Here is a 43,140-nt window from a genome sequence, read left to right as displayed (position 1 = left end):
GGCTTTACAAGCACCCTGTTGAGTTCTCAAAGAACAACCACACACCGACCAGAAGCCCCACCACAGTGGAACCCCAACCGGGGCTTTTCCGTACCGCGTCCCCGCCGCTCTCGCGCCGGGCACTTTTACTACGTTACCTCACCGTCTTCGCCGTGTCAAACCGTGTGTCCCGGTCTGTCATGCTTCGTACGGGTCAGCGCCGGCGCACTCACGCAGCAGCGAACCGCTGCGTCAGGTCGTCGGATTCAGCAGACCGGCCGCCGCGGTTTCCCGCAGTCTCGCCCGGTTCCCTGCCGGTCGTGAACCTTACCCGGTCGGCTTCGCCGCACCAAATCCGCCTCGCGGCCGATCCGGCAAGCCCCGCCCGGACCGCGTCTCCCAGGAGCGAACCCCTGCTTGACCCGGTTGCCATCCCGTTTCGGTGCTCCAGGACCTTCGTCCCGTTTGCCCCGTTCCGCGCTGGCAGAGAGAAAGTTACGCGTCTGCGGGTTTGATCGTCAAATCCACGGGTAGCGGCGCGCGTCACATTCGCGCGCCCGACCGGTTTTCCCAGGTCAGGCCCGTCCGGCAGCAACCAGGGCTTGGTCAGGCCCCTCCCCCTCCGGCAGCAACCGAAGCTCGGCGGCTGACAGCGGTGCGGGCGCCGATCGGTCTGATCCGCAGGAGCGGGCGGCGATCAGGACGGCTGCCGCCGGGCGGCGAGCCAGGCCCGGACGCCGAGGACGCCGGCGGTGGTACCGATTGCCAGGGACGCGGCGATCAACAGCGCGTGCACCCACAGGAAGCTGGTGGCTGCGCCGTCGGCCACCGTGCCGGAAGCCCAGGACCGCGGGTCCTGCCAGATGGCCACCGCGAACCTCGGCCAGATCACCCACGTCCAGACGCCGACCCCGACCAGGAAGAGACTCCACCCTCGCGACAGCACCATGGCAGCCGAGTATGCCAGCGCACCTGTTCAGCGGGCCGGCGGCGCGGACCCGAATGCCCTGCCACACCTGGACAGGGGCACCGCCGCGCAGAGCGCAGGCTGTTTCCGGCGTCAGCGCGATGGGCACTGCGGAGGGGGACAGCTGAGGACCGTCCCCTGGAGGTGCCCCATGCAACCCTCGATCTTCAACCCCTGGGCCTGGCGTGATCCATCCGCCTTGGCCGGTGGGTATACCCAGACCACCCCCTCGGTCACCCCTGGGGAGGGTCAGGAGGATGGGCACGACGGCCCGGATGCCCCCGGCCCGGGCACCCCCGTCGACCTGGTGGGTTATCAGGTGCAGGCGAGCGATGGGCGCATCGGCACCATCGACGAGACGAGCGACGAGGCGGACGCCGGGCACCTGGTGGTGGATACGGGGCCGTGGATCTTCGGCCAGAAGGTGTTGCTGCCGGCCGGGACGGTCGACCGGGTGGATCACCAGGAACGCGTCGTGCACGTCGACCGGACCCGTCAGCAGATCAAGGACGCCCCACCGTTCGATCCGGATTCGGCCGACCACGAGTACCGGGAACGCGTAGGCGCCTACTACGCCGACAGCTACCTTCCCCCTCCCGGTGCCGTCCCGCGGGTAATCTGAGGCCGTGGTCCGGACGGGCAACTGCGCATCCGAGGCGGTCGACCTGGTCGACGGCCGCTTCCTCGGTGCCGTGCCCGAGATCCCGACCACCTCCGGCGATGGCCGTGAGCAACTTCTGAACGTCCTCCGTGCCGGTGGTCTGCGGTTTCGCACCGGCGCGCGATGGCGGGCGACTCGCTGAGTCGATCCCGCTGACCGAGCAGGGCTGAGCCAGCCCTGCTCGGCGCGCGCCCACGCGTGACCCACCTTCGGATACGAGAGGCACCACCATGTCCGTCGCACGAATGCTCACCGGCGACCGGCCCACCGGCCGCCTGCACCTCGGCCACTACGTCGGCAGCATCGCCAACCGGGTACGGCTGCACCGGCGCTACGAGAGCTTCTTCATCATCGCCGACCTGCACATGCTCACCACCCGCAACCGCCGGGAGGACATCGACCAGGTCTCCGGCAACGCCCGCGAGATGGTGACCGACATCCTCGCCGCAGGCATCGACCCGGACCGGGCCACCTTCTACCTCCAGTCGGCCATCCCCGAGGTCGGAGACCTCAACACCCTCCTCCAGAACCTGGTGACCGTGCCCCGGCTGGAACGCGTGCCCTCGCTCAAGGACATGGCCCGCGACGCCGGCAAGGAGGAGATGCCGTACGGGCTGCTGGGTTATCCGGTGCTCCAGGCCGCGGACATCCTCTGCGTCAAGGGGGAGGTGGTTCCGGTCGGCCGGGACAACGCCGCGCACGTCGAGGTGACCAGGGAGATCGCGCGGCGGTTCAACCACCTGTACGGCCCCGTCTTCCCGGTGCCCGAGTTGATCCCGGCGGACACACCGAGCCTGGTGGGGACCGACGGCGCCGCCAAGATGAGCAAGAGCCGGGGCAACTCGATCGCGCTCTCCGACGATGCGGCGACGGTGCGCCGCAAGGTGCTCGGCATGTACACCGACCCGAACCGGGTGCGGGCCGACGTGCCGGGCACGGTGGAAGGCAACCCGGTCTTCGCGTACCACGAGGTCTTCAACCCGGACCTTGACGAGGTGACCGACCTGGCCCGGCGATACCGGGCCGGGCGGGTGGGTGACGTGGAGGTCAAGGAACGGCTGATCGTCGCGCTGGAGGGGTTCCTGGCGCCGATCCGGCAGCGCCGGGCCGAGATCGAAGCCGACCGGGGCCTGGTCGACCGACTGATCGTCGAGGGTACGGAGCGGACCCGCCAGGAGGTACGCCAGACGGTGCTCGAGGTACGCCGGGCGATGGGGCTGACCGGCGCGTACCAGCAGGTGCGGCGGCGGGCTGAGCGGAGCCGCCGCCGGACGGAGGCTTCGACCTGAGGCCGGGGCGTCCGGTGGGCGACGTGGCGCCGGGTCCGCTGAGACACCGTCGGGGTCTCAGCGGATCCGGACGTCAGCCAGTTCCAGGGCGCAGAATGCGAGGGTGAGGAGGATTCTCGACATTCGTCCGGTGCCGGCGGGGCTGACGCACCGGACCACGATGTTCGAGATCTTCTTCGACCTGGTCTTCGTCTTCGCGCTCACCCGGGTCATCACGTTCATGGCGGGGTCCCCGAGCGCGCTCACCCTGGCGCAGGGGCTACTCCTCCTGCTCCTGCTGCTGTACTCCTGGTCGCCGTACATCTGGGTGGGAAACCTGGTCCGGCCGGACGTCGGCCTGGTCCGCGCGGTCACCCTGGTCGCGATGGCGGCGATCTTCGTGGCCGCGCTGGTGTTGCCGGACGCCTGGCAGCAGAGCCCGGAGCTGTTCGACGCGCCGCTGACTCTCGCCCTGGCCTACGTGGTCGGCCGGGCCGTGCAGCTCGTGATCCTGTTCTGGGCGAGCGCGACGAACCCGCCACTGCGCTCGACGCTGCGGTTCTTCACAGTGCCGGTGGTGCTGGGCTGGGTGCCGCTGATCATCGGTGCCCTGCTCGGCGGTGCTGCCCAGACGGCACTCTGGACGGTCGCGTTTCTGCTGAACATCGGCGGCGCCCGGATCGCGTCCACCTTCCGGCCGTGGCAACTGCGCAGCGTGGACCACTTCAGCGAGCGGTTCGGCCTGGTGCTCATCATCGCGCTGGGTGAGTCCCTGATCTCTGCCGGCGCAGGCCCGAGGGCGATGGCACCGGTCGGCTCCGCCCTACTGGCCGCCCTGCTCGGCCTCACCAGCACGGTCTGCCTGTGGTGGCTCTACTTCGATCGGCTGGCGTCCGCCGCCCGGGAGGCGGTCAGCGCCGTGCCGGCTGAGCGACGGGCCCGCGTCGCCGGCGACGCGTACGGCCTCGGGCACTCCACGCTGATCATCGGCGCCATCTACGTCGCGCTCGGCATCGAGGAGGTGATCGCCCAGCTCACCGAGGAGTCGGCGCACCCCGGCCGGCTGGGCTGGGAGGCCGCGGTCGCGCTCTACGGCGGTGCCGGGCTCTACCTGCTCAGCAGGTTGGTCTTCCGCCGGCTCACCGTTGGCGCGGTGTACCCGCCGCAGGTCGTCGCCGCGCTGCTGCCGCTGGCCATGCTGCCGATCGGCCGATCTCTGCCGCCACTGACGGCGCTCACCCTGCTGACCGCTCTCCTGATCGGGGTGACCTGGTTCGAGCGACGGTTGGACCGACGCGACGAACGACCCGAGGTGGCACAGCCGGACCCTTCCTGAGCACCGCCGCGCCCCCGGTGCAGCCCGGCCACGAAAAACCTGACGCGCGGGTGTCGATAACAGCAGCCCGCGTTCGTCGTCATGCTGTACGGCGACAAGCCGCACCGAGAGGAGCCGAAAGTGAAGTACATGCTGCTGTTCATGAGCCCCATGGTTGACGGGGAGGTCGTCGACAACGGGTGCAGCTTCGAGGACTGGATCCGCTACGACCGGGAGATGAAGGACGCCGGGGTCTGGGTCTCCGGGCACCCCTTGCAGGACCTGACCACCTGCACCACGGTGCAGGTCGGCCCGGACGGCGAGCGCACGATCACCGACGGACCGTTCGCCGAGACCCGCGAGCTGCTCGGCGGGTACGACGTCATCGACGTGCCGGACCTCGACGCCGCGCTGGACTGGGCGGCCCGCAGCCCCGGGGCCATCGGCACCGGATCGGTTCAGGTCCGTCCGATCTTCGAGATCGACGCGCAGGTCTGAGCATGCAGGGCGAGAGGGCAGCCGTCGGGTCGTCGGTGGAGGCGGTGTTCCGAGAGGAACGCGGCCGACTGCTCGCCTCGCTCGTGCGCCGCTTCGGCGACCTCGACCTGGCCGAGGAGGTGACTTCCGAGGCCATCGAGGCGGCGCTGACGCACTGGCCGACCGACGGCGTCCCGAGCCGGCCGGGCGCCTGGCTGCTCACCACGGCTCGACGTCGGGCCGTGGACCGGCTGCGTCGGGACCGGGTGCTGGCGACCCGGCTCGCCGTACTGCAAGCGGAGGCAGAGCGGGCCGATCACGCGCCGCCCGCCGACGCGGATCGCGACCTGCCCGACGACCGGTTGGCGCTCTTCTTCACCTGTGCGCATCCGGCGTTGGCCGCGCAGGATCGCGGCGCGCTCACCCTGCGGTTCCTGGCCGGCCTCACGACCACCGAGGTCGCGCGGGCCTTCCTGGTGCCGCCCGCCACCATGGCCCAACGACTCGTCCGCGCCAAACGCAAGATCCGCGACGCACGCATCCCGTTCCGGGTGCCCGGCCCCGACGAGTTGCCCGGTCGTCTGCCCACGGTGCTCCAGGCCGTCTACTCGGTCTTCACCGAGGGGTACGCCGCCAGCTCCGGCCCGGATCTGCAACGGATCGACCTGGCCGAGGAGGCCATCCGGCTGGGCCGGATCCTGCGTCGGCTGCTGCCGGCCGAGCGGGAGGTCGCCGGGCTGCTCGGCCTGATGCTGCTGGTCCACGCCCGACGGGACGCGCGTACCGGGCCGGACGGCGCCATGATCCTTCTCGACGACCAGGACCGTGGACGCTGGGACCGTCAGATGATCGAGGAGGGGCGCGGCCTGGTGGTGGTCGCGCTGACCGGCCCAGCGCCCGGTCCGTACGGCGTGCAGGCGGCCATCGCCGCGCTGCACGACGAGGCCGCGGACGTGGCCAGCACCGACTGGCCGCAGGTGGTGGCGCTCTACGACGTGCTGCTCGCTCTGGTGCCCTCACCGATCGTGGCACTCAACCGGGCCGCCGCGGTCGCCATGCGGGACGGGCCGGCGGCGGGGCTCGCGCTGCTGGACGAGTTGGCCGACGAGCCTCGGTTGCGCGGCCACCACCCCTATCCGGCGGCGCGGGCCGACCTGCTGCGCCGGCTCGGCCGATACGACGAGGCCGCGACCGCGTACCGCAGCGCGTTGACGCTGGTCGGCACCGAACCGGAGCGCGCGTACCTGCTCAGCCAGCTGAGAGCCGTCACGAACGAGTGAGCTGTACCCTTCCCGGGTGAGTCTGCCTCTGCCTCCCGGGCCGTTCGCCGCGTACCTGTTCGACTGCGACGGCACCATCGTCGACTCGATGCCGCTGCACTACCTGGCCTGGCAGCGGGCCCTCGAGGAGTGGGGCTGCGAGTTCCCCGAGGACCTCTTCTACGCCTGGGGTGGGCGGCCCACCGCCGACATCATCGTCGCGCTCAACGAGCAGCAGGGTCTGGCCATGCCGGTGGCGGCCGTCGTCGAGCGCCGGGAGAGCTACTACCAGGAGTTGCTGCCGCAGCTCGCCGCCGTGCCCGAGGTGCTGGCGCACATCCACGACGCGCACCGGCGGGTCCCGTTCGCCGTCGTCTCCGGCAGCACCCGCGCGTCGGTCACCGCCTCCCTGGAGGTGCTCGGCCTGCTGGACCGGTTCGACGTGCTGGTCTGCGCCGACGACTACACCCGGGCCAAGCCCGACCCGGAGGCGTTCCTGCTCGCGGCGGAGCAGCTCGGCGTACCCCCGGAGTCCTGCCTGGTGTTCGAGGACACCGACCTGGGCATCCAGGCCGCGACGGCGGCCGGCATGGCCTCGGTACGCGTGCCGCAGCAGCGCACGCCCTGACGTCTCAGGCGACCGTCAGCAGGAGCTTGCCGGCGTAGGACGTCTGTAGGCGCTGGTGCGCGTCCCGCACCTTGCCCAGCGGGAACTTCTCCGCGACGTGCACCACGAACGGCCCGGCCTCGATGAGTTCGTTGAGGCGCTGCAACTGTCGAGGGCTCGATTCGCCGTCGTACGCGCGGACCATGACACCCGGCCGCTCCTGCGGCTCCGGCCGCACCCCGTGGGCGAACGCGACCACCCCGCCGTCGGCCAGCGCCTCGGTGAGCCGGTCCAGCGTCGCGCCGCCGGCCATCGCCAGGATGGCGTTCACCCCACCCGGCGCCGCGTCCCGGATCCGGGCCAGCACGTCGGTCATGTCACCGTGGCCGTCGAGGGACACGTCGGCGCTGAGCCGGGTCACCAGCGCGACGCCGTCCGCGCCGGACGCCACGGCGATCACGTTCAGCCCCTGCCGCTTCGCCAACTGCACGGCCAGGTGGCCCTGACCGCCGCTCGCACCGAAGATCAGCAACCAGGCACCGGCCGACAGGCTGACGGTGTCGAGCCCGGCCAGCGCGGTCAGCGCGTCGGTGGGCATGGCGCCGGCGTGCTCGGCGGGCACACCATCGGGCACCTTCGCCGCGTACTCCGCCTTGACCACCGCGTACTCGGCGTAGAGGCCGCCCTTCGGCCGCGTGGTGGCGGAGACGTAGACCAGGTCACCCACAGCCAGGCCGGTCACCTTGCTGCCGGCGGCGACGATGGTTCCGGCGCCGTCGGAGCCGGGCACGATCGGGAGCTTCGAGCCCTCCGGCACCAGCATCCCCTGCCGCTCGTACGCGTCCCACACCCCGACACCGGCGCTCAAGACCTTGATCAGCACCTCGTCGTCGGCGACCTTTGGGATCGGCAGCTTTCGCAGGGTGATCACCTCCGGCGCGCCGAACTCGTCGAAGGCCGCGGCCTGCATCCGCTCTGGCACATCCCCGTCAACCATGTGGATTCCCTCTCCGTGCCGGCGTCACCGTCGCAGCATGCCGGCTGGGGAACGGGCGTGGCCCGGAGCCGAGCGGCGTTCACCCACAAGGGCGAACACCCGCGCTCGGTGGGCCTGGCCGGGCGTAGCCGGGGCAGGCACGGGAATGTCCGCGTACCGCGCCGGGCGCGAGCGCGGGTGCGTTCGACGTGAAGGAGCGGGCGCGTCGCGCCGGCCGCAGGACCGATGGAGGGGGCATGGTGCACGCTCCGTCGACGCGGGCCACGGCCTGGCTCCTGGTGGCACTGACCACGGCCTCCGGTTGCCTCGACGTGATCTGTCTGACCAAGCTCGACGGCTACTTCGCCAGCGTGATCACCGGCAACCTGGTGCAATTCGGCCACGCGCTCGCCACGGCCGACACCCGCTCGCTCGCGGGGGCGGTGGTGGCGGTCGGCGGGTACGCGGTGGGCGTGGCCGCTGCCACGGTGCCGTTACGGCACACCCCGCCGGGTTGGAACCGCGGTACCGCCGTGGTGACGTCGGCCGAGGCGGTGCTGCTGCTCGGCTTCACAGTGGGCTGGTCCGCCTGCTCGGCACGTCCCGGGTACGGCTTCGGGCTCGTGCTGCTGGCGATGGCGGCCGTGTCGAGCGGCATCCAGAGCGTGATCACCGTGGCGGCCGGCGTACGGGGTGCGTCGACCACCTACCTGACCGGCTCGCTGACCGAGTTGGTCCGGCGTCGCGTCGTCGACCCGCACCGGTTCGCCGACGTGGGTGGCGTCGGCCGGCTGGCGGGGCTGGTGGTCGGCGCGGCGCTCGGCACGGTGGTGCTGCGTACGGCCCCGACCTGGGCATCCGTGCCGGCGGCGGTGCTGGTGATCGCCGTGATCGCCTTCGCGATCGGTCTGACCCGGCGGGCGAGAACCGCCGCCGGCCGAAGCCAGCCGAGTTGACCGGAGCCGCGATCAGGAGGTCTGCGGCGCCGGGCCACGAAGCGCCTGCTCGACGGCGTCGCGGACGCGGGCGTCCTCACGCGCTTTGCTCTGCACCCGGTTGCGGCGTCGGTAGAGGAACGCCCCGACGAGCACGGCGATCAGCACGACGAGCACCAGCACCAGCGTCCAGGGCAGGGCCCAGCCGTGCGCGGTGACCTGGACCGGCTTGAGCGAGGTGGTGGAACCCGAGGCGTCGGTGAGCAGGGGTGTCAGGGTCGCGGTCGCGGCCAGCGAGATGGCGGGAGCCACCCCGTGTACGGGCACCGTCACGTCCCAGCTCTCACCCGGAAGCAGCTCCGGCGGCGCGGCGACATCCTCGGCCCGCACCCGCAGCAGGCCGAACGGGCCCGAGACGGTCACCGCCTGCTTACCGGACAGGGCCGCGTTGCCGACGTTGTGGACCTTGTAGGTGATGGTGGCGTCACCCTTGCTGAACGGGTTGGTCGGTCCGGCGTACGTGACGTGGAGGTTCTCGATCGCGAGGTTCGGCTTCAGCTCGCCGCCCACCCGCAACTTGATCCGGATACCGAGGCGCCGGTCGACGTTGATCCCCTCAGCCTGGTCGGCCTGGGTCAGCGTGGTGAGGATGCCACCGACGTAGTCCCCGGGCGTGGCGTTCTCCGGAACGCTGACCTTGAAGGGGACCTGGGCGGTCTTTCCGGGCTGGATGACGACGCTGCCGGCGTTCGGCTTCACCCAGGCGCCGATCGCGATCGACTTCTTGTCCTTGGTGAGCAGGTCGAGCTGGCCGGCGTCGGTGGTGAAGCCGTCGGCCGCGTACACGGAGAGGGTCAGTGGCGCCGGGCCGCGGTTGGCCACGACCATGGCGTCCTCGACGGCACCGCCCGGATTGACGTTGTAGCTGTAGCTGGACCGGGCCTCGCCGTAGTCGTTGGAGGCCGTCCGGACCGTCCAGGCGACGTTACCGTCCGCCGCCAGGGCGGGACCGGCGCCGACACCGACGGCCGCGACGACGGCGAGCAGGGACAGTGCTGTCGTACGGAGGCGTGTCTTCCAGCGCGTTACGGGCGGGTACATGTCAGTTCCTTGAGGTGATCTTGGGAGGGGTGCAATGGGTGGCGGGGTAGGCCCCGAAGGTGCCTACCCCGCCGCATGGAACAGTTCGGTCAGCTGCTCAGCGCGGTGATCGTGAGGGTGGTGCGGTAGCTGCCCTTCGCGATGCTGTCCGGGATCTTCAGATCCAGGTCAGCGCCGAGCTTGGCGCCGCCACGCGGGTGACCCTGCGCGGCCGCGGCGAGCGCGCTGGAGACCGAGAGGCCCTTGCCCTGGTCGTCGAGCGACGACAGGACCGCGGCACCGGCCTCGGCACCCGCGCCGGCGTCGAGCACGTACGGGTTCCAGCCGAGGTAGGAGCCGGAGAACTTCTTGTCGGCGTCGGAGAAGTCGCCGACGTTGGCCGAGATCGACCACGGGGCGAGCGACCGGCGGCTGTCCGACACGAGGATCGGGTTGATCTTGCCGTTGGCCTGGAAGTAGGTGCCGTTGCGCTCCTGCGCGGTGCCCAGGTCGACCAGACCGTTGTAGCCGTCGATCGTCCAGCCGAACTCGCCCGGGGCCGGGTTCGGCACGTTGACCTGGATGGCCTGACCGTCACCGTGGAACGGGTGCACCGTCACGTTGTCGACGATCGAACCGACCGGCTGGCCCTCCGGGGTGTTGACGCAGGAGAGGCCGGCCTCGACCGACGCGTTCGGTGCCGCGCAGGTGCCGCTGCGCACGTTCGCCAGGACAAGCTTGTCGCCGCGCACCTGCACCTTGACGTAGCTGCGGACGTGCTCCTGGTTCTGCACCGAGTTGTACCAGTACTTGTTCGGGTCCAGCGGGTCCGGGCCGTTGCCCTTGATGCCGGTGCCGGTGGCGTCCGGCTTCTTGATGTCGTAGTACTTCGAGCCGGAAGCCGAGTTGGCGGTCACGTAGATGACGCCCCCCGGGCCGGGGAAGACATCGGCGGCACCCGGCTTCTCGGCCGGGTTCTCCTTCTGGCCGTTCTTGATGGAGTAGCTGCGCGAGTAGCTGTGGTCGTGACCCTGGAGCACCATGTCGATGCCGAGGTTCGAGAAGGCCGTGGTGAAGTCTTCCCGGCGCTGCTTGTTGTCGGTGTCGGTCGCGTGGCTGGCCGGCGAGTAGATGGAGTGGTGGTAGACCAGCACCTTCCACTTGGCCTCGGAGCCGTGCTTGTTCACCACGTCGGTGATGTACGAGACGTGCGCGGCGTCGCCGGCGTTGCTGCCGTCGGTCGGCAGCTTGTAGCTGTTGCTGTTGATGTCGATGAACAGCACGTCCTTGTAGACGAACCAGTAGTCGCCACCGGACTTGGTGCCCGCCGGGTTCCCGTTGTCGTAGTACGGGGCCGTGCGGTCGGTGTTCGGGGTGAAGTGGTGCTGCTCGTAGGACTTGCCGCCGACGTCGTGGTTACCGATGGTGGCGACCACGGGGTACTGACGCAGCTGGTCGGGGGCCATGAACGAGGTCCACTGACCCTCGTCGTTGGCGGACTCGACGTGGTCGCCGCCGGAGACCAGCAGTTCCGCGTTCGGGTTGGCCGCGATGGCGACCTTCAGGGTGTCCTCCCAGCCGGCCTGGTCCTTCAGCCGGTCGCCGGAGGAGCCGATCTGCGGGTCACCGAAGAACAGGAAGTCGTAGTCGCCCTCGAAGTCCTGCGTCTTGAAGGCGTACGTCGGGGACCAACTGCCCTCGGTACCGACCCGGTACGAGTACGCCGTCTTCTCACGCAGGTTGCTGATCGTGGCGTGCCGGTTGAACCCGGTGGTGGAGGTGTTCGCCGCGCCGACGGCGTCGAAGCTGACCGCGCCGGCCGGGAACTCGCCGTTGACGATCTCGGCGGTCGGGGCGAGCTGGATCTTCTGCGCGGTGTCGGCGGAGGAGTACCAGGTCACGATGCGCTGGGTCTCGTTGGCGCCGACGCCGAGGATCACGCTGCTGATCGTGGTGGACTCGGCCGCGCTCGCGGTGGCCATCAGGCCACTGCCGAGGGCCGCGCCCAGACCGAGGAACCCGGCTGCAACCCCGGCGACCAGGCGCCGCCGCACGAGCGCGGAGGCCCGTGTCGAGGTGCTCAATGTCATCGACATTGTTCCCTTTTCAAATAGAGAAATGGATTGTGCCTTCACCCGACGCTGGGGAAGCAATTCCACGCTTTCGCCGCCCGATGAACCGGCCATGAACGTGATCTTGCGAAAGACTGCACTTCACGAACTACTTAGCCCTACTCATGATCCAGAAATGCGCTGCACAAACCAGATCAACCCCATAAGGGACACTGCTGCGGAAACAGCCCCGGTAGCCCAGAGGCCGGCTTTCGGCGCACGACGGCGCAGCACGAACAGCAGCGGGAAGACGACAGCGATAATCGTCAACTGAACGGCCTCGATGCCGACGTTGAACACCAGCAGTGACCACAGCAGGGTCCACGACCACGCCTCGTCGATGCCCAGCGCGCCCGCGAAGCCGAGGCCGTGCACGAGGCCGAAGCAGAACACCACGCCGAGGCGGGCCCACCCGGCCCGATCCAGGCTGAAGTGGCCGCGCCCGGCCGTCTCCAGGTCGGCCGCGTGCTCACCACGCCGCCAGATCCCCCACAGGTGCCAACCGGCGACGACGGCGATCGACAACGCGATGATCGGCTCCACGATCACCCCCGGCACCTCGACCAGGCCGAGCGCGGCGAGCATGAACGTCACCGAGTGCGCCAGGGTGAAGCTGGTGGCCGCGAGCACGATCTCCCGGAGCCGCCGAGACCCGGCGATGAGTGCCAGCAGGAACAGGATGTGGTCGATCCCGGTCAGCAGATGCTCGGCGCCCAGGAGGAAGAACTCGCCGAACCGCTCGTACCAGGCCTGCGCGGTCGAGAAGGACGGGTTGGCGGCGTCGAGCGCCGCGCTGCCCGAACGGCCGTCGATCTCGTAGGTGACGATCGTCTTCGTGCCCTTGACGTAGCCCTCGCCATCCGGGAAGAGGCCGCTGCGCACCACGTGCTCGTCGACCCGCTCCGGGCAGGTCCAGTCGAGCAGCAGGTCCGCGTACGGCACGCCCTCGCGCTCGCCGATCGTCGCGTCACCCACCCGGGTCGGCCGACAGTCCGCACCCCCGGAACTCACCGAGAACCGGTCGGAGACGTACCCGAGGACCGCCGACGCGTGACCCTTCAGGGCGGCGGCCTGGGCGGCGGTGTCGCCCGCCTCGAACGCGGCGGTTCCCGCCCGGAAGAGCGGGTCGTCGTCGCCGGCATCCGCGGCGGACACGACGAGGAGGTCGTATTCGAGCTCCACCTCGGTTCGAATGTGACCCTCATCTCCCGTCGCAATTTTCGCGTACACAGTCGACGAGAAACCGTGCGCGGACGCCGGCTCGGCTCCCACAAACGGAATCACTGCTGCGGCGAAACCGACAGCGGCGACGATAACGGTACGGCGGATGCGGCCTGACATTCGACTCCCTCGGTTGGCCAGTGCACGTTGCATGCCGTGGGTGAACACCAGCCCGCGCACCGACGAACCGCCGGAGAACAACTTCCCCGAACGGCCGCCCACCGATTAACGGTGACCGGAACTGAGATAGGAATACGAAGAAGTACGCGCACTTTCCGCCACCACCCGGAGGACGATCACCTTGCGCCCCCCGCTTCGGGCCGTTGCCATGCTGGCCGCGACCGCCGCGCTGGTCACCGCCTGCAACTCCAGCGACGACTGGTCCGAGCCACGTCCGGCGCCCAGCGCCATCGGCACTCTCGGCCCCGGCTTCGTCGACCCCTCCACGAAGCCCGCGCCGGAGGCGACCATCACCCCGCAGCCCGGCTCGTGGGCCGACGTCCACCCGCCGAAGGACTACCGGGTCGTCCTGTTGACCAGCGGTACGGACAACCCGACCAGGGCCCTCGTGACGGGGGTGAAGGAGTGGGCCGACGACGAGCACGTCGACCTGAGGACGATCGTCGTCGGCAACGCGCACGACACCGTTCCCAGCATCGCCAAGGCGATGGAGATGGGCCCGGACCTCATCGTCAGCGCGGGCAACGACCTCATCGACGGGCTCGCGCTGGTCACCCCGAACCATCTGGACGAGAAGTTCCTCGTGGTCGGCGCGGAACTCGCCGAGCCCACCCACAACGTCACGGCGGTCGACTGGGACGGCGCGTCGTTCCGTGGCGAGGGGCTCGGGATGTCCTCGACGTACGACCCGAACTCGTTCACCGCGGACCGGTGCGCGGCGGCCGTCCGGGCGGGCGTGGCCGCCGTCCTCAACGACCTGACCGGGATCGTGGTCTGGCTCTGACGCTCGGGCTCCGCCGCGCGGCCGCGCGACCCGGTGCGGAGGCTGTGCACCTCCGCACCGGGCCTGCGGGTCACCCGGCGGAACAGGCGGGGGTCATCCCCGCACCGGTGCCGCTGCCCTGGTAACCGAACTCGGTCGACTGCCCGGCCGCGATGGCGCCGTTGTAGGCGACATTGGTGAACTGAACGGTCCCGGTGCTGCCGCTCCGGTTGGCGCTCCAGATGCTGGTGATGCTGGCACCCGACGGCAGGGTCATGGTGACCGTCCAACCGTTGACCGGCGCGGTGCCAGCGCTCACCCGCACCGTGGCGACGAAACCGCCCGCCCACTGGTTGACCGACACCGTCGCCACACAGCCACCACCGGTCGGAGGCGGGGTCGTCGGAGGCGGGGTCGTCGGAGGCGGCGTGGTCGGAGGCGGCGTGGTCGGCGGCGGCGTGGTCGGCGGCGGCGTGGTCGGGCCGTCAGCCAGGACCGGGGTCGGCCAGTCCCGCCAGTCGGCCAACCGGCCGAGCGCCCTACTGGAAATCCGGATCACGCCCGGCTCGTTGCCCGTCTTCAGCAGGAACTTGCGGATGTTGTTCTGCAACGGGGTACGCCACTCGGGGCGGTTGGCGCAGTGGCTGCCGTCCTGCACGTCGGACCAGTAGGTGATGTTGTCGCCGGCGCCGAGCGCCTTGTAGACCTCGGCGCCGCCCAGGGCCGCGACACTCGCCGACCGGGGGCCGAGGTTGGCGATGTGCGGGTTGTCCATGATGAACAGTCCGCGCGGTGCCACCATGGCGACCATCTCGTGGGTGTCCACCGGGAGCCGGTTCGGGCTGCCGGTGAAGGACCCGAACGCGTCACCCAGCCAGGGTTGCTCTCCGTACGCGCTGCTCAGGCTCTGCGCGCCCTCACCCGGGATGCCCCGGAAGATGGGGACGCCCGCACTGCCCGATTCGATCGGCATGGTCAGGGCGATGCGCTGGTCGAACACACCGATCGCGAAGGCGCCCTTGCCGTAACGGGAGCAGCCGGTGACGCCCATCGCGTCCGCCTTGAGGATCCTGCCGTCGGACTGCTCGATGACGTCGATGATCCGACTGACGCCCCACCCCCAGGCGGCGAGCAGTCCGGTGCTGCTCGATGAGCCGTAGATGCTGTAGAACGCGCCCTGCTTGTTGTTCCGGGGAGTGCCCTCGCGGCCGACTGCCAGTGGGTCGTAACTGATCACCGCAGCGCCGGCGGCCTTGATGGTGGCCGTGTCAGCGCCGAACCCGCCGACGACCACGACGGCCGGGAACGGACCGGTGCCGCTCGGCAGCTCGACCCGCGCCGAGAAGCTGGTGCTCCTGCCGTTGTGTGACACGTTGACGGTGACGGTGCTGCTGGACACCGTTCCGGTGACCGTCGCGGGCTTGGCGGGCTTCTCGCCGAAGACGAACTTCTCGGCAAGCTCCTTGATCTCCGCCCGCCGGCAGCGCCAGTCGGACTTCGCGGTGACGGGCGACCCGTTCAGCTTCTTGAAGGGATCGGGAAGCTTGGCGTTGGTGGGCAGCGAGCCCAGGTCAGGCAGACCGGACACGGCGCAGTCGGCGCCCTCGTCCTCCACTGCCGCGGCCAGCGTGCCCACGGCGGCTTGAGCGTTCGTCGTTCGTGTCACTACCGATACCGATCCGGCGACCGTGAGCGCTGCCAGCGCCAGCACGACGACCAGGAACCGGGTTCTGGGACGGCCCGAGGGGATGGTCACCAGAGGTCTCCTTCCGAGGTGGTGGTTACAGGAAGGGACGAAGCGAGATCGATGATCACGATTGCCAGCCACGTCAAGCCTGAGTCGACTCATTGGAGAGTGTCAATGTTTTTCCGAAAGTTTCGGCCCCGAGGGTACGGGCCCTCCCGCGCCTGCAGGATGAATCGCGGACAGCGAAAGCCAGGGGCTACCGTCGGCGGCTCAGCCAGGCTGGCCAAACCACCGCTGCCGATGTTCAGCCCAGCAGATGTCGTGTCGGAAACATTTCGACGTCCACCGATCTGGCGCGGCGGCCAGCGGTCCGGGTGCGCCGAGACCTGGGGCCTGACCAGAGCGATCCGACGCCCGTTAGCGGGGGTGCAGGGCCGCGAGGATCGGGACGGAATTTATGATGATCAACAGTTGGAGTGCGGCCAACACCCCCGTCAACGGAGATGACGTGAACCGCACACCGTCGAAATTCTCGCGCCTCGCCGCGGCGACAGCGCTGCTGGCAACGGCCACCCTCTTCAGCGCCCCACACGCGGCGGCTGCCGCCGAGGCGCTGCCCGAGCTGTTCGTCTCGTTCCGCAATGAACCCGTTGCTGAGATCGACAACAACGGCAGCACCGTCGGCATGTACGTCTACAACTACGGCGAGGCCCCCGCGACGGCGGTGACCGTCACCCTGGACCTGAGCAAGGTCTCCGACGCGGTCACCGCGTCCGTGCCGGATAACAGCGACTGCAAGCTCGCCGACACCAAGGTCACCTGCAACGTCGGAGCGCTCAACCCCGGCCAGGTCGAGTCCGTCTACCCCCTGACGCTGACCAGCCGCCAAGGTGCCGCCCCCGGCGACGCCGGCTCGGTCACCGTCACCATCGACGGCGCCGAAGACGACATGGCACCGGGCAACGACACCACCTCGTTCCCGGTCACGGTGCTTCCGTCCGGCCCCGATCTGGTCGCCGCCGCACAGGACCTGAACGACAAGAAGACGCCGGTCGGCCCGGGTGACACCGTCCCGCTGTATGCGGGCGTCGGCAACGAGGGCGACACCGCCGCCGAGAACTTCACCGTACGGGTCAGTGTTCCCACCGGCGCCACGTTCGCCGAGCGGTACAGCGACTGCACCTACACCGACTACTACCCGGACGACATCGGCAAGCCTTACGTGTACGGGCCCAGCGAGGTCACCTGCGTGGTCCCGACGAGCCTCGCACCCGGCGACGGTCTGCTCTTCTTCGACGACGAGACCGGGACGTCACTCTTCAACATCAACTTTGGCCGCAACCTGGACGGCCCGAGTGAGAACTACGGTTTCGTGGATGTCGCCCTCGCCGGGCAGGAGCGCTCGGCCAAGGGCAGCACCCGCACCAAGGGCACCGGGCCGTCGTTCGCCGAGGCTGTTCGCAAGCTCGCCGCGAAGGGCGCGAAGGGTGACCTCGCGCGGCAGCGCGCGGCGCAGGGCGAGCTCGACGAGTCCGACAACTACGCGTTGTTCGGCTTCTGGACCAAGCCGAACACCCTCGACATCTCGGTGACCGCGCCGGCGGTCAAGGGTGCCGTCGGTCAGACGGTCGACGTCGTCTACGAGGTCGTCAACAACGGTCCCTCCGACGGCGGCGGCCCGTCACTGATCATCACGGCACCGACCGGAACGGTCCTGCTGCCCAACGTGTGGTGCTGGCCCGACGTCCCCGAGGCCGAATCGGCCAAGCTCCAGTGCAACTTCGAGAGCGAGTTCCCGTCCACGGCATCCGGTTGGGGCCGCATCAGGTCGACCGTTCAGGTGAAGATCAAGTCCACGCCGGGCACCGATGGCACGATCGTGGCCCGCAGCGTCACCGCGGCGTCCGAGTCAAAGCCGGAGAACAACACCGCCCGGATCGTCATCACCAGCGGCACTGCCGGCGGCGGTGACGACGAGGGCGGATCGGGTGGCGGCCTGCCCATCACCGGCGCGCCGGCCGCCATGCTCGCCAGCGGCGGTGCGGCAGTGCTCGTGCTCGGCGCCGCGCTGCTCGTGCTGTTCCGCCGTCGCCGCGTGGTGTTGCAGATCCCGCGCGACTGATTCAGCAACAGGTAACACAGCGGGGGTCGGCCGACGCTGGCCCACCCCCGCTGTGTTTCCGGTGTCGAGGCCGCTCACCTCGGCCCGCGGTCCAGGAACTCGTACGTGGTGGTCAGGCCTTCGGGCAGGTCGGGGACCAGGGCGTTGGTGCCGTCGACCACCTGGACGTAACGCTTGCCCTGGAAGATCGAGTAGCTGCCGTCAGGCACCTGATCGATCCGGAAGAGCTGCGTCGAGGCGGCGGCATCACACGCCCGGCCGCGTACGCTGCCCGGCGCGGCGTCGTGCACGACGGTCATGCAGATCGCGTCGGCACTCGACGCCAGGACGATCCGGTACCTGTCGCCCTCGGGGCGCAGCACCCACAGCGCCCGATCGTCGATGCCCTGTTCGGTGGTGGCCCGCACCTGATCGCCGTCGCGGTCGATCGCCAAGGTGGCCCCGCGCATGCCGGGCAGCACGATCTGGACCTGCCGCCGGCCGCCGAGGATCTCCTGCGGTCCCGCCGAGGCGGTCGCGGACGGGACCACTGACGGTGCGACCTGGGTGGCCGGTCCGATACCGGGCGTCTCGACGTCGTTCCGCACCTGCACCACGGCTGCGCCAGCGGCGAGGGCCACCACGGCCAGCCCCGCTACGCCGACGGCCGTCCGACGCCGCCGACGCCGGTCGCTGCGGTGCCGCAACGTCTGCGCTCCGGGCAGTGTGGTGACTCGCCGGACCTCGTCCACGATCGCGGTGAGATCGTCGCGCGGATCAGCCATGGGAGGTCTCCTCCTGGTGCGCATCGGTCAGCAACCCGGCCATCGCTCGCCGACCACGGGCGAGGTACGTCTTCACGGTTCCGACGGGTGCCTGCATCTCGGCTGCCACCTCCGCGACGCTGAGGTCGTTGAGATGGTGCAGCACAACCGCCCGCCGCTCGTTGGCGCTCAACCGTTGCAGCGCCTGCAACAGCGCGACGTGGTCCTCGTTCAGTCCGGGCACGCCCTGGTCGACCGCGGCCCGGCGGTGCGCGCGTACCCGGTTGAACGCCTTGCGCCAGCTGCTCACCGCGATCCGGGAGGCCACCCGGCGGACCCACGCCTCCGGACTGTCCGTCTCCCGCACCGTCGCCCATCGCTGCCAGGCCCGCATGAACGCCTCGGCGACGGCGTCCTCCGCCTCGGCGCGGTTGCCGGTGAGCGCGTACACGTGACCCACGACCCGACCCGCACAGGCCGCGTAGAGGGCATCGAACTCTTCGGCGTCACGCATCCGACCGGTGCCCTCCCATGCCTCGTCCCCTGGTCACCGCCGCATGGAACTCGCCCGGGTGGACCGGTCGCGTCGGCGCGGGGCACGATTGTGGTCTCCGTCACACCGCAGTGATCAACCTGACGACCTGGTCAGGCGTCATCGTGCCGACCCGGGAGACGCCCGTGGCGGAGAGGACGATGTGCGACGACGGCAACGACGCGCCCTGACAGCCGGCGTACTCGCGACCGCGCTGGTTGCGGCGGGCCTGATCGCCCAACCGGCGAACGCGCAGGAGAAGCCGACGGCCACGGCCCCCGGCACCCACGGAACCTTCACCCTGATCACCGGGGACCGGGTTTCGCTGGACGCGGCGGGGCGCCCACAGATCCAGCGCGGGCCGGGTCGGGCCGGCATGCGGTTCGTGAGCAGCCAGGAGGACGGTCACCAGTACGTCATCCCGGTGGACGCGATGCCGCTGGTGCGGGACGGGCGGCTGGATCGCCGCCTGTTCGACCTCAGCACGCTCGGCGAGTTCGGCTACGACGACCGGGCGGCCGAGTTGCCGCTGCTGGTCGCGTACCCCGAGAACATGGCGGCGCGGGCACGGACCGCGACCACCGGGGGTGCCGGGCGGGTGCGGGCCGACCTCCCGGCCGCGCACGCGCTCGCGGTCCGGGCGGACCGGGACGACCGGGTGACCCTCTGGACGTCGCTCACCCGAGGTACGTCGTCCGCGCGCACCCTCACCACGGGCGTCACCCACATCTGGCTGGACGGCAAGCGCACGGTCTCCCTCGATCGCAGCGTGCCGCAGATCGGTGCCCCGGCGGCCTGGCAGGCCGGTTTCGACGGCACCGGCGTCACCGTCGGCGTGCTGGACACCGGGATCGACGCCGGCCACCCCGACTTCGCCGGCCACCTCGCCGAGGTCCGGGACTTCACCGGCGGCAACGACCCCGGCGACTCGGTCGGCCACGGCACCCACGTGGCATCGACGATCGTCGGTAGCGGCGCCGCCTCCGGCGGCAGGTACCGCGGGGTGGCACCGGGGGCGAAGCTGCTCGTCGGCAAGGTCTGCGCCACCACCGAATGCCAGGACTCGGACATCATCACCGGCATGCAGTGGCTCGCGCCGCAGACCCGGGTGGTCAACCTGAGTGTGGGCGGCGACGACGCACCCGGCCTCGACCCGCTGGAGACCGCGGTCCAGGAGCTGAGCCACCGGTACGGCACCCTCTTCGTGGTCGCGGCCGGCAACGAGGGGAAACCGAAGTCGGTCTCCTCGCCGGCCTCCGCCGACGACGCTCTCGCCGTCGCCGCCGTGGACGCCGACGACCAGCGGGCCTACTTCTCCAGCCGGGGCCCGCGCATCGGCGACAACCACATCAAGCCCGAGATCAGCGCGCCGGGCGTCGACATCGTGGCCGCCGCCCCCGGCGGCGACTACGCCACCATGTCGGGTACGTCGATGGCGACCCCGCACGTGGCCGGCACCGCCGCGATTCTCGCCGGGCAACACCCGGACTGGACCGGCCCGCAGCTCAAGGCCGCCCTGATGGACTCGGCCAAGCCGACCGGCGAGGACACCATCTACGAGCAGGGCGCGGGCCGGGTGGACATCGCCCGCGCTGTCTCCCAGCCGGTCGCCACCGACATCGCCGCCATCGACTTTCCGGTGCAGCGCTGGCCGCACGCCGACGACAGCCCGATCACCCAGGTCGTCGGCTACCGCAACACGGGCACCGCGCCGGTCACCCTGACACTGGCCATCGCTCCGGCTCCGGCGGGCATGCTCACCGTCAGCCCGACCACGCTTGTGGTGCCGGCCGGCGGCCGCGCCGAGGCGACGATCACGGTGGACACCCGGGTGGACGCCCCGGACGGCGTCTACCAGGGCGCGCTGACCGCGACCGGCGCCGGCGACCTGCGGGTACGGACGCCCTTCGTGTTGAACCGTGAGATCGAGAGCTACGACGTACGGCTCGACCACACCGGACGCGACGGCAAGCCGGCCACCGAGTACACGACAGTGGCGGCGAACCTGACCACCGGCGAGTTCAGCACCCTGCCCGCGACACCGGGCGGCGGCGTCCTGCGGCTGCCCAAGGGTCGGTACGCGCTGTACAGCACCATCCACGAGGGTGCCGTGTCGACCCTGCTCGCGCAGCCGGTCCTGGACGTACGCGGCCCGGTCACCGAGGCGGTCGACGCCCGCAACGCCAAGCCGGTCGCGTTGACAGTGCCGCAGCACGACGCCGCGCCGATCTCGATCAACGTGAGCGCCAACTGGGACGACGGCTTGCGCTACCCGGGCGTCCAACTCAGCGGAGTGTCATTCACGGACGTCTTCTTCGGCCGGCTCGGGCCCCCCGTCGCGGCACCCGAGTTCACCGCGACGCTGGGCGTCGGGCTCGCCCGGCCAGGCAGGGACGGCACCTTCCGGAACAGCCCCTACACCTACGACCTGGCGTACGTCGGCAAGGGCGACATGTTCACCGGCCTGACCAGGAAGCTGTCGTCGAAGAACCTCGCCACGGTCAAGACGACCTACCGGAGTCAGTCCACGGTGGCGACGGCCACCCGGTTCCACCGCGCGTCGGCGCCCGGAGGCGCGGGCCCGATCGGGTCGAACACGCCTGTCGACCTGCCGTTCAAGGGCACCGAGTACTACAACACCGACGGCGGCATCGTCTGGACGTCCACGTTCGTCGAGGGGGACAACCTCACGACGCAGGACTCGACCTTCAGGTCGGGGCGTACGTACACCCAGACCTGGAACGCGGCGCCCTTCGGACCCACCGTGACCCAGGCACCGACCCTGTCACCCCTGGGGTACGCGGGCCGCGACGGCGACACCATCTCGATCGCGTCGGTGCCCCTGTTCGGCGACGCGACCGGTCGCCCCGCGAGCCGCGACGACCAGCCGGTGCGGTTCCGGCTGCTGCGCGACGGTAAGGAGATCGGCACCTCGGACAGCCCGTGGGCCGAGTTCGCGGTGCCCGCCGGGAAGGCCACCTACCGGCTGGAGGCGACCGCCACCCGAGGCGCACCGGACACCCTGTCGACGTCGGTCTCGGTGGCCTGGACCTTCACCTCGGCGCACACCACGTCGCCGGAGCGGTTGCCTCTGACCACGGCTCGCCCGACGCCAGTGCTCGACGACACCAACACCGCACGGACCGGCCGAAGCATGCCGATCCCGGTGGCGCTGGACCGGCAGGCCGGCTCGAAGGCCGCACCCAACCGGACCCTCGCCGTGTCCGCGTCGTTCGACGACGGCCGGACCTGGGTCGCCTTGCCGGTGATCCGGAACGTCGCGCTGATCAGTCATCCACGACGGGCCGGATTCGTCTCGCTGCGGCTGACCGCCACCGACACCGCCGGCAACACGGTCACGCAGACGATCCAGCGGGCCTATCGGATCGCCTGAGTACTACCCGGTCCGGGGCGGCTGCTGGAGCCGCCGTCCCGGACCGGACCTCAGTGCCTCGGTGTATCGGTGCCTCAGGCGGTGAGGGCACCGTCGATGGCGATGGACGCGCCGCTGATGAATGTGGCCTCGTCGCTGAGCAGGAACGCGGTCAGCGCGGCGACCTCGTCGGAGGTGCCGGCTCGTCCGGTCGGCTGCGCCGACAGGTAGCGCTCCGCGATCTCCGGGGCCTGGCTGACCACGCCCTGCCAGAGCGGGGTATCAATCAGACCGGTGACCAGGGCATTGACCCGCACACCGGAGCGCGCCACGTCCAGTGCCGCCGAGCGCGTCAGACCGATGACCCCGTGCTTCGCCGCGTTGTAGGCGGCCTGGGTCCCGTCGCCCTTCACGCCGGAGACCGAGGCGTTGTTGACGATCGCGCCACCGCCGGAGGCGATGATCGCCGGGAGCTCGTACTTGAGGCCGTAGAAGACGCTCGTCAGGTTGAGGGCGAGCGACCGGTGCCAGCTGTCGCTGTCGGTCTCGCGCACGCTGGCCATCGGGCCACCGCCGGCGTTGTTGAACGCGCCGTCCAGCCGCCCGTACTGCGTCACCGCGGCGTCGACGAGCCGCGCCATGTCCTCCTCGACCGTCACGTCGGCGGGCACGAAGAGGGCGCTGCCGCCCGCGTTCCTGATCTGCGCGGCGACCTCCTCGCCCCGGTCCTTGTCCCGGGCACCGATGACGACGCGGGCCCCTTCCGTGGCCGCCCGCTGGGCGAACGCCAGGCCCATGCCCTGCGTACCGCCGGTCACGACCAGCACCTTTGCTTCCAACCGTCCAGACATTTCGTCTCACATCCACTTCGACTGGCGAGCCGCCACGGGGCCCGCAGGGCTCTTGGTGAGACGGAACGCTAGCCTTTTCTGGAACGTTCGACAAAGTAACAGGCCTCACAGGCGAGGGCCTTTGCTCTGCACCCTACGACCTCAATAAGCTCTTGCAGGTGTCAGAACGGTACAAATAATCCAGCCAGCCACCCGCCCGAGCGCTGTAACCGCTGGCACATTCTTTGGTGGTCGTTCCATAAACAGATAGCGTTCGACACGTCGCAAGAATCCGCGCAAGTCACTCCTAAGGAACAGTCATGCCCACAGGTCGCGCCGCCCCGGAGTCCCAGCGGTGGAAGGCCCTGTTGTTCATCTCCATCGCTCAACTGATGGTGGTGCTCGACGGGGCGGTCATGAACATCGCGCTCCCCTCGGCGCAACAGGCGCTGCACTTCACCGACGGGAGCAGGCAATGGGTGGTGACCGCGTACGGTCTGGCCTTCGGCGGCCTGCTGCTGGTCGGCGGCCGGATCGGTGACATGGTCGGGCGCAAGCGCACCTTCCTGATCGCGCTGGCCGGCTTCGCGATCGCCTCGGCCATCGGCGGCCTGGCCGTCAACGCCGCGATGCTGCTGCTCGCCCGGGCACTCCAGGGTGTGTTCGCGGCCCTGCTCGCGCCGGCCGCGCTCTCGTTGCTCTCCCTGTCCTTCACCCAGCCGAGGGAACGCGCGAAGGCGTTCGGCGTGTTCAGCGCGGTCTCGATCGCCGGCGGCGCTGTCGGCCTGATCGTGGGAGGCCTGCTCACCCAGTACCTGAACTGGCGCTTCGCGATGTTCGTCCTCGTGCCGATCGCGGCCATCGGAATCCTGGGCGCCAGTCGCACCGTCCACGACGACGGCGAGCGGCACCGGGCCCGACTCGACCTGCCCGGCGTACTGCTGGCCAGCTCCGGACTCGTCAGCCTCGTCTACGGGTTCGGTGTCGCCGAGAGCCGCGGATGGTCGGCGGGGGTGACCATCGGCTCGTTCACTGCCGGGGTGCTGCTGCTGGCGACCTTCGTCGTGGTGCAGGCGCGGGTCACGTCCCCGCTGTTGCCACTGCGCGTCCTGACCGAACGCAACCGGGCCGCCGCGTACCTCTCGGTGGGCCTTGCGATCGTCAGCATGTTCGGGATGTTCCTCCTGCTCAGTTACTACTTCCAGCAGGTCAAGGGATGGTCGCCGGTGCTGGCCGGGTTGGCGTTCATGCCGATGGCCGTGCCGCAGGCCATCGGTGCCACGCAGATCGGCGCTCGACTCGCGCACCGGATCGCACCCCGGCCGATCATGGTCGGCGGGTACCTCGTCACCGCTGTCGGTCTGGCGCTGTTGGCTTCGCTCGACGCGGACAGCGGCTTCCTGGAGATCGCGTTCGCCGAAGCGGTGATCGGGCTCGGCATCGGCACCGCGTTCATGCCCGCGATGAGCATCTCCACCCACGGTGTCGAGCCCAAGGACGCCGGTGTCGCCTCCGCGATGATCAGCTCGTCGCAGCAGGTCGGCGGGTCGATCGGCACCGCGCTGCTCAACACCATCGCGACCAGCTCGGCCGCCACCTACCTGGTCTCGCACGGTGGCCCGGCAGCGCGAGTCCAGGAGCGGAACGAGGCGCTGATGCACGGCTACTCGGTCGCGTACTGGGTCGCCGTCGCATTCGTGGTCGCGGCGGCCCTGGTCTCGGTGGCAATGGTGAACGCCGGCGCCCCGAAACACGTCCCGACCCCGACGGACGCCCTCGGGGACGTCACCCCGGTGCCCGTGCACTGATCGCTGACGCGCCTGTCGATCCGGCGCCGTGACCGAGGACACGGTGCACCGAATCCGCTGAGAGGGTGGAATCAGGGGTGTGAGCAGAGAAGGCACCGGCGAGTGACGTCGTGAGGTCCACTCTTTCGAGCCGCGATCCGGGTTCGTCCAGCGCTGGCACGACGCCTGCGGCGTACGAACCGAATCGGGCGACGTCCGCCCATCGGCAGCGCTGGGCGGTGCAGACCATGGCTGTCGCGCCCGACGACCAGGTGCTGGAGATCGGCTGCGGTCGGGGAGCTGCCGTCTCCCTGGTCGCCGGCCAACTCACCACCGGTCGGATCGTCGCCATCGACCGTGCCGCGACGATGGTGCGGCTCGCGACCGAACGGAACCTGAGCCACATCGACGCCGGTAAAGCCGAGATCCGGCGAGCAGGGTTCGAGTCGGCCGACCTTCCGACCGGCCACTTCACCAAGATCTTCGCGGTGAACGTCAGCCTCTTCTGGTTGGGCGACGCGGCGCAGCAGATTGCTCGGATGCGCAGCCTGCTGGCACCGGGCGGACGGCTCTACGTCTTCGGCGAGCGACCCACCGAAGCGCACGCCACCGCGAACCTCGCCGCGACCGAAGTACTGCTCGAAACCCACGGTTTCGCCACGACCACATCGAGCGCCACCCGTGGTCAGGGCCAGGTGCTGACCTGTGTCACCGGCACGCCGATCGCGTGAGCCTGGGCTGATCGCAGCGTGACATGAGCCGGGCGGGCTCGGCATGACGCCGAGCCCGCCCGTTCCGGGTCAGTCGAGCGTGATCAAACAGGGTCAGCGTTGCAGGGTCAGCAGACCCGGGCGGTACGGCAGGAGGCCGTAGTCGCCGCCGGAGCTGGGGGAACGGCCCTGGTAGAGCAGTTGCAGGTTGCAGGCGTTGACGGTCATGGTCTGGTCGGCGTTGGTGCGCAGCAGCTCACCGTGGCTGATGTCGTTGGTCCAGGTGGCACCGCTGTTGGCCTTGCCCGCGAACGGGTTGCTCTCACTGGTGGCCTGCGGCGTCCACGAACCGCCCAGGCTGGTCGCCGTGAACGAGCGGAAGTAGCGGCCCTGCGAACCGATCGCCTCGACGATCATGAGGTACTTGTTCAGGCCCTGGAGCTTGTAGACCTGAACGGCCTCGAACAGGTTGTTCGTGGTGTCACTCATGATGGTCGTGTAGTTGGAGCCGAAGCTGCCCGGGAAGTTGCCGATCGGCATGCTGGCCCGGTAGATCTTGCCGTTGTCACCGGCGAAGAACAGGTACATGTTCGTGCCGTCACCGATGACCGCCTGATCGATCGGGCCGGTACCGGAGCCGGTGATGCTTCCGCTGAACAGCGTCTGCGCCGACGACCACCCGTTCGGGTTGGTCGGGTCGGTCGAGGTCCGGTAGGAGAACGCCGGCCCACCCCACTGGTAGGCCAGCACCCAGATGTTGCGCGGCGCGAAGTAGAACAGCGACGGCGCGACGGTCGCGTTGTTCATCGCGTTCTGGCTGGCCGAGCCCATCTGCGAGTAGTTCGAGAAGAGGCCGAAGTTCATCGAACCCCAGCTGCTCCCGTTGTCGTGGGTGGTGGCGTAGACCAACTGCTGACCGTTGTACGGGGCGACGGTGAAGTCCTTCAGCGACACCCAGCCCGACCTCGGGTTGGCCAACACCCCAGTGGAGGACCACCGGTACGTCGAGGGAAGGTCACACGTGCCTCCCGGCGGCGGGGTCGTCGGCGGCGGCGTGGTGGGGTCCGTCCCACCGCCGACGCGGACGAACTGCCACTGCTGGTTGGCGCCGTTCCAGTCGTCGTACTGCACGATGTTTCCGCCGTCGGCGGTCGAGGCGCCCTGCACCTCCATCACCTTGTTGCTGTTGCGGTTGATCAACCGGACGTAGCCGCTGTCCGAGTCGGCCAGCCGGAACTGCTGGTTGGTGCTGTTGTTGTCGCTCCACTGAACGATGCTGGCGCCGTTGGCGGTCGAGAAGCCCGAGACGTCCAGCACCTTGTTGGACAGCCGCGACTTCACCCGGTAATAGCCACCACCGGAGTCGACGAACTGCCACTGCTGCTGGTTGCCGTTGTTGCGGGCCCACTGGGTGATCCGGGCCCCGTCGTTCGTGGCCAGGTTGTAGACGTCCAGGGCCTTGCCGCTGTTGCGGTTGACCAACACGTACCACGCGTTCGTGTCGATCGTCGCCGCGGCGGCGGGCGACGACACCACCGTTACGGCAGCACCACCGACCATCAACGCCGCAGCGCTGGCGGCAAGGATGCGGGGCAACCACCAACGTCGCCGCCGCGACGGCGTTGCGATCGATGGAGACCTATCGAGGGCAGACATGATCCTCCTCCAGTGACCAAGAGCCGAACGGCCTGCCCGAGGGTGGGCGTACCGCGACGCGTGGCCGAGCGCGCAGGCGTCAGAGAGTTAGCGTTAACAAGACGCCGGCAAGCTATGGCGCACGCCTGATTCGAGATCGACGAAGCAGGGCTTGCCCGGAAAGCCGAGGTGTCGTCGTCCTTAGGCATCGACTGTGAGCGATAACATGCCGTTCGTCAAGACGTAATGCGCTGGGAACATTGGCCACCGTCGAGCTGCCGATCTTGGCGCTGACGTCTTTCACTCGACTTCCCGCAGGCATCACCCCGGACGCGGACGCAGACCACGGCCTAGGCCCTTGAGGAGGCACCGAGAGCGCGTTAACATCGACGATTGCCCATCGTACGCAGTGTCGACGAACCGAGCCCTGCCCGTCGACCGGTGGGGGCGCCGCAGGCGTCAATGGCCAGCCCTCGGACCGCACCCGTCGCCTACGTCCGAGTCAGACCGCGCCTCGGTCGACCAGGCTGAACCTGGTGTCCAGCGGGGCGTCGCCGAGAAACTCGACGAAGATCTCCCTCTTGGTCGGGCTCCACTGCACCGGGCCGTACTCCTCGCTGATGATGGAGTAGGAAGCGCGCCCTTTGTCGTCCTTGCCCTCACGGAAGATCGTGAACAGGGTTGCTTTGGTGGGCCGACAGTCGGCTCCCACCAGCGACTTGTACCCCTCTGAATCGACCTTGACCCCGACGCAGGGTCGGTGGGCGATCTCCGGGTTCACCGATTTGATCATGAAGTCGACACCGACCGGTTCGAGCACGAAGAGCGCATCCTTGCCGGTCCCATCGCCGACCTCGACTTCGCCGTGCGACGGCAGCGACAGGTCACGGTCGATCTCCACCAGGTGCAGCAGGAATCGCCGCTGACCGGCCAGCATGGCCTGGGTCGGGTCCGCGCTGACCGCCGGCGAGGCGGACGGCTTTCCCGACGCGGGCGTGGACGCCGTGACCGCCGGCCCGCTCGTCGCCGGGCTACCGCTCGGCGTCGAGCCGGCCTGGTCCGGTTCGGATCGCCCGCCCAACAGCTGCGGGCCGAACAGGAAAGCGGGCACCAGCACGGCGATCACCGCAGCGGTCGCCCCCAGCGCGGTGAGCCAGCGACGCCCGCGTGAACCCGCGCGACCGGCCGTGGCCAGACCCGATGGTGTCGACCGCGCGCTTTGATCATCACCACTGGCAGCGGGCGACACATTCGGCGGCGTCGCGCCCGAAAGTTGGGCCGGCCCGCCGGCACCCACCGGAGACGCTGCGGTCAACAGCCCGTCGAGCAACTCCCGGGCGGTGGGCCGGGCAGCTGGGTCCTTCTCCAACGCCCGGGAGACCAACTCCCGCAACGGCCCACCGAGCCCGGTCAGGTCCGGCGGTTGAGTGAGGATCCGCATCGCGGTGGCGGTAGGGGAGTCGCCCCCGAACGGGCTGCGGCCGGTCGCGGCGTAGGCGACCAGGGCGCCCCAGGCGAAGATGTCCGCGGCCGGGCCCGCCGGACGGCCGGAAGCCGTGTCGAACCGCTCCGGAGCCATGTACGAGAGGGTCCCGACCATCTGGTTGGTACGGGTGTGCTGGCTCGTCGCCTCGAACGCTCGGGCGATGCCGAAGTCGATGACCTTGATCCCACCCGGTGCGACCAGGACGTTCGCCGGCTTCAGGTCGCGATGGATCACCCCGGCACCGTGGATGGCGGTGAGCGCGGTGGCGACCCCAACCGCGATGCTGTGCAGCCGCGCCGCCCCCAGCGGACCCTGTGTTCGGACCACCTCGGCCAGGCTGGGGCCCTCGACGTACTCCACCACCAGGTACGGCGGTTCATGGTCCGGGTCGGCGTCCAGGACCTCGGCGGTGCAGAACGGTGGAACCTGGCGGGCGCGGTTCACCTCACTACGGAACCGCCCCCGGAACTCCTCGTCGTGCGAGAGTTCCGCACGGACGACCTTGACCGCCACCAGCCGTCCCTGCGGTGAGCGGGCCAGGAAGACACTGCCCATCCCCCCGTCGCCGAGCCGGTCGAGCACCTCGTACCCACCGAGGCGTGCCGGGTCACCGGGACGCAACCCGACGCTCACGCCGGGTGCCCGCAGACCGCGACCACCGCGCGAGCCGTTCCGCCCATCACCCGTTCCCCTCAGGTCACTCCGACGCCGGCCGCAGCCTATCGTCCGCCCACCGAACCCGGTCGATGCCGTCCACGAGTCGGTCTCGTCCGGAGCGTCCGGCGGTGCCAACCCTGATTCGTCGCTTACGAAGACCGACTGAGCAGGCGGCGGTGGTCGGATCATCAGCGATCCGACCACCACCCGGCGCGACCGCACGAGCTATCGGCGGCTCCACTGCTGGTTGGCCTGGCCGGTGCAGGTCCAGAGAACGAGCTTCGTCCCGTTGCCCGTACCCACGTTGTACGGGTCCAGGCAGAGGCCGGACTGCACCCCGGTGATGGTGCCGTTGGCGTTGACGTTCCACTGCTGGTTCGTTCCGCCGTGGCAGTCGTAGATGGTGACCAGGGTGCCCGGGGAGGTGCCATAGCCGGCGGCGTCGAGGCACTTGTTGCCGTACACGGTCAGCGTCTTGGTGGTCGTGTAGGTCCACCGCTGGTTAGTGCGGCCGTGACAGTCCCACAACTGCACCTGCGTGCCGTTGGTGGTGGACGAGCCGGGCACGTCGACGCAGCGACCGGACAGGGCACCCACGATCGCCGTGGTCTGTCCGCCGCCGCTGCCCGGGTCGCCGATGCTGCCGGGCACCGACTGCAGCGCGCTGTACCAGCGGGCAGCCATCTTGTCGTAACCGCCGGACGTGGGGTGAACGCCGTCGATCAGGTCGGCGGTGGTGAGTGCGCTGTGCATGTCGACCAGGCGTACCCGCTTGCCGGCGTTCACCTTGCTCTGCACGATGCCGGGGATCGCCGCGTTGAAGGTACGTGCGGCCGCCTCCTGGTTGCTGTTGGAGAGCGGGATGATCTGCGCGACGAACACCTCCGCGCTGGGAGCCGTGGTGGTGATCCGATCGATCAGGGTGGAGAGCCGGTTCGGCGCGGTGCTGACGTTGTAGTTCTGCAGAATGTCGTTGGTACCGATGTGCAGCAGAACGGTCTGCGGCCGTTGGGTGTTCAACCAGCCGACGATGTTCGCGTCGATCTGGTCGATGCGCCAGCCGGGATGCCCCTGGTGGTCGTGGTCACCCAGGCTGGAAGGCCCGTTGAACTGTGACCCGACGAAGTCCACCGTGTACCGACCGTTGACGAGCCGCTGCCAGAGCCCGATGCGGTACCCGCCCGGCACCTGGGTGCCCTCGGTGATGGAGTCGCCGAGCGGCATCACCCGTACCCCGCCGTTGGATTCCGCGCTGGCCGGACCGGTCGAGGTCAGCACCCCGGCGAGGACGACCCCGAGCGCGGCGGTCGCCGCGAGCCATCTTGCCCTCGTTCGCATAGATTTCTCCTCTGCAGTGGTAGTGCTGACCGAGGAGTCAGGCCGTCGCGACCCGCGACATCGGCATGACGATGCCGTCGCAGCACTGGGACGGGCTTGTTAACGCTAACAGCGATTCATGTAAATTCTTGTCGCTGATCTGGCCCACGTCAAGCGTGCCGGCAACCCGGGATCTCGGCGGCAGAGCCAGCGCGCGGCCCGTGCGGATGATCGACTCGGCTTTCGAGAAGTCGGCCCGTCCTGGTGCCAGGGATGCCCCGACTTCATGAAAAACGAGTCGATCATGTCTGCTGCATCGCCCCGACGGCCTGCGCGAGTGACGCCGAGGATCGGCGAGGCGCTGTGACCGGCGCGGGGTCGCCCGGTGCCGGTCGGGCGGATGGGCGCGCGTGGGGCGATCGGGACGCTGTGGCACCTACGCCGAATGTAGGTCTTTTTCGCATAAGCCCGGTTGATGTGAGCATCGCTCGACTACCTTCGCCCTTGGTGGCGATAACCGATTTGTCGCCGCTGCGCCGGCCTGGGGACAGGGCACGTTCGCTGGAGTGAGCTGGGCGTCAGTGATCATGGCGGCCCTTCGCCGCCTTTGGTCCGCAAACCGCCGGCGGTGGGCCACTCACCGCGACCTGAGCCCGTCGACGACGACGGTGAGCATACGGTCGAGCCGGGCGCGCTGGTCCGGTCCGCCGGCCACGGAGAGCACGCCGGCGAGGATGCCGCCGACATCGACCGGGTCGATGTCGCTGCGCAGTTCCCCTGCCTCGGCGCCCGCCGCGAGCACCATTCCCAGAATCTGCTGGACCTCGTCGCAGACCGGGCCGGTGCCGAAACGTCCGGAAGCGCTCATGGCAACCAGGGCGTCACAGATGCCGCGCCGTTCGCCCGCCCACTCGGCGAAGCGGCGCATCCAGGCATGTAGAGCCTGGGCGGGCTGCTCGGTGGCCAGGAAGGATTGCGCATCCTGGCGTAGGGAGCGGATCTGGTCCCGGTAGACCTCCTCCACCAGATCCTCCCTGGTGGGGAAGTGGCGATAGAGGGTGGCGTTGCCCACCCCCGCGCGTTTGGCGATCGCGTCCAGGGAGATCGCCTGCCCGGAGGCGAAGGCTTCGGCGGCAGTGGCGATCAGGTGTGCGCGGTTGCGCTGGGCATCGGCCCGCAGGGTGGTCCTTCGCGGAGTCATGGGCGCTCACAATCGCTGGTCCGGCTCGACGGAGGGAATGAATCGGGGAGATCCCCGCTTAGTGTACGGTGACATAAACGGGGAACTCCCCGTTAGCTGGAGACAGCCGTACGCTCGACGAAAGGCAACCCATGCCCGCAGCGCTCATCACCGGGGGCACAACCGGAATCGGCAGAGCGACCGCCGAACTACTGCACGCCCGCGGCTACCGGGTCGCAGTCACCGGACAGAACCCCGAGTCACTCGCGCGAGCGAGACGAGAGCTCCCCGACGACGTCCTCGTCGTCCCCGCCGACTCCCGTGTCATGGCCGACACCGACGCGCTCATGACGACGGTGTCGGACCGTCTTGGGTCTCTTGACCTGCTGTTCCTCAACGCGGGAATCTTCCGCCCCGCACCGGTGGCCGACGTGACGGAGGCGTCCTTCGACGAACAGGCCGACGTCAACTTCAAAGGCCAGTACTTCACTCTCCAGAAGGCTCTGCCGCTCATGAACGACGGCGGATCGATCGTCCTCACCGTGGGCGTCGGAGCCCGCCGCGGCAGCCCAGGCGCCACGGTGGGAGCAGCGACCCGCGGAGCTCTCCTGGCGATGCTGCCCTCGCTCGCGCTTGAACTGGCTCCGCGCAGGATCCGCGTCAACGCCGTGAGTCCCGGAGCGACTGAGACTCCGCTGTTCGACAAGCTGGCAGTGCCCCAGAGCAGCCGGGACGCCATGCGCGCACGCATCCCGTTCGAGCGGTTCGGGTCCAGCCAAGAGGTCGCGGAGGTCGTTGCCTTTCTGGCCTCGGCGGCGGCCGGCTATGTCACCGGCCAGGACATCGTCGTGGCCGGCGGCTACGGACTCGGCGCCTGACATTCGGGCACGTCGCCCATCTCCCAAACACCCGAAACCACCACAGGAGAAGCACATGCCACTCACCCTCGACACCTACCGGCAACTGGGGCGCTCCGGCCTGCGGATTTCGCCGCTCGCGCTAGGCGCGGCCACCTTCGGCAACGACTGGGGCTGGGGGGCCGAGCAGGATGAAGCCCGCAAGTTGTTCGACCTCTACGTCGAGCGCGGTGGGAACTTCATCGACACGGCGGTCACCTATACCAACGGCACGTCGGAACGCATGATCGGCGAGTTCGCCCAGGGACGGCGCGACGGGCTCGTGCTGGCCACGAAGTACACGACCCTGCGCCGGCCGAACGACCCCAACTCCGGCGGCGCCAGCCGCAAGAGCCTGTTCGGGGCCGTCGAAACCAGCCTGCGACAGTTGAACACCGACTACATCGACCTTCTCTACCTCCACGTGTGGGACCCCACCACACCCGTGGAAGAGATCCTGCGTGGACTGGACGACCTCGTCCGGCAGGGCAAGATCCTGTACGTGGCCGTTTCCAACACCCCTGCCTGGCAGGTCTCCCGCATGCAGACGATCGCCGATCTGAGGGGCTGGTCGCCGCTGGTGGCGCTGCAGCTGGAGTACAACCTGGTGGAGCGGACCGGGGAGCGTGACCTCATCCCGATGGCGCAGGAGATGGGGCTGGGCACCGTACTGTGGTCGCCGCTGGCGGGAGGAGTGCTCACCGGCAAATACAGCCGTGAGGACCTGACCACCCCGCCGAACCACAACAGTGGAAGCGTCCGGAAGAGCTTCAACGTGGCCCTCGGGGGCGTGACCGAGCGCAACCTGGCCATCGTGGACGTGGTCAAGGACGTCGCCGAGGAACTGGGCCGTACACCAGCTCAGGTCGCGCTCGCCTGGACCCTGCAGAACCCGGGGGTGACAGCGCCGGTCATCGGAGCCCGGACCACCGAGCAACTACGGGAAAACCTGGGAGTCCTGGAGGTCGACCTCAGCCCGTCGCACCTGGCCCGTCTGGACGAGGTGAGCGCCATCGACCTCGGCTTTCCCCACGCGATGCTCGCCAGCGACCACATTCGCGTGCAGACCCGCGGCGACCTGAAGATCCAAGCCCGCCGCTGATCGGACGCGGCGGCACTTCCGCCCATGGCCGGCCGGCTACTCAGCCGAGCATCTGCCGCAGAACTGGAGATCTCCCGCGATGGGGGCGAGGGCGCACTTCACCTCGCCCCCATCGCGGTGTCACTCACCTGTGGCGGCCTGCTCTCCGTGCGTCGGGTGCCTGACGACGAAGCCCAGGGCCAGGTGGGTGGGTGACAGTCCGGCGTCGTCGGCGATCGGTACGAGTCGTTCGACGGTCGCGTGGTTGCGGGGGTCGGTCATGTGCGGGGCACCCAGTGCATGCGCCCGGTGGAGGGCTGTTCGCCACCACGGAAACGGCCGGTGAGCAGGCCCGACGCGAGAGGGCTCCACGACCCGCCGCAGCGCCACCATCGTCACATCGACGCTTCCGCACCGCCGCGGGCGCGCGGCAACGACATCGCCTGCAACGGCATCAATGTGCAGGGATCCACGATGGAGCACGAAGGCGTTAGGCTTGCCCGGACACGCGATCACTCCTCCCGTACCGCGGTCCGCCTTGAAGGAGCCCCGGTGACGAACACGTCCTCGTCTGCGTACGACAAGCTCGACACCAGCGTTGCCCACTCCGCCCGCCTGTGGAACCACCTCCTGGGCGGTAAGGACAATTTCGCCGCCGACCGGGAGGCCGCCGAGCAGGTCCTCGCCTTCATGCCGGAGTTGGTGCAGTCGGCCCGGTTCAACCGGCAGTTCCTCGGCCGCGCGGTCCGGTACCTCGCTGACGAGGTGGGGATCCGGCAGTTCCTCGACATCGGCACCGGCCTTCCCACCGCGGACAACACTCATGAAGTCGCCCAGAGCGCCGCACCTGACTCGCGCATCGTCTACGTCGATAACGACCCGATGGTGTTGGCTCACGCCCGCGCGTTGCTGACCAGCAGCCCGCAGGGCGCCACCGATTACATCGACGCGGACATCAGGGACATCGAACGGATCATCACCGAAGCGCGCCGCACACTGAACTTCGACCAACCCATCGCGATCATGTTGCTCGGCATTCTCAACTTCGTCGTCGACGACGCGGAGGCGGCCCGCATCGTTCACCAACTGCTTGACGCCGTCCCAGCCGGCAGCCACCTGGTGATCTCCCATCCGACCCGCGAGGTCAACCCGGAGGCCGTCGACCGGGCCGTGCAGATGTGGAACGCTGGCGGCTCAGCGCCAATGACGATCCGGTCCCCTGCGCAGATCACCGACCTGTTCGCCGGGCTGCAACTGATCGATCCCGGGCTCGTCACCTGCTCGCGCTGGCGCCCTAACGGCAACGACACGACGCCCGCCTCCGAGTACTGCGCCGTCGCCCGCAAGAACAACTAACGGCACGGTTGTCGCCGGGGCGTGCACCTTCACCGCCGTACACGATTGAGTGCAGGACCTCGACCGCCCGGCTTGGCGCAAGCTCGGCTTCACCGGCACGGCAGAACGACGGATACGCCCCCGCCACCTAAAGGTGGACGAGGGCGTATCCGTTCGTACCAGCCGGCGGGGACCCTGCGGCGAGGGCCGGGTCACAGCCATCCGCGCGGCGACCCCTCACCTGTCCAGCGCAACGACGTCGGCGCTCGTCGGCGGAGCGCCACCGGCGCCCTGGACAAACAGCCCGCTCGAGACCGTATCGACGTACGGGAGTGGCGGCCCGATCGGGGGGAACGTACGAGGTGGTGCGGGACCTGCGCTACATGACGAGCTGATCCGCGGCTCGCGGGCGTGGCAATGACCCCGAGCCCACCGCTGCCTCACTGCTGGGATGATCTCGGCTCGTCCCCGGCCGGGCGGCGGCCAGGATGGTCGAACGGGGCAGTTGAACCGGAGCGTCCGTGGGCGCCATGAGCGCGGCGGCGACGCCATGACCCAGGCAAGAGCCTGCTGCGCGGAACTCTCACGAAATGTCCGCACCCATCCGGCCGAATCCGAGCGAAGTACGGGTGGTGGATCGCGCAGCCACCACCCGTACCCGACCGGAAGAAAGCTCGAAAATGAGTTCACCCATCTCGGCAAGCAGGCCGCCGCCGTCATCACCCGCGCTCGTCGCTTCCGCCCTGAGCACCGCTCCCGCCCAGGCCACCGGTGTGAAGCCGCTGAAGACCAAGTCCCGGGCCACGGTGCTGACCGCGGACAGAGCGGCTTCGACCGCAAGGGCACGACTCGACATCCTGGCCGCCGCGGTGCGCGAGTAGCCGAAGATCGGATACGAGACGCCTGCCGGTCGCCGATTCAATCAAGCCTGTCAGTATGAAGTCCGTGGATCACTACGGGCTTTTGCGGCGAGCCGCGACCGACGCGGGTTTCACCGAGACCGAGACGGCGACGTTCGCCGAGCTGCTGCGCTTCTCCACCTGGGCAAATCAGCAGTACAACGGCGAGATCGTGGCGCATCCTCGGGGGCTGCCGGCCGGTCAGCCCGCCGACCTGCTCGTCGGTCGGGCCGGCGGCCTGCCGCAGCTGCCGGTCGGCACGCTGTGGCCCACCGACCCGGAGGGCTACCCGCTGCCGTTCATCGCGTCCTTCGACTGTGCCGCGCTGCCGCGGGTCGAGCGCCTGCCGCTACCGTCGGACGGCTCCCTGCTGGTGTTCCTGCATCACGAAGAGGACTACGACGTCTGTGAGCGCAGCGACAAGCAGCAGTACGGGCGGCTGCTTCATGTACGCGCCGGCACGGAGACCACGGCGCAGCTGCCGGCTGACTACGCTGCCCATCCCTACTACAAGAACCGTAACTTCATCGCCCCCGAGCAGGACCTTTTCGCTGTCGTCCACGCCGACCTGCCCTCGTGGTTGACCGCCGAGGATGCGGACCTGTCCGACTTTCAGCAGCAGCTGGCGCGCGACATGCCGCACCGTCGGGAACTGTGTGCCCTGGTCGACCGGCTCTGGCCGGCCGCCAACTTCACCGCCTTCCAGTTCGGCGGCTACTCATGGAACACCGGCGGGGTGTCCTACGACAACCTGTACGACGATCCTGAGCTGGAGATGGCGGAGACGAAGCTTCGAGGCCGCCTGACCAGCGTCGACCGCGCCCAGGAGGCCTTCCTCGTGGAACAGGAGTTGCAGAGGGTACGCCGGGAGTGGCTCCCGTTGGTGCAGTTCCGGACCCGTGACGACGTCTACTTCGGCCGCTTCATGATCCGCGTCGACGACCTCGCCGCCCAGCGGTTCGACCGCGCCGTCTCCTGGACCGAGTTCACCGAATGAGCGAGGACAGGGGTTGCTCTCCCGGCGGCGCCCCTCGGCGCTGAACATGACCCGGTCGAATTCATGTTCAAGGAGCACGTGGGCCATCTCGTGGGCGACGTTGAATCTGCGGCGGCGCGGCAGGTGCGAGGTGTTCTCCACGATGAACTGGCCCGTTCCCGCGGGCACCAGCGCCGCAGACCAGAAATCCGGACGCTCGGAGGCGTAGAAGGTGACGGAGCCTTCAGGGCACCCGAACTCTGTCAGGCCGTCGAGCGGGTGCACTGCGATCCCGTCCTCGCGGGCGAGTTCGTAGAGGCACAGCTGGTCGAATTCGGTGAGATCGAGGTCGGTCTTGCGGAAGTCGATCGCCCGGCGCTGGATCTCGGCCTTGGAGAGCCTCTTGGCCACGGGTCACCGGTTCCGAGCCGCGCGTTGGGTGGCGTGCAGCTTCATAGCCGCCAGCCGGCGCAGGTTGCCGTGGCCACGGCACTGCTGGGACGTCCCGGATAGGACCCCGCTTGATCAGCGCAGGGCCGCCCGGCCTTCGGAAGCCACGTCGATCACCTCGGCGGTCTCGCGACGGATCCGCTCGCTCCCCCAGGCGCCGAGCGGCCCGATCGCCTGGTTGAGCGTGCGCCCGTGCTCGGTCAAAGAGTATTCCACCCGGGGCGGCACCTCGGCGTGGACCTTCCGGCGCACCAGGCCGTCCTCCTCGAGCTCGCGCAAATGCTGAGTCAGCATCTTCTCGCTCACTCCGGGCAGACCCCGACGCAACTGCGCGAAACGGCGTACGCCATGGGCCTCGAGTTCCCAGAGGATCAGGCCTTTCCACTTGCCGCTCACCACGTCGAGCGCCGCGTCGATGCCGCAGATGTACGGCCCGCGTCGGGATGACTTGGCCACCGCTGGCCCCCTTACTGAAAGGTAAGTACCGCAGGATTTAGTGCGTACTTACGAGATAGTGACACGTCGCCGAGCATGGACAGGTGAACAACCGACAGCACAACAGCGCCGTCACCGTGATCGGGCTCGGCCCGATGGGCCAGGCGATCACCCGCACCCTCCTCGCCGCCGGGCACCCCGTCACGGTCTGGAACCGCACCACCGGCCGGGCCGAGGGCGTCGTCGCCGACGGCGCGACGCTCGCGGTGACACCCGCCGAGGCGGTCGAGGCGAGCAGCCTCGTCATCCTCAGCCTTACCGACTACCAAGCGATGTACGACATCCTCGGCCCGGCCACCGCGTCTCTCGCCGGCCGGACGTTGGTCAACCTCAGCTCCGACACTCCCGACCGCAGCCGCGAGGCGGCATCCTGGGCGGCGGGCCACGAAGCGGCCTTCCTCACCGGCGGCGTCATGGTCCCAGCGCCGATGGTCGGCACCGACGCGGCGTACGTCTACTACAGCGGCCCCAGCGAAGTGATGGACGGCAGCCGAGAGGCGCTGGCCCAGCTCGGCGCGCCGCACCACCTGGGCGAGGACCCGGGCCTCGCCCAGATGATGTATCAAGCCCAGCTCGCCGTATTCCTCGGCACTCTGTCCGCGTTGATGCACGCCACCGCGATGCTGGGTGCCACGGGAATGACGGCCACGGAGGCAATGCCGGAGCTGATCGCCTCGGCCGAGTCGATCGGCGCCATCCTCCGCGCCGGCGAGGAAACCCCCGGCGCCGCGCTGGACGCTGGAGAACACCCCGGCGATCTCAGCACGGTCACCATGATGGGCGCGACCGCCGACCACATCGTCGAGACCAGCACGACACTGGGCCTCGACCTCGGGCTTCCCCTGGCCGTGCGAGCACATTATCGGCATGCGATCGGGAATGGGCACGGCGGCGACAACTGGACCCGCATCATCGACAGCATCCGCGACCCACGCGACAAGCGGCCTCGTCTCATCAGCTGACTTGCGAGACCCATCGACGAGCAAATATACGCCGGCAAGCCACGCCGTCCTCTGGCCAACGCCGCCGACTCCCTGCTGCCGGGTCGAAGCCCTGGCCGCGCCCGCAACCCTGCGGGGCTGGCCGACACTACGCGGCAGCATCTTGGCCATGCACGGAGAGTAAGAAGGTATTCACAGTCCTGGCTAGACAAGAAGAAGCCCCCTAGCTGCCTTGACGGCCTGCTAGGGGGCTGTTTGTGCGCCCGAAGGGACTCGAACCCCTAACCTTCTGATCCGTAGTCAGATGCTCTATCCATTGAGCTACGGGCGCTTGTGCTCAGCCAGTGTACACACCCGGCTTTCGCGCGGAGACTCCGGGATTCGAACCCGGGAGGGGCTTTAAGACCCCAACCGCATTAGCAGTGCGGCGCCATAGACCAGACTAGGCGAAGTCTCCCTGGTGATCCTCAGACCACCGCGCCCGAGGATACAGGTCGCCACCCACCGGGAGCAAAACGACTTCCGGGGTACGCCCACCGGGGTCGGCCCGCCCCCGTGTTTCAACGCTGTGCGTTGGCGTGATCGGGACTACGCTCCATCGATATGCAGGAGCAGCCGCCCAGCGAGTCGACCCGTCGAGAGCCTGCTGAACGAGCGCGTCCGCGCTCCCCACGGGCCACCTTCCGGCCGCCGATCGCGGCCGAGGAGCCCACCGAGGTGGTGGAGCCTGAAGCGGCAGCACCGCCGGCAGCCGCCCCGGCGAGCCAACGCCCTCGACGGGCCAAGGCTGCCCCGGCGGTGCTCTTCCAGCCGCCGGAGCCGGACCGCCCCCTGCCTCGACAGCCCCGACCCGCACCGGCCGAAACTTCCGAGGCGGGCGCGGAGCAGCCCGTACAGCCGAACGGCGACCAACCGGGCCCAGCATCAGGCATCGCACCGATACCGCCGAAGGCCCGGACCACCCCTGTTCGCAAGACTGCCCCCCGGAAGGCAGCCGAGACGCCCGCCGAGGTGACCCCGACCACGCCGGCATCCCGCAAGCGCGCTGCAAACCCCACCAGAGCAGCAAGCACCAAGGCCGCGCGCACCACCAAGGCCGCGAGCACCACGGCAGCAGGGAGCGCCGCCACCACCGCCGCGAGCCCGATCGAAGAGGCGAGCACCACACCGGCGACGCCGGTCAGAGCCGCAAAGACGACCAAGCGCGCGGTCACCCCACGCAAGAGCACCGCGCCGACCGAGCCCGCCCCCGAACCCGTGGCCGCGCAGCGGACGGCACCGACCGAGCACGAGCAGCAGGCGGCATCCGCCGAGCAGCAGCTGTCACCGGCAGAACCCGCCGCGCGGCAGGCTGAGCCGGCTCTGGGGCGTACCCCGGAATCGGAGCTGCGCGCGGTCGCCGCGCGCGTGCTCGACCACCCTGGCTTCGCACCGGAGCTGTTGGCTCTGGCTGCGGTGCGGACGTTCGGGCCCGGCGCGGCCGAGTGGGCCGCTGGGTTGCGCGACAGGTATGCGGACGCCTCGGCGGACGGCCTGGCCCGGTTGGCGACCCGGCGGTTCGTCCGCTCGGCGGGTGCGGGAGGAGCGACCGCCGCACTTGCTGGTTTCTTCGCGCCGCTGGCCGAGTTGGCGGCGGTGCTGTGGACGCACTCTGAGCTGGTGCTGCACCTGGCCGCAGCGTACGGCAAGGATCCGACGCATCCCGACCGGGCCGTCGACCTGCTGGTGCTGACCCAGGTGCACCCGGATCGGGCGAGCGCGGCCGCGGCTCTGGCCGCCGCCGAGACGGCGGGTGACCCGGTCGAGGGGGCGTGGCCGCGGGCGGCGGAGGCGGCCTGGCGGCTGGCCGCGCCGCTCACGGCGCAGGCCGGTGGTTGGGTGGCCTTGCGGCTGGTGGCCCGGTTGCTGCCGGGCGCGGCGGTGCTCGCGGCGGCGTTGGGTGACGCGGCGGCGGCGGACCGGCTCGCTGCCCGAACGGTGGCCGTCTACCGACCCGACCGGCGCTGACGGGTCAGAGCCAGTCGAACCATTCCCGGGGCAGCAGCGCGTAGCCGACGAAGGCGAACACGTCGAGCACTGTGTGCGCGATGATCAGCGGCATCACCCGCCGGGTACGCAGGTAGAAGAGGCTGAACACGACGCCCATGATCGCGTTGCCGACGAACGCGCCGAAGCCCTGGTACAGGTGGTACGAGCCGCGCAGCAGCGCGCTGGCCGCAATGATCGCGGCCAGCCGCCACTGGAGCTGGCGCAGCCGGGTGACCAGGTAACCGACCACGATCACCTCTTCCAGCACGGCGTTCTGCACGGCGGCGAGGATCAGCACCGGAACCGCCCACCAGACGTCCGGCAGCGCGGCTGGCACCAGCGTGGCGTTGAGGCCCAGGTGGGCCGCAACCCAGAACAACGCCAGCCCGGGTAGGCCGATGAGCGCGGCCAGGCCGGCACCGCGGGCCACGTCCTGACCGGGCCGTCGGGCGTCCAGGCCGAGGGTCCGCGCCGGGTCGCCGGGGTCACGGGTGAGCAGGTGTACGGCGAGCAGCACCGGCAGCAGCGCAAACACGATGCCGAGCAGCTGGTACGTGAGGTCCAGCCAGGGGCGGGCCGAAGCCGAGGTGTTCAGCGAGGCGGTCTGCTTGGAGAGCGGACCGTCGGCGGTCAACTTCGCGATGATCGACACCACCGCGTAGATCGCGGACTGGCCGAGGGAGAGGCCGAGGACCAGCAGCGTCTCGGTGCCCAACAGTCGGCGGGACACCGGGCGGGTCAGCTCAACGGTCACCGCACCACTCTGCCCGACGTACGGCACCGGTGACATGGCCGACCGGCCACCATGAGCCGATCGCACATTCTGTGCGACCAGTCGACACTCTCCGTGGAGATTCTATGGGCGCCCGATCCGTTGTCGTCTGGAGAAGGAGCGTCCGTGGACAACCTCGCGCGGTTGCTGAAGGAGAGCTGGACCCTGGTCGAGGACGACCGGGTCCGGTTGAGCGGTCACTTCTACGCTCGGCTGTTCCTGCTCGACCCCGCCCTGCGGCAACTCTTCCCGGTGCAGATGACCGGCCAGGGCGACCGTCTACTCGAAGCGATCATCACGGCGATCCACACGGTCGACGACCCGGAGAGCTTCGACGAGTTCCTCCGGGCGCTGGGCCGCGACCATCGCAAGTACCACGTCGACGAGCGGCACTACGCCACGATGGGCGTCGCGCTGCTGGACGCGCTGCGCAGCACCGCCGGTGACGGCTGGAACCTGGAGTACGACCAGGCGTGGCGGGAGGCGTACGCGGCGATCGCCGCCCTGATGGTGGCCGGCGCCGCCTCCGACGACGACCCGCCGTTCTGGCACGCCGAGGTGCTGACCCACGAGCGGTACGGCCCGGACACCGCCGTGCTGACCTGCCGGGCGTTGCAGCATCCGCTGCGCTGGCAGGCGGGGCAGTACGTGAGCCTGGAGGTGCCGCGCTACCACCCCCGGGTGTGGCGCAACTACTCGGTGGCGAACGCCCCGAACGACGACAACGTGCTGGAGTTCCACGTGCGGTCTCCGGGGGCCGGTTGGGTGTCCGGCGCCCTGGTGCGGCGGGTGCGGCCGGGTGACCTGATCCGCCTGGCGGCGCCGATGGGGTCGATGACCCTGGACCGCGCCTCGGAACGGGACATCCTCTGCGTGGCCGGCGGCGTCGGGCTGGCGCCGATCAAGGCGCTGGTGGAGGAGTTGGCCACTTTCAACCGGACCCGGTGGGTGCACGTCTTCTACGGCGCACGGCAGGCGGCCGACCTGTACGGCCTGGACGGGTTGCAGGAGTTGGTGGCCGTACACCCGTGGTTGTCGGTCACCGCGGCGTGCAGTGAGGATCCGGACTTCGACGGCGAGCAGGGCGAGATTCCGGAGGTGGTGGCCCGGTACGGCCCGTGGACCACGCACGACTGCTACGTCTCCGGTGCCGCCCGGATGGTCCGGTCCACCCTGCGGGTGCTCGCCGCGGACAACGTGCCGCCGCCGCACATCCGCTACGACACCTTCGGTGACCTCTAGACGTTCCTCCCCCCACACCGGGGCGCGTGCCCCTGCCCCCTGGGGCACGCGCCCCGGTCCCTTCCTGTTCAGTAGCGCCAGGGGCGCCCGGTCTCGCGGTACTCCTCCACCGGCACCAACGGCACGCCGGGTGCCATCCGGTCGACGTAGAGCCGGCCCTCCAGGTG

The 43,140-nt window shown here is 69.5% G+C and carries 37 protein-coding genes and 2 tRNA genes (1 of these 39 only partly in view); 19 read left to right on the top strand and 20 right to left on the bottom strand.

What is annotated here, in order from left to right; translation table 11 throughout:
- Positions 1-676 precede the first annotated feature (676 nt).
- Complete coding sequence (locus tag ACFYP0_RS27080) at positions 677-928, bottom strand: SCO4848 family membrane protein (protein ID WP_356975358.1); 252 nt, start codon at positions 926-928, stop codon at positions 677-679.
- 169 nt (positions 929-1,097) lie between these two features.
- On the opposite strand from ACFYP0_RS27080, the gene ACFYP0_RS27075 reads away from it, so the two are divergent.
- From ACFYP0_RS27075 to ACFYP0_RS27050, 6 genes are all read left to right on the top strand, one after another.
- A complete protein-coding gene (locus ACFYP0_RS27075; RefSeq protein ID WP_356975360.1) occupies positions 1,098-1,568 on the top strand; it encodes a PRC-barrel domain-containing protein in 471 nt (156 codons plus the stop codon).
- A gap of 269 nt (positions 1,569-1,837) precedes the next feature.
- Complete coding sequence (gene trpS, locus ACFYP0_RS27070; RefSeq protein ID WP_356975362.1) at positions 1,838-2,896, top strand: tryptophan--tRNA ligase; 1,059 nt, start codon at positions 1,838-1,840, stop codon at positions 2,894-2,896.
- Between the two features lie 103 nt (positions 2,897-2,999).
- Positions 3,000-4,211: a low temperature requirement protein A gene (locus tag ACFYP0_RS27065; RefSeq protein ID WP_356975364.1), complete on the top strand. Its 1,212-nt coding sequence runs from the start codon at positions 3,000-3,002 to the stop codon at positions 4,209-4,211.
- 129 nt (positions 4,212-4,340) lie between these two features.
- Positions 4,341-4,688, top strand: a complete 348-nt coding sequence (locus tag ACFYP0_RS27060) for a YciI family protein (protein ID WP_356975887.1) — start codon at positions 4,341-4,343, stop codon at positions 4,686-4,688.
- Between the two features lie 2 nt (positions 4,689-4,690).
- Positions 4,691-5,947 (top strand): RNA polymerase sigma factor, encoded by a 1,257-nt coding sequence (locus ACFYP0_RS27055; RefSeq protein WP_386997996.1) that lies wholly within the window; start codon positions 4,691-4,693, stop codon positions 5,945-5,947.
- Between the two features lie 16 nt (positions 5,948-5,963).
- Entirely contained in the window at positions 5,964-6,554 is a 591-nt protein-coding gene (locus tag ACFYP0_RS27050; RefSeq protein ID WP_356975366.1) for an HAD family hydrolase, read from the top strand.
- Positions 6,555-6,558: 4 nt separating this feature from the next.
- Here ACFYP0_RS27050 and ACFYP0_RS27045 read toward each other — a convergent pair whose 3' ends face one another.
- Positions 6,559-7,530: a quinone oxidoreductase family protein gene (locus ACFYP0_RS27045; RefSeq protein ID WP_356975368.1), complete on the bottom strand. Its 972-nt coding sequence runs from the start codon at positions 7,528-7,530 to the stop codon at positions 6,559-6,561.
- Positions 7,531-7,766: 236 nt separating this feature from the next.
- Here ACFYP0_RS27045 and ACFYP0_RS27040 point away from each other — a divergent pair, with 236 nt between their 5' ends.
- Positions 7,767-8,465: a YoaK family protein gene (locus ACFYP0_RS27040; protein ID WP_356975370.1), complete on the top strand. Its 699-nt coding sequence runs from the start codon at positions 7,767-7,769 to the stop codon at positions 8,463-8,465.
- A gap of 12 nt (positions 8,466-8,477) precedes the next feature.
- On the opposite strand, the gene ACFYP0_RS27035 is transcribed toward ACFYP0_RS27040, so the two are convergent.
- The 3 genes from ACFYP0_RS27035 to ACFYP0_RS27025 all read right to left on the bottom strand — a co-directional run bounded on the left by ACFYP0_RS27035 (position 8,478) and on the right by ACFYP0_RS27025 (position 12,817).
- A complete protein-coding gene (locus ACFYP0_RS27035; protein WP_356975372.1) occupies positions 8,478-9,545 on the bottom strand; it encodes a WxL protein peptidoglycan domain-containing protein in 1,068 nt (355 codons plus the stop codon).
- Positions 9,546-9,634: 89 nt separating this feature from the next.
- The gene (locus ACFYP0_RS27030; protein ID WP_356975374.1) at positions 9,635-11,614 is read right to left on the bottom strand and encodes an FN3 domain-containing metallophosphoesterase family protein; all 1,980 of its coding nucleotides are present in this window, start codon (positions 11,612-11,614) and stop codon (positions 9,635-9,637) included.
- Positions 11,615-11,758: 144 nt separating this feature from the next.
- The gene (locus ACFYP0_RS27025; protein ID WP_356975376.1) at positions 11,759-12,817 is read right to left on the bottom strand and encodes a HupE/UreJ family protein; all 1,059 of its coding nucleotides are present in this window, start codon (positions 12,815-12,817) and stop codon (positions 11,759-11,761) included.
- A gap of 340 nt (positions 12,818-13,157) precedes the next feature.
- Here ACFYP0_RS27025 and ACFYP0_RS27020 point away from each other — a divergent pair, with 340 nt between their 5' ends.
- A complete protein-coding gene (locus tag ACFYP0_RS27020; RefSeq protein ID WP_355502737.1) occupies positions 13,158-13,820 on the top strand; it encodes a hypothetical protein in 663 nt (220 codons plus the stop codon).
- Positions 13,821-13,890: 70 nt separating this feature from the next.
- Here ACFYP0_RS27020 and ACFYP0_RS27015 read toward each other — a convergent pair whose 3' ends face one another.
- Positions 13,891-15,555, bottom strand: coding sequence for a glucuronyl esterase domain-containing protein (locus tag ACFYP0_RS27015; protein ID WP_355502739.1), 1,665 nt, complete (start codon positions 15,553-15,555; stop codon positions 13,891-13,893).
- 439 nt (positions 15,556-15,994) lie between these two features.
- Here ACFYP0_RS27015 and ACFYP0_RS27010 point away from each other — a divergent pair, with 439 nt between their 5' ends.
- On the top strand, positions 15,995-17,608 hold the full coding sequence (locus ACFYP0_RS27010) for a peptidase (protein WP_356975379.1): 1,614 nt from the start codon (positions 15,995-15,997) through the stop codon (positions 17,606-17,608).
- 74 nt (positions 17,609-17,682) lie between these two features.
- Here the strand turns inward: ACFYP0_RS27010 and ACFYP0_RS27005 are convergent, their stop codons facing one another.
- Both ACFYP0_RS27005 and ACFYP0_RS27000 read right to left on the bottom strand, forming a co-directional pair.
- Complete coding sequence (locus ACFYP0_RS27005; RefSeq protein ID WP_356975381.1) at positions 17,683-18,372, bottom strand: RICIN domain-containing protein; 690 nt, start codon at positions 18,370-18,372, stop codon at positions 17,683-17,685.
- Complete coding sequence (locus ACFYP0_RS27000; RefSeq protein WP_091396991.1) at positions 18,365-18,865, bottom strand: sigma-70 family RNA polymerase sigma factor; 501 nt, start codon at positions 18,863-18,865, stop codon at positions 18,365-18,367. The genes ACFYP0_RS27005 and ACFYP0_RS27000 overlap by 8 nt, the downstream gene beginning before the upstream one ends.
- Positions 18,866-19,046: 181 nt before the next feature.
- On the opposite strand from ACFYP0_RS27000, the gene ACFYP0_RS26995 reads away from it, so the two are divergent.
- Positions 19,047-22,277 (top strand): S8 family peptidase, encoded by a 3,231-nt coding sequence (locus ACFYP0_RS26995; protein ID WP_356975383.1) that lies wholly within the window; start codon positions 19,047-19,049, stop codon positions 22,275-22,277.
- A gap of 74 nt (positions 22,278-22,351) precedes the next feature.
- Here the strand turns inward: ACFYP0_RS26995 and ACFYP0_RS26990 are convergent, their stop codons facing one another.
- On the bottom strand, positions 22,352-23,074 hold the full coding sequence (locus ACFYP0_RS26990) for an SDR family NAD(P)-dependent oxidoreductase (RefSeq protein WP_356975385.1): 723 nt from the start codon (positions 23,072-23,074) through the stop codon (positions 22,352-22,354).
- Positions 23,075-23,406: 332 nt separating this feature from the next.
- On the opposite strand from ACFYP0_RS26990, the gene ACFYP0_RS26985 reads away from it, so the two are divergent.
- Both ACFYP0_RS26985 and ACFYP0_RS26980 read left to right on the top strand, forming a co-directional pair.
- Positions 23,407-24,894: an MFS transporter gene (locus ACFYP0_RS26985; RefSeq protein WP_356975387.1), complete on the top strand. Its 1,488-nt coding sequence runs from the start codon at positions 23,407-23,409 to the stop codon at positions 24,892-24,894.
- Positions 24,895-25,121: 227 nt separating this feature from the next.
- Positions 25,122-25,604 (top strand): class I SAM-dependent methyltransferase, encoded by a 483-nt coding sequence (locus tag ACFYP0_RS26980; protein ID WP_356975390.1) that lies wholly within the window; start codon positions 25,122-25,124, stop codon positions 25,602-25,604.
- A gap of 93 nt (positions 25,605-25,697) precedes the next feature.
- On the opposite strand, the gene ACFYP0_RS26975 is transcribed toward ACFYP0_RS26980, so the two are convergent.
- The 4 genes from ACFYP0_RS26975 to ACFYP0_RS26960 form a co-directional block, all read right to left on the bottom strand.
- Entirely contained in the window at positions 25,698-27,239 is a 1,542-nt protein-coding gene (locus ACFYP0_RS26975; RefSeq protein ID WP_356975392.1) for a non-reducing end alpha-L-arabinofuranosidase family hydrolase, read from the bottom strand.
- Between the two features lie 481 nt (positions 27,240-27,720).
- Positions 27,721-29,337 carry a serine/threonine protein kinase gene (locus ACFYP0_RS26970; RefSeq protein ID WP_356975394.1) on the bottom strand — a complete coding sequence of 539 codons (1,617 nt, stop codon included), beginning with the start codon at positions 29,335-29,337 and terminating at the stop codon, positions 27,721-27,723.
- Between the two features lie 249 nt (positions 29,338-29,586).
- Positions 29,587-30,699: a ricin-type beta-trefoil lectin domain protein gene (locus ACFYP0_RS26965; protein WP_386997988.1), complete on the bottom strand. Its 1,113-nt coding sequence runs from the start codon at positions 30,697-30,699 to the stop codon at positions 29,587-29,589.
- Between the two features lie 616 nt (positions 30,700-31,315).
- Positions 31,316-31,879 carry a TetR/AcrR family transcriptional regulator gene (locus ACFYP0_RS26960; protein ID WP_356975398.1) on the bottom strand — a complete coding sequence of 188 codons (564 nt, stop codon included), beginning with the start codon at positions 31,877-31,879 and terminating at the stop codon, positions 31,316-31,318.
- 131 nt (positions 31,880-32,010) lie between these two features.
- Here ACFYP0_RS26960 and ACFYP0_RS26955 point away from each other — a divergent pair, with 131 nt between their 5' ends.
- Both ACFYP0_RS26955 and ACFYP0_RS26950 read left to right on the top strand, forming a co-directional pair.
- On the top strand, positions 32,011-32,736 hold the full coding sequence (locus ACFYP0_RS26955; RefSeq protein WP_356975400.1) for an SDR family oxidoreductase: 726 nt from the start codon (positions 32,011-32,013) through the stop codon (positions 32,734-32,736).
- Positions 32,737-32,791: 55 nt separating this feature from the next.
- Positions 32,792-33,856 carry an aldo/keto reductase gene (locus tag ACFYP0_RS26950; RefSeq protein ID WP_124854437.1) on the top strand — a complete coding sequence of 355 codons (1,065 nt, stop codon included), beginning with the start codon at positions 32,792-32,794 and terminating at the stop codon, positions 33,854-33,856.
- 120 nt (positions 33,857-33,976) lie between these two features.
- On the opposite strand, the gene ACFYP0_RS26945 is transcribed toward ACFYP0_RS26950, so the two are convergent.
- Positions 33,977-34,117 carry a hypothetical protein gene (locus ACFYP0_RS26945; RefSeq protein WP_356975402.1) on the bottom strand — a complete coding sequence of 47 codons (141 nt, stop codon included), beginning with the start codon at positions 34,115-34,117 and terminating at the stop codon, positions 33,977-33,979.
- Positions 34,118-34,177: 60 nt separating this feature from the next.
- Between ACFYP0_RS26945 and ACFYP0_RS26940 the strand changes: the two genes are divergently transcribed.
- Positions 34,178-35,191 carry an SAM-dependent methyltransferase gene (locus ACFYP0_RS26940; RefSeq protein WP_356975404.1) on the top strand — a complete coding sequence of 338 codons (1,014 nt, stop codon included), beginning with the start codon at positions 34,178-34,180 and terminating at the stop codon, positions 35,189-35,191.
- Between the two features lie 562 nt (positions 35,192-35,753).
- On the opposite strand, the gene ACFYP0_RS26935 is transcribed toward ACFYP0_RS26940, so the two are convergent.
- Positions 35,754-36,092: a hypothetical protein gene (locus ACFYP0_RS26935; protein ID WP_356975406.1), complete on the bottom strand. Its 339-nt coding sequence runs from the start codon at positions 36,090-36,092 to the stop codon at positions 35,754-35,756.
- Between the two features lie 14 nt (positions 36,093-36,106).
- Here ACFYP0_RS26935 and ACFYP0_RS26930 point away from each other — a divergent pair, with 14 nt between their 5' ends.
- Entirely contained in the window at positions 36,107-37,066 is a 960-nt protein-coding gene (locus ACFYP0_RS26930) for a DUF1963 domain-containing protein (RefSeq protein WP_356975408.1), read from the top strand.
- A 504-nt stretch (positions 37,067-37,570) separates the two neighbouring features.
- On the opposite strand, the gene ACFYP0_RS26925 is transcribed toward ACFYP0_RS26930, so the two are convergent.
- Positions 37,571-37,951 carry a winged helix-turn-helix transcriptional regulator gene (locus tag ACFYP0_RS26925; protein ID WP_124854441.1) on the bottom strand — a complete coding sequence of 127 codons (381 nt, stop codon included), beginning with the start codon at positions 37,949-37,951 and terminating at the stop codon, positions 37,571-37,573.
- Between the two features lie 83 nt (positions 37,952-38,034).
- Here ACFYP0_RS26925 and ACFYP0_RS26920 point away from each other — a divergent pair, with 83 nt between their 5' ends.
- A complete protein-coding gene (locus tag ACFYP0_RS26920; RefSeq protein WP_244218829.1) occupies positions 38,035-38,952 on the top strand; it encodes an NAD(P)-dependent oxidoreductase in 918 nt (305 codons plus the stop codon).
- Positions 38,953-39,189: 237 nt separating this feature from the next.
- Here ACFYP0_RS26920 and ACFYP0_RS26915 read toward each other — a convergent pair.
- Together ACFYP0_RS26915 and ACFYP0_RS26910 are read right to left on the bottom strand one after the other, a co-directional pair.
- Positions 39,190-39,262 (bottom strand) — tRNA-Arg (locus tag ACFYP0_RS26915).
- A 35-nt stretch (positions 39,263-39,297) separates the two neighbouring features.
- Positions 39,298-39,388: transfer RNA gene (locus ACFYP0_RS26910), tRNA-Ser, on the bottom strand.
- Between the two features lie 146 nt (positions 39,389-39,534).
- Between ACFYP0_RS26910 and ACFYP0_RS26905 the strand changes: the two genes are divergently transcribed.
- Positions 39,535-40,938 (top strand): hypothetical protein, encoded by a 1,404-nt coding sequence (locus ACFYP0_RS26905; protein WP_386997983.1) that lies wholly within the window; start codon positions 39,535-39,537, stop codon positions 40,936-40,938.
- A gap of 4 nt (positions 40,939-40,942) precedes the next feature.
- On the opposite strand, the gene ACFYP0_RS26900 is transcribed toward ACFYP0_RS26905, so the two are convergent.
- The gene (locus tag ACFYP0_RS26900; protein ID WP_124854444.1) at positions 40,943-41,713 is read right to left on the bottom strand and encodes a CPBP family intramembrane glutamic endopeptidase; all 771 of its coding nucleotides are present in this window, start codon (positions 41,711-41,713) and stop codon (positions 40,943-40,945) included.
- Between the two features lie 144 nt (positions 41,714-41,857).
- On the opposite strand from ACFYP0_RS26900, the gene ACFYP0_RS26895 reads away from it, so the two are divergent.
- On the top strand, positions 41,858-42,973 hold the full coding sequence (locus ACFYP0_RS26895; RefSeq protein WP_124854445.1) for a globin domain-containing protein: 1,116 nt from the start codon (positions 41,858-41,860) through the stop codon (positions 42,971-42,973).
- 68 nt (positions 42,974-43,041) lie between these two features.
- On the opposite strand, the gene ACFYP0_RS26890 is transcribed toward ACFYP0_RS26895, so the two are convergent.
- Positions 43,042-43,140, bottom strand: partial view of a peptide deformylase gene (locus tag ACFYP0_RS26890; protein ID WP_124854446.1) — the end only. Its footprint extends 1,431 nt past the window's final position; only the last 99 of its 1,530 coding nucleotides appear in the window; the start codon falls outside the window, past its right edge; its stop codon occupies positions 43,042-43,044.

Source organism: Micromonospora arida, from assembly GCF_042873195.1.
Classification (GTDB): domain Bacteria; phylum Actinomycetota; class Actinomycetes; order Mycobacteriales; family Micromonosporaceae; genus Micromonospora; species Micromonospora arida.
Note: the sequence above shows the minus strand (reverse complement) of the source record. Positions and strands in the feature narration are given on the sequence as shown.

Bases quoted from the DNA above. Each gene is read 5' to 3' on its own strand.
- ACFYP0_RS27040 (WP_356975370.1), top strand. From the start codon at position 7,767: ATGGTGCACGCTCCGTCGACGCGGGCCACGGCCTGGCTCCTGGTGGCA.
- ACFYP0_RS26965 (WP_386997988.1), bottom strand. From the start codon at position 30,699: ATGCGAACGAGGGCAAGATGGCTCGCGGCGACCGCCGCGCTCGGGGTC.
- ACFYP0_RS26950 (WP_124854437.1), top strand. From the start codon at position 32,792: ATGCCACTCACCCTCGACACCTACCGGCAACTGGGGCGCTCCGGCCTG.
- ACFYP0_RS26930 (WP_356975408.1), top strand. From the start codon at position 36,107: ATGAAGTCCGTGGATCACTACGGGCTTTTGCGGCGAGCCGCGACCGAC.
- ACFYP0_RS27035 (WP_356975372.1), bottom strand. From the start codon at position 9,545: ATGTACCCGCCCGTAACGCGCTGGAAGACACGCCTCCGTACGACAGCA.
- ACFYP0_RS27030 (WP_356975374.1), bottom strand. From the start codon at position 11,614: ATGACATTGAGCACCTCGACACGGGCCTCCGCGCTCGTGCGGCGGCGC.
- ACFYP0_RS26985 (WP_356975387.1), top strand. From the start codon at position 23,407: ATGCCCACAGGTCGCGCCGCCCCGGAGTCCCAGCGGTGGAAGGCCCTG.
- ACFYP0_RS27000 (WP_091396991.1), bottom strand. From the start codon at position 18,865: ATGCGTGACGCCGAAGAGTTCGATGCCCTCTACGCGGCCTGTGCGGGT.
- ACFYP0_RS26945 (WP_356975402.1), bottom strand. From the start codon at position 34,117: ATGACCGACCCCCGCAACCACGCGACCGTCGAACGACTCGTACCGATC.
- ACFYP0_RS26980 (WP_356975390.1), top strand. From the start codon at position 25,122: ATGGCTGTCGCGCCCGACGACCAGGTGCTGGAGATCGGCTGCGGTCGG.
- ACFYP0_RS26975 (WP_356975392.1), bottom strand. From the start codon at position 27,239: ATGTCTGCCCTCGATAGGTCTCCATCGATCGCAACGCCGTCGCGGCGG.
- ACFYP0_RS27075 (WP_356975360.1), top strand. From the start codon at position 1,098: ATGCAACCCTCGATCTTCAACCCCTGGGCCTGGCGTGATCCATCCGCC.
- ACFYP0_RS27005 (WP_356975381.1), bottom strand. From the start codon at position 18,372: ATGGCTGATCCGCGCGACGATCTCACCGCGATCGTGGACGAGGTCCGG.
- ACFYP0_RS27080 (WP_356975358.1), bottom strand. From the start codon at position 928: ATGGTGCTGTCGCGAGGGTGGAGTCTCTTCCTGGTCGGGGTCGGCGTC.
- ACFYP0_RS26955 (WP_356975400.1), top strand. From the start codon at position 32,011: ATGCCCGCAGCGCTCATCACCGGGGGCACAACCGGAATCGGCAGAGCG.
- ACFYP0_RS27045 (WP_356975368.1), bottom strand. From the start codon at position 7,530: ATGGTTGACGGGGATGTGCCAGAGCGGATGCAGGCCGCGGCCTTCGAC.
- ACFYP0_RS27060 (WP_356975887.1), top strand. From the start codon at position 4,341: ATGCTGCTGTTCATGAGCCCCATGGTTGACGGGGAGGTCGTCGACAAC.
- trpS (WP_356975362.1), top strand. From the start codon at position 1,838: ATGTCCGTCGCACGAATGCTCACCGGCGACCGGCCCACCGGCCGCCTG.
- ACFYP0_RS26905 (WP_386997983.1), top strand. From the start codon at position 39,535: ATGCAGGAGCAGCCGCCCAGCGAGTCGACCCGTCGAGAGCCTGCTGAA.
- ACFYP0_RS27055 (WP_386997996.1), top strand. From the start codon at position 4,691: ATGCAGGGCGAGAGGGCAGCCGTCGGGTCGTCGGTGGAGGCGGTGTTC.
- ACFYP0_RS26960 (WP_356975398.1), bottom strand. From the start codon at position 31,879: ATGACTCCGCGAAGGACCACCCTGCGGGCCGATGCCCAGCGCAACCGC.